This window comes from Arenibacter catalasegens (assembly GCF_002909235.1).
GTDB classification, from domain to species: Bacteria; Bacteroidota; Bacteroidia; order Flavobacteriales; family Flavobacteriaceae; genus Arenibacter; species Arenibacter catalasegens.
In genome coordinates, this window is record NZ_PHQQ01000020.1 from 57,672 (window position 1) to 113,514 (window position 55,843).

The window sequence follows — 55,843 nt, forward strand, 5'->3', positions numbered from 1 at the left end:
GATTATGGATGCTGAAAATCAACAGTTTGTTTTGGACAGGTCACGATCTGGAAAAGTTTCTTTTGATGAAGATTTTATTAAAAATGTTCAGACCATGCCCCTGCCCAAGTTGCCAAATGGGGAATATGAAGTGCGAATACTAATGGATTGGTCCTCGGTAGAGATTTTCATATACGGGGGGCAATATGTGATGACCGCCCAAATCTTTCCCAGTGAACATTACAAGACCTTGGTAATTTCAAATCCAGATGATGCTAAATTAGAATTGGATGAATTTACAATTAGTCCCATCAAATCCATTTGGTAATTAAAAAATTATTTCAAACGCTATTCAAATAAAATAACTAATAGATGAAACGTCGATTATTTTTTAAAAATGCAGCTTCAGCATCAATTGGATTGGGATTAACCAAGTATTCCACAAATGAAACAGCTACAAATTCTTCTGAAAAGGCCATTCAGTTTTGTGTTACTGTGGAGGAAAATAAGCTTCAATTTTTTTCGGACGCTATTACGGAACCTATAAAGATCGTTCATATTGCCGATACCCATCTTTTTAGGGATGATGAACGCGGTGTTCCTTATAAAAAGTATAGTGGACGTATGGCAAAGGCCTACAACCAGACCAGACACTTTAAAACTGATGAATTAACCAATCCTGAACTAGCGTTTGAGGCGGCCTTGAATTTCGCGAAAGAGTCCCAGGCAGACTTAATTACCTTGATCGGTGATATTTTTAGTTTTCCATCGGAAGCGGCCATCGAGTGGGTACAGGCCAAGTTGAAAGAAGTGGATATCCCTTATGTTTATGTTGCCGGTAATCATGATTGGCATTATGAGGGAATGGAGGGTCCTCTGGAAGATTTAAGGGACAAATGGATCAATAAAAGACTACTGCCTTTGTATCAGGGCAATCATCCATTAATTGCGTCATATGAGGTAAAAGGAATCCGATTCTTGGCCATCGACAATTCTACCTATCAAATAAATGAGGATCAATTGGCCTTTTTTAAAAAACATGTTGCTAGCAATGTTCCGTTGGTTCTTTTGGTACATATACCCATGTACGCCCCAGGGAAATCCATTGGTTTTGGATGTGGCAATCCGGATTGGGGTGCTTCTTCCGATAGAAACTTTGAGTTGGAAGGGCGATTGAGGTGGCCAGAATCGGGACATTCGGAAACAACCTTTAATTTTCATAAGGCGGTGTTTTCTGCTCCAAATCTTATGGGTATATTTTCAGGACATATTCATCGATTTTCAATAGAATCACTAAAGGGGAAACCTCAAATAGTGAGCGATGACAATGCCAGTGGAGGATACTTGGATGTTAATTTTATGCCTTTGGAGCCCAAGGACCGGTCGCTGATTTTTTAGGGATCACAACATTGCAAATACTATTTTTAAATACACATTATAAATTAAAAAGTGAAAATGATTAGAACTTATTATCGATTGAACGTGAAAAATTATTCTATTAAGGTATTCCTGTGTTTGTCCTTGGTCTTCATGACCTTAGCCGCAAATGGGCAGACCAAGAAGTACGATATTGTTATATACGGTGGCACTTCCGCTGGAGTTGCGGCTGCGCTGCAAAGTAGTAGAATGGGGAAGTCCGTTGTACTTATAGAACCTACCGATCGCATTGGTGGATTGACCACTGGAGGCCTGGGCCAGACAGATATTGGCAATAAACAGGCCATAGGGGGAATTTCCAGGGAGTTCTATGAGAACATCAAAAAATATTACGATGATCCGGAAAATTGGAAATGGGAGAAAAGATCGGAGTATATCGATGGTGGCCAAACCCGTACGGAGGAGGGGGAGGCTACCATGTGGACCTTTGAACCTTCTGCCGCCCTTGCTGTATATAAGGATATGATGGACAAGGAGAAAATTAAAATGGTCTACAATGAAAGGTTGAACAGGGAATCCGGGGTAAAAAAAGTAAATGGGAAAATAGAGTCGATCACCATGGAAAGTGGCAAGACCTACAAGGGAAAGGTATTTCTGGACGCTACCTATGAGGGCGACCTAATGGCCTCGGCCGGGGTTTCCTATGCCGTGGGCAGGGAAAGTAACGAGGAATATGGGGAAACCTTGAACGGAGTGCAGGCCAATAGCATAAATAGGGCCTTGACGGGATTTGTTTCCAAAAATGCATTTAACCATAATTTAATCCCAGGGGTAGATCCCTATGTCAAAAAGGGCGATCCAGCATCCGGCCTATTGCCAAATGTGAATGAAAAACCGGGACTTGAAGGGGAAGGCGATAAAAAAATACAGGCCTATTGTTTTAGGATGTGCCTAACAGATCACCCTGAAAACCGAATTCCCTTCCAGAAACCCTCAAATTATGATGAGATCAACTATGAACTGTTGTTCCGGAACTATGAGGCAAGAAAAGGGACTATAAGGGATATGTATAGTTATAGCAATACGCTGTTACCCTGGATCAATTCCAGTATGCCCAATAGAAAAACGGATACGAACAACAAGTTTGGCTTTTCTACCGACTACATCGGCAGGAATTATGACTACCCCGAGGCCAGCTATGCGGAACGTGAAAAGATTATAGAGGACCATAGGAATTACCAAATGGGATTGATGTGGTCCTTGGCCAATCATCCAAGAATTCCTGAAGAGGTCCGTGAGGAAGCTTCCAAATGGGGTACTTCCAAAGATGAATTTGAAAGGGCCGACGGGTGGCAACAGCAACTCTATATTAGGGAAGCACGGAGAATGATCAGTGATTATGTAATGACCCAAAAAAATTGTGAGGCACTAATAGTGGCCGAGGATGCCATTGGTATGGCCGCCTATGGAATGGATTCGCATAATGTACAGCGTTATGTGGATGCCAATGGATATGTGCAGAACGAGGGCAATGTAGAGGCCCATGGCTTTAAGCCCTATCCCATAAGTTATAGATCTTTGGTCCCAAAAAAGGAGGAATGCAATAACCTTATTGTCCCTATCTGTGTTAGTTCAACGCACATTGCTTTTGGATCCATTCGCATGGAGCCGGTATTTATGGTCTTGGGACAATCTGCAGCCACAGCGGCAGCACTTGCCATAGATGGTAATATCAATGTACAAGATGTGCCTTACCCTATTTTAAAGGAGCAACTATTAAAAGATAGTCAAAGGTTAAAATAAATTACATTTTTTCTAAAAGAGCAATTTCAACAATCAAATAAAATGAAGCAAAAAAGGAAGACCATTAATTTAGCCCTTATCTTATTAGTATTAGCTGGGTTGATGTCCCTTACGGGCTGTAAACAATCCGAAGAGAAGAGTAACCCAGTAGCTACAGCCGATATTATTATTTATGGAGGTACTTCCGCTGCTGTATCCGCTGCGGTAGAAGCAAAACGCTCTGGAAAATCGGTCATTGTGGTGTCGCCCGATATTCATTTGGGCGGATTGTCCTCAGGAGGTTTGGGCTTTACAGATACAGGGGACAAGAGTGTTATTGGTGGGCTGGCCAGGGAGTTTTACCATAGGGTTTGGCAACATTACAACACGGACGATGCCTGGGTCTGGCAAAAAAAGGAGGAATACGGTAACAAAGGCCAGGGTACCCCTGCCATGGATGGTGAAAATAGGACCATGTGGATCTTTGAGCCACATGTAGCAGAAAACGTATTCGAAGATTTTGTTAGGGAAGAGCAGATCCGAGTAGATCGGGATGAATGGTTGGATAGGGAAAACGGAGTGCTTATGAAGGATGGCAATATTGTTTCCATTACCACCTTGTCGGGAAAGACATATTCTGGAAAAATGTTTTTGGACGTCACTTATGAGGGAGACCTTATGGCTTCGGCAGGCGTAAGCTATCATGTGGGAAGAGAAGGCAAGGAAGTATACGGCGAAGAATGGAATGGGGTACAGACGGGGGTCTTGCATCATAAACATTGGTTTCAATCGGACATTTCACCTTATGTAGTGCCGGGAGATCCCACTAGCGGTTTTTTGCCCAAGATATCAGAAGAAGATCCTGGGGAAAGGCACAGCGGTGACGATAAGATCCAAGCCTATTGCTTTAGGATGTGTATGAGCAATTATCCAGAAAATAGGATTCCCTTTCCCAAGCCCGAGGATTACGACCCCATGAATTACGAATTATTGGCAAGGTCCTTAGAAACAGGAAGGAAGGATTGGTTCGAAAAATTCGATCCCATACCAAACCATAAAACGGATACCAACAACCACGGTCCTTTCAGTAGTGATAATATTGGCATGAATTACGATTATCCGGAGGCCACCTATGAAAGAAGAAAAGAGATCATTAAGGAACACGAGAATTACCAAAAAGGATTGTTGTGGTTCGTAGCCAATGACCCTAGGGTTCCAGAGGATATACAGTCGGAAATGCAAAAATGGGGCTTGGCCAAGGATGAATTTACGGATAATGGCAACTGGCCACATCAGATCTATGTAAGGGAGGCAAGGCGGATGATAGGAGAGTTTGTTATGACCGAAAATGAATTGTTAAAAAAGAATCCGACGCCTAAACCCATAGGTTTGGGGTCCTATACCATGGATTCCCACAATGTGCAGCGTTATGTGAAACCGGATGGGTTTGTACAGAATGAAGGGGATATAGGGGTCAGCACCAATGGTCCTTATACTATTTCCTATGGATCTTTGGTGCCAAAGAAGGAAGAATGTAAGAACCTATTGGTTCCTGTTTGTGTTTCTTCCAGTCATATCGCTTTTGGATCTATGAGAATGGAACCCGTATTTATGATTTTGGGACAATCAGCTGCCGCTGCCGCGGTTCTGGCAATTGATGGAAAAACTAGTGTACAGGAAGTGGATTACGAGAAGTTAAAGGACGTTTTAGTGTCTAAGGAGCAAATTGTAGAGTAATACATGCCCCATATTTATTTGTAGGCAAAAATTTAATAATAAAATCTCCAACCTAAAGAAATAATAAAATGGCTTTTTTCAAATTATTTTCGAAGCGAATTTTCGTTTTCATCATTTTTACCATAGTGGGATATCCACTTGCGTCCCAAACCTCCAAAGGGGAAAAGGAGCAAGAAAAAATGTTGAATTATATTTTTGAAGGAGGAACGGAGGGTTATCAGTGTTTTCGAATTCCGGCGGTAGTAACATCAAAAAAAGGAACTTTATTAGCTTTTGCCGAGGGAAGAAAAAATGGCTGTAGCGATACAGGAAATATCGACTTGGTAATGAAGCGATCACAAGACGGTGGTAAAACATGGGGGCAATTGGAAGTGCTCTGGCACGATGGTGGTAATACCTGTGGAAATCCGTCACCTGTAATTGATCGGACTACGGGCAATATTTTTTTATTATCCACATGGAATTTAGGGGAAGACCATGAATCGGAAATAATCGCCCAAAAAAGTAAGGACACTCGCAGGGTATTTGTGTTAAAATCGGAAAATGATGGTAATAGTTGGAGTAGGCCCAAAGAAATTACCTCTGATATAAAATCACCTAACTGGACATGGTATGCCACTGGGCCTGGGTCGGGTATTCAAATACTTGGAGGTAAGTATAAGGATAGGTTGGTGATAGCCAGTGATCATATTGAAGCGGTAACCAAAAAGTATTATTCACATACTATTTACTCCGACGATCATGGAGAAACATGGGAGTTGGGAGGAAGCACCCCTAAGGATCAAGTTAATGAATGTGAAGTCGTTGAGCTCTCCGATCATAGCTTAATGTTGAACATGCGTAATTACGATCGAAATAGGAGTAGCCGTCAATTGGCCTATAGTGATGATGGGGGTGAATCTTGGAAAGAGATGCATCATCAAGAAACTTTGATAGAACCCATTTGTCAGGCCAGTACCTTGCGATTTCAGTTTAAGGAGCAGGTATATGTCCTTTTTGCGAATCCAGCGGATACTAAAAACAGAGTAAATATGACGCTAAGATTAAGTGAGGACGACGGTAAGACATGGCCTATTGAAAAGCAAATTTTCCAAGGTCCATCGGCCTACTCCGATTTAACCCCAATTGACCGGAAAAATATTGGTATATTATACGAAGGTGGACATAAAAATGCTTATCAAGGAATAATTTGGGAGTCTATGGGTATATCGGAACTCTTGCAAAAGCGAAAAAAGTTAGATTAAAACTTGGATCTTGTTAAAGAAATTCTCTAATAAGTGCCTCCAGTTACCATTAAAGGGAAGTTAGAAAAGGGTGTAAAAATAAAAAAGCCCTTGAAAATCAAGGGCTTTTAAGGTGGTGCCTCCAGGAATCGAACCAGGGACACATGGATTTTCAGTCCATTGCTCTACCAACTGAGCTAAGGCACCAAACGCTGTAAGCGGGTGCAAATATAATTTCAATTTTATGATATACAAACAAAAATGAAAAAAAAGGCCTTTGTTTTTTTATGTTTTTTGATCTTTGTAGTATGAACTTGATAGTAGATGTGGGTAATACCCTAGTGAAAATGGCGGTTTTCGATAATGAAAATATAATTTCATATCGTAAAATTCCTTCTGCAGATTTTGCAAAAAATGTAAAATCTATCTTTTCGGAGTATGTTCTTATTCAGAATGCCATTGTTTCCAATGTGGGCGGAATGAGCAATGAGGAAATTGCCATGTTATGTGTGTTTTGTAAGGTTCATGTTTTAAATCACGCCTCCAAAACCCCTTTTAAGAATTCTTATGCAACCCCCCAAACCCTTGGTGTAGATCGCATTGCGCTGGCAACAGCGGCTTTTTGCCACAACCCAAAAGGGAATACCTTGGTCATAGATGCCGGCACCTGTGTGACCTATGATGCCGTAAATGATTATGGAGAATATTTGGGAGGGGCCATTTCACCTGGTGTTGCCATGAGGTATAGGGCCATGCACGAGCAAACTTCCAAATTGCCATTGTTGAAAAAGAAACCTATTATCGATTTTATAGGAAACACCACTGAAACTAGTATGCACAGCGGTGTAGTTAATGGTCTTTGTAACGAAATAGACGGAATTATTGGCCAATATAAAAGTAGATTTGTCGATTTAACAGTTATTTTAACAGGAGGTGATGCGCAATTTTTGTCAAAACGATTAAAAAATACCATATTTGCGCATTCTAAATTTCTCCTGTTGGGGTTATATTATTTGTTAGAATACAACAAGCGCTAGATGATCAAAAATTTTATAATTGCAATATTATGCTTAACTTCGGTAGGCATATATGCTCAGAATAGTACTGCTTCTCCTTATTCTTATTTTGGTGTTGGCGATTTAAGGGCTACCGGCACGGTGGAGAATCAAATGATGGGTGGATTAAGTGTTTATACGGATAGTATTCACATTAATTTAAGTAATCCCGCAGCTTATAGTAAGTTGGGGCTAACAACCTACACGGCTGGACTATCACGTAAAGAGTACCGGTTTGCAAGTAATGTCGCCAATGAAAGCGCATCTATTTCAAATTTGGACTATTTATCGTTAGGATTTAACTTAGGCAAAGGCTTTGGTATGGGTTTTGGAATTATGCCTTATTCTTCTATAGGGTACAATTTTCAATCAGAAAGAACAAATGCCCAGGGATTAATCGCAGAATCGTTTAATGGTGAAGGAGGATTAAATAGGGTATATTTCTCTTTGGGCTATGAACTATTCAAAAACTTTAGTTTAGGGGTTACCAGTAATTTTAATTTTGGGAACCAGAAAACCAATAGTTTTCAGACTATTGAAGATGTACAGTTGGGTTCCTTCAATAGGATAGAATCCAGGATCAAGGGCTTCGATTTTAATTTTGGAGCCAGTTTTACGCCGACCATCACGGACAAACACACTCTTTTTACTAGTATAATAGTGAACACACAAGCTAATCTGGTTTCAGAAAACAAAAGGACTATTGGTTCTTTTTCAACTGTTAGTGGTAGGGATATAGAGGTACTGGAAGTAGATTTGGAAGCCCAAGGTTTGGCGCGAACCGGTGTACAGATTCCAACTACAGCCACTTTAGGTGTTGGTTATGGTCAAGATAGAAAATGGTTTTTAGGAGCGGAGTACAGTTTTCAGGAATTAAGTAGTTTTGAAAACGAACTTACGCCTTTCAGCAATTTGGAATATCAAAATGCTCAGACCTTTAGACTTGGTGGGTACTATATTCCAGATTACACTTCTTTTACAAGTTATTTGAAAAGGGCGACATATAGAGCTGGAGCAAAAGTCTCCAAATCGGGAATAGTGGTAGATAATAAGGAGATAAATGATTTTGGCATAACTTTTGGAATAGGTTTACCACTGGGACGTAATCTTTCTAATATTAACCTCGGTTTTGAACTTGGAAAAAGAGGAACCAAATATGGGGATCTAGTTGAGGAAAGTTATTTCAAAGTTAATCTGGGCCTATCTTTAAACGATAAATGGTTCATACCAAGAAAAATTAATTAAAAATTATTACTTTAACCACCTTAAAATAAACAGACAGATGAAAAAGAAACTCTATATCACTGCGATAGTCGCCATGGGATTTGTTGGTTTAGGGCATTCCCAAGCTCAAAATCCAGAGTGTATGACCAATCTTTCCATTTACACGGAGCATGTGAAAGTTAAGAATTATGAGGCTGCTTATACACCATGGAAAATGGTATACGAAAATTGTCCTACGTTAAATTGGGCCAATATTTTGTATGGTGAGCGAATTTTAAAAGATAGGTTGGAAAAATCAACCGGAGCTGAAAAAACGGCCAATATAAATGCTTTAATTGAATTATACGATAATAGGGCAAAGTACTTCCCCGCCAAGACAGACGTGGCAGAGACCATTATTGATAAGGTGTTGTTAAAGTATGATGAGAAAATAATATCCGATGAGGAAATCTATACTCAACTCGATAAAGCTTTTACAGAGGATAAAGCAAATTTTAAAAACCCAAAGGCATTGTATTTGTATTTCTCCAACTTAGTGGATCTTAATAGTGCTGGCAAAAGGGATATAGAGGAAGTATTTGAGAAATACGACAACGTTACCGAAAAGATTGATGAAGAAAATGAAAAACTTACAGAGGTAATTAATAAACTTCTTCCTAAAGAGGATGCTGGTACATTAACTTCCAAAGAGAAAAAGCAGTTGAGTTCTTATAATAGTTATTCTGAAAGCTATGGTAAGATTGCTGAAAGTATAGATAGTAAATTGGGTGTCTTGGCGAATTGTGAAAACTTAATTCCATTGTACCAAAAGAATTTTGATTCCAAGAAGGGAGATATTACTTGGATCAAGAGAGCAGTTGGAAGAATGTACAGTAAAGACTGTACTGAAGATCCAATGTTCAAAAAACTTTTTGAAGTACAGTTGGCCATGGAGCCTTCCGCCAGTGCTTATATGTATGGTGGGGCCCTTAAGAACAATGCTGGGGATACCAAAGGAGCACTTGAAGACTTCAATAAGGCACTTGAATTGGAAAAAGATGCCAAAAAGAAATCCAATATTGCATATAAAATTGCCACAAGCTATAGAAGAGGTAGTAAGTCTACCGCTAGGAGCTATGCCCAAAAGGCAATAGATGCCAATCCTTCCAATGGTAAGGCTTATTTATTGATTGCCAGTTTGTATGCAGGCAGTGCCAATGAATGTGGTAGTACTCCATTCGAAAAAAGGGCGATATATTGGAAAGCTGCAGACATGGCCCGTCAGGCAGGTCGTGTGGATCCCGCTTTAGGTAGTAGGGCAGGTCAGGCAGCGGCAAGTTATAACGCAAAAGCGCCATCCAAAACAGATATATTTAATTCTGGTATGGCTGGTAAAACAGTAAGTTTTTCATGTTGGGTAGGTGGTAGTGTAAAAGTGCCCAACCTATAAGATGATAAAAAAGGTTTTATATAATTTAAGGAGCATTGCCATAGTATTTTCTATGGCAATGCTTTTTTATTCTTGTGCCGATAATTACGAAAGAGTTGGGGATGAAGCTATTAAAAAGATGTTTCCAAGTGCGGTGGCGGAGGATTTTACCTTAACGTATACTGAGACGGATGAACTTGAAAAAAATGAAGGTGTAGTTTCTGCGCATGTGATAGCCGTATTAACAGGTCCCATTTGCAATGATTTTACCACCTTGGCTTTTCCTCATTACACCTTTCCTGATGGACTCATGGTAGAGTTTTTTGATGATAAGGGAGAAAAAAGTACGGTTACCGCAGATTATGGAATTATTTATTCCAGTACTAATTTAATAGATTTGCAAGGCAATGTGGTTATAGAAACCAGCGATGGCAAAATGTTGGAGGCTCCACAATTATATTGGGATAGAAACAATGATTGGATTTTTACACAACAGAAATTTAAATATACCAATCCAGAAGAAGGAACAATAATGGATGGTGAAGGGATGGATTTTAATAGGGATTTTAGTTTTTTTAATGCTAATAAGACCTATGGTTATATGAGTATAAAAGAAAAGAAGATAGAAGAATGATCAAGATATTAAGATATACCGAATACCTTTATTTAGCAGTGGCCGTAGTATCGGCTTTTGAAATTTATGAACAATGGAACATAGATAGACAACGAGCCTATTTGTTTGTCTTCTTTGGTATCGTTTCTATTGGTATGTTCATTTTTAAAAAGACCTATAGGAAGAGGTTTGAAGCACGTCAAAAAAACAACAAACAATAATTTTGGAGGCATCTATTGTCATTATCATTGTTATTTCATTACTGTTTTCCGCTTTTTTTTCGGGAATGGAAATTGCCTTTATTTCTGCGAATAAAATTCACATAGAAATAGAAAAAAAGCAAGATGGATTTCTACCCAAAGTATTGGCGCGTCTTACTAAAAAACCGTCCAAGTTTATTGCTACCATGCTTATTGGGAATAATATAGCCTTGGTGGTTTACGGGCTTTTTATGGGGGAACTGCTGATGAATCTGTTTGCAGGTATCCAGGCTTCCCCTGGTGGCTTCTTAAGCCTGATGCTTACCGATTTTAGCTTGGTGACCCAAACGGTTATTTCTACCCTGATCATATTGTTGACCGCAGAGTTTTTGCCCAAAGTATTATTTCAGATTTACAGCAATACAATGTTAAGGTTGTTGGCAATTCCGGCTTATCTTTTCTATGTATTGTTTTCTGTGATTTCGGATTTTATTATTTGGATTTCGGATATAATTCTTAAAGTTCTCTTTAAAACAGATGGTGATGAGGTGCAATTGGCCTTTAGTAAAATAGAATTGGGAGATTATATTACCGAGCAGATGGAAGCAGTTGAAAGGGAGGATGTGGTGGATTCTGAGATACAAATTTTCCAAAATGCGCTGGAGTTTTCAGGTGTTAAGGCAAGGGAGGTAATGGTGCCCAGAACTGAGATTGCAGCGGTAGAAATTCATGAAACCCCTAAACATCTGGCAAAGCTTTTTACGGATACAGGGTATTCTAAAATTTTGGTATTTAAAGATACCATAGACAATATTATTGGATACGTACATTCCTATGAGCTTTTTAAAAAACCCAAGACTATAAAGACTATCCTGCTTCCGGTAGAATTTGTTCCGGAAACGATGCTCATAAATGACATACTTAATATTTTAACCAAAAAGAGGAAAAGTATTGCCGTTGTTTTAGACGAGTATGGTGGTACTTCTGGCGTTATGACGGTAGAGGATATAGTTGAGGTGCTTTTTGGAGACATAGAGGATGAACACGATACCACTGACCTGTTTGAGGAGCAGATAAATCAAAATACTTTTAAGTTTTCGGGTAGATTGGAAGTGGATTATGTTAATGAACAATATAAATTGGACTTGCCTGAAAGTGATGAATACGAAACTTTGGGTGGTTTGATCATTAATGAGACCGGGGAAATCCCAGAGAAAGATTCAGAAATTAAGATAGGTAATTTTCTTTTTGTGGTTTTAGAGGTTTCCAGTAATAAAATTGATATGGTGTCCTTGGTTGTGCTAGATAATGAATAGGCATTTTAGGTATATTTATTGATATTTTTTAGTTTTTATTATTTCAAAAGAAAGTAGTAATTTCGCCTCCCGATAGTAACAGGATAAATTTAAACAGTTTACATAATGGCAATTTTAGAGAATATAAGGAAACGAACTACCGTTTTAATTTTAATCATTGGTTTGGCTTTGTTTGCATTCGTAATTTCAGGAGTGTTCAGCAGCAATGAATTGGGTGGTGGAAAGGTTGGTTCTTCCGTGGCAGAGATTAATGGGGATGAAATTTCCATAGATCAATTTAGAAGGAATGTGGAGGCTTATTCTAGAATGGCTGGTCCTACCGCCTCTTCTATGCAATTGGTAAATCAGGTTTGGGATAGGGAAGTCCGGAATACGATCCTGAATCAGCAGTTTGAGGATTTGGGGATAGAAATAGAACAAGATCAAATAATAAACTACATAAAAACGATTCCTTCTTATGTTCAAAACCCAGAATTTCACAATGCAAGTGGTGTTTTTGATGATAATAAGTTTAGGGAGGCTGTGGCCGATTGGAAGGCAAACAACCCTAGCCGATATGCGCTATGGCTTCAGGATGAGCAAGCTATTATTCAAAATGCAAAGGAACAAACCTATTTTAACCTTATAAGGGCAGGTGTAGGTTCTACCTTGAAAGAGGGGGAATTGGATTATAAATTAGCCAATGACAAAGTCGACATTAAATATGTTCGGTTGCCTTTTTCTTCAGTCTCAGATTCTACTATAGCTGTTTCGAAGAAAGAAATTGAGACCTATATAAATAATCATAAAAAGGATTACAAGCAAGATAGGTCAAGGGATATTCAATTTGTTTATTTCGAAGAAAAGGCCTCTTTGAAAGATGAGAACGCCGTAAAGGAAGAAATTGCAAATCTTTTACAGGACCGTGTTGAGTACAATGCTCAAAAGGATGTTAATGACACCCTAAAGGGTTTTAGTCATACCAATGATATGACAGCCTTTTTAGATAGAAATTCAGATATAAAATTCGACACCATTTTTAAGGCGAAAAAAGACTTGCCCGTGAAATTTGCAGATACCCTTATGACTTTGGGAAAAGGAAGTATGTTCGGACCATATCGTGATGGAGATTTCTTTAAGGTTTCCAAACTGATGGATAGAAAAGTAAATGGTGCCGTAAAATCCAGTCATATATTAATTTCTTATGTAGGTGCCCAACGTGCCAATCCAGAAGTTACCCTAACCAAGGAGGAAGCTGAGAAAAAAGCCAAGGAATTGTTGGTCGAGGCAAAACAAAAAGCGACAGTTTTTGCTGAATTGGCCAGAGATAATTCAGACGGGCCTTCGGCGCCTAAAGGTGGTGACCTTGGATATAATCAAGAAGGGGTAATGGTAGCGCCTTTTAACGATTTTACATTTAATAATCCAGTAGGGGCCATAGGTTTGGTTGAGACAGATTTTGGATTCCATATTGTTAAGATAGATGACAAGCAGGATATTGTTCAATTGGCCACATTGGCGAGAGAAATAGAGCCTTCTGAAGAAACTATCAATACTTTATTTACAGAGGCTACCAAGTTTGAAATGGAAACTACGACAGATAAAGACTTTACGTCATCTGCCAAGGAAAATAATTTTGTGGTAAGACCGGTTAACAAGGTTAAGGAGATGGATGAAAATCTTCCTGGACTTTCTGCTCAACGCGCTATTGTTCAGTGGGCTTTTAAGGAAGAAACTAAATTGGGTGAGGTTAAAAGGTTTAACATAAACAATGGCTATGCAGTAGTGCAATTAACTGCTAAATATGCTGAAGGACTTATGACTGCTGAAGATGCATCGGCTATAGCGCTTCCAAAAATAAGGAAGGAAAGAAAAGCGACTAAGATCATAGAGGCCAATAAAGGCAAATCTATGGATGATTTTGCCAAGGATAATAATGTTATAGCCTCTACGGCTTCTGCATTGACCATGAAATCTCCTATCATCCCAGGTGCTGGGTCGGAAGCCTTTGTTGTTGGTACAGCATTTGCCATGGAGCAGGGAGCTACATCAGAGTTGATCGCAGGTGAGAGCGGGGTGTATATGGTAACCGTAACCAAAAAAGAAGACGCTCCAAAACTGGATAACTATAGTACTTATGCCAATAGTCTACAGGCTTCAGCTGCAGGTCAGGTAAACTTCTCTGTATACAATGCATTAAAAGAGGCTTCTACTATAGAGGACAAAAGAGCAACATTTTATTAGTAGCATATAAGTTCACTAAAACAATAGAACCTCCCAATCGGGAGGTTTTATTGTTTTAGGCAAAATTGTTTCTAATTGGTGGAGGCAATCATAGTCCAAAGAGTAATCAATCTCAAAAGTTGTGTGTGAATTAGTAAAATATATAATAAACAATCCCAGAGTTCGTGTTCTGTTCATTTTTTGTATCGCCCAAAAAACGAACCAAAATCCCGATAACTATCGGGAGTAGGCTGATTTTAAATTTCTTTAAATCCACGTGCTTTTCACAGCCGCACCGTCCAGGCCGCTTTCACTTGGGTGAACATGGGCTAATGGACGGCTTCCATTGCCCAATGTGAAAACCACTTGATTTAAGACGAAATTGAAAATAGGCCGTTCCTTTGTTCCTTCAACCTACTTAGTTCAGATAAATCATTGACCATTTTTAAATACCCTTGTACGTTGCCTCCAAAGTTTGTTGTTGGGTCTATCTTCTTCCGTAGTGGAGATGCCATGGCCGTAAAGAATTATTGAAGCCTTGGATATAATTTAGGCCATGGCATCGGTCCATAAAATCCCTGGATTTTAAGGGCCACCTAGTGAAGAAGGGTCTTTTCTTTTGTTTCGTTTTATTCATTGCCTGTTTATTTTGGAATAAGGTATTCATGAACCTCCTGTGTCGGTTTCATTGGAAAGCAAAGAAAATGAAAGAATATGGTATTCATAAATCTCCTTCGCCGGTTTCATTATACATAAGCTGGTTCAATATTTTTTCCAAAGAAAACCATCAATTCTTCCTTTACAGATAAATAGCAGTTTTTGTATAAACACAACAATCGGTCATGATCCCCAAAGAGGGTAATGGTTACTTTACCATTTTCGAATAAGGGATAATAATTGGGTACCCTTGTTCCTTAAAGTAATCAGGAGTGGTTTTATTTCCAGTGGCTAGAATAAAATCGCCTCCCCAAGCCCCTAGACTCTTTATGGCACCCTTATAATCCGGAAATAATCGTTCCTTAACCGTAGGCTCTTCTAGGATTTCACTTAGAATGGCTTCGTGTTTTTTAATCAGCTTTTCAAATTGGGGCAAGCGTGTACAGGTCAATACTCGTTGGGTAATACTACTAATTTGAGATATTGTGGAGAAAGTATTGAAATCTTTTTTGCGATAATGGGCAATGCCATCCCTACTGTTTTGTTTTTGATTTAGATACACAAAGTACAGATCGTTTTTAAAGGTTGGATAAAAGGCAATCGGTAATGCAATTGGTATAGAGTTTTTAAGCTGGTAGGTAATTGGACCGTTGTGTTGTGCACAGGCAATGTCATACCCACTTCCTGAAAAGGCATTCCATAACAGTTTGTAGGCATCGATATTCGCCCACTGGGCAATATTGTTGATCAGTGTAGAGGAAGACCCTAAGCCCCATTCCCTAGGGAAGTTTAGTGCTGTGGTTATTTCTAAACCTTGATTTGCTGCAATAAAATTTGGATTCAATTTTTTGGCCTCTAGAAGTATTTTCACAAGCCTTTCCGAAATAGATTTTGTTTCGGCAGTTAAAGTGTTGTTGGAAACTTCGGTAAGTTTGTCCAGTTCATAAACACCTTTGAACCAGGTCTTTCCTTTTTCATCCAAACTATTCCAAGTAAGTAAATTATCCGCTGTCCCTTTTATGGACAAAGATTGCCCGTATAAAGTAGGTACGGCCAAGCATAGGGCGCCATCCAGTACTAGATACTCGCCAGTGATCAAGAGTTTTCCGTTGCTATAATATTGTTTTGTCATTTCTTGTCTCTCAATTCTTCGAAGGCGACTACTACTGCGCTATGTGAGGCGGTATTTTTTTTGAAATAATCTACCAAACTTAATTTTTCCGATTCTGTAGCACCCAATTGGTTTAAAATATTAAATAGGTGCATTTTCATATGACCTTGTTGGATGCCCGTGGTAACTAACGAACGAATGGCACCAAAATTTTGTGCCAATCCAGCAACGGCAACAATTTGCATTAATTCTTTCGCATTGGGATTTTGTAATATTTCCAAGGCTAGTTTTACCAAGGGATGTAAGGTTGTTAAACCGCCAACTGTTCCTAATGCCAACGGAATCTCTAACCAAAATTTAAATACCCCATTTTCTATACTGGCATGTGTAAGGCTTGTGTATTTTCCGTCTTTGGCTGCATAGGCATGTGCTCCTGCCTCAATGGCTCTGAAATCATTCCCAGTAGCTAAGACAACGGCATCTATTCCATTCATGATTCCCTTGTTATGTGTAACCGCCCTATAGGGTTCCACTTTCGCTATATTTACGGCACGTACCATCTTTTTGGCAAATTCCTCCGCCGTTATACTTTGGTGGGCCTTCAATTCGGATACGGGGCAACTTACCTCGGCCTTAACTACACAATTGGGAATGTAATTGGAGAGAATACTCATGACGATTTCAATATCTTTCTCCTTGTCTGTAAACGCGGCGTAACCCTGTGCCTCTTCTTTAAGGGATTGTGCGAACCCCTCTAAACAAGAGTTTATGAAATTGGCTCCCATGGCATCCATTGTTTCAAAAGTACAATGCAATTGAAAATAGTCATCCAATTGAGAAGTTTTATCCCTTAATTCGATGTTCTTGATACCGCCCCCGCGCTTCTCCATATTTTTGACAATGGGGGCCACACCTGCTATTAATTTTGGCTTTACAAGCTTAAAAAAATGGCTTAGTTTATCCGCATCGCCCTTGTAGATGAAATGGACCTGTCCAACTTTTTCCGTGCCTAAAACAGTAGTCTTAAAACCACCGCGTGTTTGCCAAAATTTTGCAGCTTTGCTTGCCGCGGCTACAACTGAACTTTCTTCAATGGCCATTGGGATAGCATAAAGTTTGTTGTTAATTAAAAAATTGGGAGCAATACCTAAAGGCAAATAGAAGTTGGTGACAGTGTTTTCGATAAATTCATCGTGCAAATTTTGTAATTCGGGATTGTTGTGCCAATATTGCTTTAGAATGGCTACGGTTTCCTCACTATTGGTGGTATAATTCTGGGCAATCCAATTAATTTTCCCTTCTTTCGTCAATTTGGAAAATCCTTCTATAGGTGTGGTCATTTAGTGCTTAATTTCTTGGGACAAAGATAGTAATAAGGCGCCAAAACTACGGAAACCTTAAATCAGGTTTAAAAGACATAAAAATTGTTATTTTTTAACTATAAAGCACCTGTTTTTGTTATTTTTTTAGTAATCTTGGAGATTTGAATCAATCATAGAAAATACATAAATTTTCAGATACATTTTAATAATAATAGATTTATTAAACCTTTGTTTTTGTGAGAAAGTCCCCCCTACTACTGTTTTTACTATTTTTTTTATGCCATTTTTCAACTCTTCTTGCCCAAAATAAAGAGATTACCTTGGAAGAAATTTATCAAGGTACCTTTGTGGTTGAGGGTTTGAATAAGTTGCAGTCCATGAAAAATGGAAAACAATATACTATTTTGAGTGTTGACAGGGGACACAGCGTCTCTTCCATTGAAACATATGATTACAAAACTCAAAAAAAGCTGGAAACTATTGTTTCTTCCTCAAATTCGATACCGTATTTTACGTCCTATGAATTTAGTGAGGATGAATCCAAAATATTATTGGCTACCGGAATTGAGCCTATTTTTAGGCGTTCTACCTTAGGGATTTTCTTTGTATATGACCTTAAATCAAAAACAATCTCGAAGATTTCAAATTCTAAAATTCAGGAACCCTTGTTATCACCGGATAATAGTAAAGTAGCTTATGTTAAGGATAATAATATTTTTGTTTTGGATTTAGTAACCAACTTTACCAGGCAAGTAACCTATGATGGGGAAAGGAATAAGATAATCAATGGGATAACGGACTGGGTCTATGAAGAGGAATTTACCTTTGTAAGAGCTTTCGAGTGGAATTCGGATGGTTCTAAATTGGCTTTTATACGTTTTGATGAAACTAAAGTTCCAGAGTTTTCCATGGACGTATACGGTTCCAATCTGTACCAAACCCAAACTGTTTTCAAATATCCTAAGGCCGGAGAGAATAATTCAGAGGTCTCCCTGCAGATTGTGGTTATTAGCACCAACGAGATATCAGAGGTGAATTTAAACGACCCATACTATATTCCTAGAATTAAATGGATGCTCCATCCTAATTATCTTAGTGTTCAGACTTTGAACAGGCACCAGAACAAATTGAATTTATTAGAGGTAAACGCTACTGATCATAGCAGCCGAATTTTATTGGAAGAGACGGATGATGCCTATGTGAATGTAACCGATAATCTTACTTTTTTAGCGGATGATAGCTTTATTTGGACCAGTGAGAAAGATGGATTTAATCATATTTATCTGTATAATTCGGATGGGAAATTAATGAAACAAGTGACCAATGGTCCTTGGGAGATAACTAGATATTACGGTTACGACCAAGAGGAAGACTTTATTTATTATCAATCTACAGAAAACGGATCCATAAATCGGGATGTTTACGCGGTACGGAGCAATGGGAAGAATAAAAAAAGACTAACAGTTAAAGAGGGGAAGAATGCTGCCGATTTTAGTGCCGATTTCATAAATACCTTTTCCAGTGCAACTACTCCTCCGGAGTACACCCTACATAATTCTTTGAATGGAAAAAAAGTTAAGGACATTTTTAATAACCGGGAACTATTGTCTAAATTGGGCGATTATGCGATAAGGCCTAAGGAATTTTCTACTATCGCCGTTAATGGTAATGAATTAAATATGTGGATGATAAAGCCACAAGATTTTGATGCAACTAAAAAATATCCCCTCTTTATGACCCAATACAGTGGTCCAGGTTCTCAACGCGTATCCAACTCCTGGATGGGCACCAACGATTATTGGTTTCAAATATTGGCCAATGAAGGTTATATTGTTGCTTGTGTTGATGGTAGGGGAACAGGATATAAGGGGGCCGACTTTAAAAAAGTGACCTATAAGGAATTGGGCAAATATGAAGTTGAGGACCAGATAGCCGCTGCCAAAAAATTAAGTGAATTACCATTTGTAGACGCAACAAGGACAGGAATATGGGGTTGGAGTTATGGGGGGTTTATGTCTACCAATTGTTTGTTAAAGGGGAGTGACACCTTTGAGACGGGCATTGCGGTGGCACCGGTGACCTCATGGCGATTTTATGACTCCATTTATACGGAACGTTTTATGCGTACTCCTCAGGAAAACCCCAGTGGTTACGATGAAAACTCCCCATTTAATTATCCAGAACTTTTAAAGGGAAACTATTTATTGGTTCACGGCTCTGCCGATGATAACGTGCACGTACAAAATACTATGCGGATGGTAGAAGCTTTGGTACAGGCCAATAAGCAATTCGACTGGGCAATTTATCCCGATAAAAAACATAGTATCCAAGGTGGGAATACCCGAATTCACCTGTATACCAAAATGACCAATTTTATAAAAGAACATCTATAAATTATACTTATGCAGACAATCGTTAAAGCAGCACATCAAAAGGAATTATTTGGCCATCCGGTTGGACTTTATATTTTATTCTTCACAGAGATGTGGGAACGGTTTTCCTATTATGGGATGAGGGCTATTTTGGTGTTATATTTAATTACCGAAACTACCGATAGGAATCCTGGCTTGGGCTGGACCAATATTGAAGCTCTGGGGCTTTATGGTTGGTATACCATGCTGGTTTATGTGGCATCTATCCCCGGGGGGATTATTGCAGATAGGATTCTTGGACAGAAAAAGGCAGTGATAGTTGGAGCAGTACTTTTGGTGATAGGGCACAGTATATTGGCTATAGAGCAAATGTGGGCATTCTATACCGGTCTCGGTTTTATAATTTCTGGGGTTGGTATGTTAAAACCAAATATTTCTACTATGGTAGGCGGACTTTATCCTAAGGGTGATATTAGAAGGGATAAGGGATTTACCATTTTCTATATTGGTATAAACATAGGAGCATTTCTTTCCAGTTTAATTGTAGGGTATGTAGGTGAGGTTTATGGCTGGCATTACGGCTTTGGATTGGCCGGTATCTGTATGCTGTTGGGACTTGTGCAATTTATTTTTGGCCAAAAATATCTCGTGGGTGTGGGCGATTTTCTTGGAAAGTCTACAAACAAGGATGATCAGGAAGCCTTAAAGAGACCACTTAATAAAATAGAGAAGGATAGGGTAATAGTTTTGATTCTCTCTTTTTTAATGGTAATAGTTTTCTTCGGTGCGTTTGAACAAGCAGGGGGATTAATGAATATTTACGCTTCTGAAAAAACCAATAGAATGTTGATGGGCTGGGAGGTTCCTGCTTCATGGTTCCAATCCTTGAATGCCTTTTTCATTATTGTCCTGGGTACTGTGGTAGCCAACTATTGGGCCAGCCGCAAGCTTAAGGGAAAGGAAGCTTCCTCTATTTTTAAAATGATCGTGGGACTCATTATCATGGGAACTGGATTTTTATTTATGACAGCTGCAACTGCCCAATTTGAAAGCTCTGGATCCTCTGCTATGTATTGGTTGGTGTTGGCATATATGTTCCATACGGTGGGTGAGTTGAGTCTTTCTCCTGTATCCTTGTCCTTTGTAACTAAATTGGCACCCGCCAAATATGCTTCCTTAATGATGGGCCTATACTTTGCAACAACAGGTTTGGGTAATAAATTAGCGGGATTATTGGGGGAATCCGCTTCACATCTCGGAGAGTATACCGTATTTACCGGAATAGCCATTTTCTGTATACTATTTGGATTGCTAATTGCTGTTTTCTTGAAAAAGTTAAAAGTATTGACACATGGTGCCGAAGATAATGAGTATAAAATTGAGCACTAATTCCTATAATCGGCCATTTGTATTTTTGTTCGTTGAACCTAAGTCAAGTGCCCACAATTACGATAGTGAAGTTCAGTACCAAGAGCATTATGTCTTTGGTAATTTTGAAATAAATAATAAGTAAACTGTCTTGATATGAATACCGATATTGAAAATCTTTTTAAGGACAAGGTCCTTGGGCATCCTGCGGGGCTATTTGTTTTATTTTTCACAGAAATGTGGGAACGATTCTCGTTTTACGGGATGCGTATTTTATTGGTTTTGTTTCTAACGGCGCCCATTATTAGTGATAATCCAGGATGGGAGTGGCCCAGGGAAAATGCCTTGGCCCTAATCGGAACCTATGCTTCCCTATTGTATTTAACCCCGATAGTTGGGGGTTGGATCGCCGATAGGATAACAGGGTATAGAGTGGCAGTGGTAATAGGTTGTTTAATAATGACCTTGGGTCATGCCGCTATGGCCTTTGAATCTACAGCTACTCTATATCTTGGTCTTGCCTTATTGGTCATTGGTACAGGTTTCTTTAAACCCAACATTACTTCTATAATTTCAGAGATGTATCACGGGAAGGAATCCAAAAAGGACGGTGCCTATACCATATTTTATATGGGCGTAAATGCAGGTGCCTTTTTCGGAATGATGCTTTGTGGGTATTTGGCCGAAAATTATGGTTGGTCATGGGGCTTTGGCTTGGCAGGAATCTTTATGTTTCTCGGAATGCTCCAGTTTTGGTTGGCCAAGGACTTATTTGGAGATATTGGCGGTAAGCCAGTGAAAGAAGGGAAAGCCAATTTATCTGATATAGAAGCAGAGGAAAAAATATCGATAGGGGAGGATAAAGAAATTGAAACCAAATTGAACCCGTTTAGTCTTTTTGATAAAATATTAATTGTTTTATCTTCTGTTGGTGGGCTGCTCTATCTCTTTAATGATCCCTTCGAGAAAATCCAGGGCACTAGTTTGGCACCATTTAGCCTTGGTAGTCTAAGTGGTACCAATGTTATTATTTTGGGTTCCTTGATCTTGTTTTTAATTTTATTGGTTACTAGAATTGCCAGATACTTACCTGTAGTAAGGGATCGAATAATAGCCGTATCAATTTTCGGGTTTTTTACGGTCTTCTTTTTTGCCTTTTTTGAACAATCCCTAGGTTCCATGACCATATTTGCAAGGGATTATACGAATAGGGACCTTGTGGGTCAATCGGCCATGATCTTTAAAGTAATTGATGCTCTGCTGACAACAGTTCCGTTGGCCATTATAAGTTGGGTCCTGGTGTTACTGGCTAAAAAGACCTTTACCCGTATAGGACTATCCAATATTATATTGGCTATCGCATTTATTGGACTCTGGATTTTGGTGATTTTTAGATTAGTGGATAAGTTTACCCAAGAAGGTAATCAGGTAGACGCCAGTTGGTTCGCTATTCTAAATTCATTTTTTATCATTACCCTAGCACCCTTTTTTTCCAGATGGTGGGAAAGTAAATATAACCCCAGTGCAGCTATGAAATATGGGATTGGACTCATTTTATTGGGATTGGGCTTCGCGGTATTGTCCTTTGGTGCATCAGGAATTCCTTCGGGGGCACAGACGGCATCTGTGAGTATGATATTTTTAATTTTAGCATACCTATTGCATACTATGGGGGAGTTGTGTATCTCTCCGGTTGGCCTTTCTTACCTTAGTAAACTTGTTCCGGCGCGTATGATCGGTTTTATGTTCGGGGTATGGTATTTGGCCATTGCCATTGGTCAAAAAGCAGCGGGAACTATGGGTGGGATGATCGATAAGATTTCCGAACAATATTCTATGGGAACCTTCTTTCTAATCTTTACACTAGTGCCTGTGGGTGTTGGATTTATATCTATAGTTTTAAATCCATTTCTTAAAAAACTTATGCACGGGGTTCGCTAATTAGCGCAAATTATAAATCAAAGCTCCCTTTTCTGCTGTAGAATGGAAAGGGATGTTTTTTTTATGGCAAGTTGCCTTCCATCGTTCTACGTAACTGTTGTAATTACTGCCGTCGGCAATAACAATTTTTGGACGTACTGAATCCAAAAGCCTTTCCAAATTTATTTTTGGAGATTATGTCAATAATAGGGTAGAGATATTATAATTTTTTGGAAGCAGAACCAAGGAACTGTCTATTATCACCAAACTTTCGTCGGCTATAAGATAAGTGTTGGTTAATGGCAAATATTCCAATTTTGTGATGTTTTGGGCAACGGCATAATCGTTGGCCATTCTTGTAGAAGCTTTGGGATTGTTCGTAAGTGTGGTAATTTTTTGTCCAGTTTGATGGATCAAGGTTGTATTTCTGGTAATATGCCCTATTACTAGGGTTTCCTTCTGCTTTGTAAGGTGCCTATTCCCCAAAATATACAATTGAAAGCATAAAATCAATACTAGGAATACCATGACCCTTTTATAGGATGCTTTTGTAAAGGCCATAACCATAGAGATGATAATACTATAACTGAGAATTAATTGAACAGCGTCAAAAGAGATATTCCGAAAAAGAAAATTTTCCTGCTTGGCCACGGTCCCAATAATGGTATTCATCCATCGAATTACTGTGTCGTAGGCCGTTACTAGTATTGGAGGCAAACTGTTTGTAAGGGAAAGCGCGATAACCAATATTCCAAACCCCAAAATAAAGGTTAAAAATGGTAGTATTAGGAGACTTGAAACCAAAAACAATCCCGGGAATTGATGAAAATAGTATAGACTTATTGGTAATACTCCCAGTTGTGCAGCAATGCTTACCGAAACCAACTCCCATCCTTTTTTTAAGAACCACATTTGCGGAACCCAGAGTTTTTGTAATAGAGGGAATATCCAAACTATGGAAAAAACGGCGGCATAACTTAGTTGAAACCCTACCTGAAATAATAATAGCGGATCTAAAATTAGCAGTATGAAAAATAGGGACAATGCCAGAATATTAAAATTACCCGTAGGTCTGTTTAAGTAGAGCGCGTAGGCTACGAAAGTAAACATGGTAACAGCTCTTAGGATAGAGGCAGAAAGTCCGGCCATTATAGCAAAACTCCATAATAGTAAAACAATAACAACCAGCTTTATAGTTTTGCCTTTGGGAAGAAGCTCTAAAGGTCTTAACAAAAAATGGAGTAGTCCCAAAAGAATGCCAATATGTAATCCAGACAATGCCAAAATATGATAGGCTCCCGCATTCTTGTAATCGGTATTTATTTCAGCTGTAATTTCATTGCGCTGTCCAAGGAGTAAGGCTTGGATTACACCCAATTCTTCTCCACCAAAATTTTCTTTTTTTAAATTTTCAATGATGTGGCCCCTCATTTGGGCTGCCTTACCAAAGACGGTTTTAGTAGCTGTGGATTTTAAGAAATAATTATTCGATGCAAGTTTAATCTGATACTCTATTCCTAGATTGGAAAGGTATTTTTTATAATTGAATTGATGAGGGTTTAAAGGAGGTGTAATGGGTTGAAGGGTAGTGAAGACCACTATTTCGTCATCTACCCGCAATGGTCCCTTTGTGGTGTCCAGGGACATGTTAAGTAGTATTTTACCGGAAACGTTTATACTGTCCATGTATTTAACATGAGCTACATACCTTTCTGAATAATTATTGGATTTTAATACTTCGCGTATTTTTAAAGTAAAGGCCCTATTCCCATTCAGGTAATGATGCGTGTAATGCTGACTACTATTTTTGGATTCATTTAGGGTAAGTGTCAACATCCCAATGGCCACCGATAAAAGTCCGGTCATAAGGGCGAAAAGTAGCGAGGGTGCTTTGTGGTTAAATACAAATGCACCCCCTAAAAGGATTAATGAAATTAGGGTTAGGCTAAAGGATAAAACAAGCGAAGGATGTAAATAATATCCAACTAGAATTCCACAGATCAGGCAAAAGGTAAGTTTTATGGTTGTGAATCTCAACAACCGCATCTTACAAGATTCGCGTAGCCTTTATAAAGGCATAGTTCCAATAACCTTCCCTCAGAGAGGAAACTATAACCCCCCTAGATGAGGTGGAGTGGATGAATTTTATTTCATCACCGTCTACTTGGACCACTAAGCCTACGTGGTTTATATTGTTCTTTCTTCTGGAGGTTCCAAAGAAAAGGAGGTCGCCCTTACTAATGTTCTTTAAGTTTATTTTTTCACCTTCCTCTGCCATTTGATAAGAGGCTCTGGGCAGTTGAATATCGTGTTCCCCAAAGGCTACATATAGCAAACCGGAACAATCCATCCCACTATCCGTAGTGCCGCCAAATTTATAGCGGACCCCAGAAAATGTTAGGGCGGTATTTATAATTTGCTCGGTTCTTTTGGCAGCTGGTTTACGTATAGTCTCACCGCCAAGAGGGGTTTCAGCGTTTACTTCAGCAGGTATTTCCGAGGCCTCTACGGTTATTTTTCTGTCTTCACGATGGACCGTTTTTTTCTTGGCCGCACCGCAGCCAACTAGGGAAATAATTAGGAATAAAGAAAAAAATCTTTGAATCATCCAAGTAAAAGTTAGTGCTCTTGGATATCAAATTTAGATAATTAATTTAAAATCCGTAGTTTTTTTGGGAAAACCCTTGCAATGGGCTTAAGTTAAATGGGGAATATTGCCATTATTCCAACAACGTATTGGTGCTGTATTTATTGTCCAAACGGGGCCCTAAAAATTATTTGATGAATAGATTCACGTTGTAAATTATATATAAAAGTTAAGTATGGGAATACAAGTTAAAATTGGGATTCGTGAAATTTTTATCGGACCATTTTGGCACTCTCGACAATTGAAGAGGCCGCTTTTTCACTGGCGCCCTTGCCTCCTAGTTTTTTTTCCAATTCGTAGTAGGCCTCAAACTGCCTTTTTCTATCTGGGCCTTTCAGTATTTTAGCTAATTCCGTGGTAAGGTTTTCGGTATTCAAATCGTTTTGGATCAATTCTTTAACAACCTCCTTATCCATTATTAAATTTACTAGGGAGATGAATTTAAGGGTAATGATTCTTTTTGCAATCTGGTAAGATATCCAATTGGCACGATAGCAGACCACTTGGGGAATTTTAAATAATGCGGTCTCCAGGGTGGCGGTTCCGCTTGTCACCAAAGCGGCATAGGATAGGCTTAATAAATCATATGTTTTATTGGCAATTAAACTTACTTGGGAAGATTTTAAAAAGGGCTGGTAGAACTCTAGGTCCAAACTGGGTGCCCCGGCAATTACAAATTGATATTTAGGAAATGATTTTGTCACCGATAACATGAGGGTGAGCATTTTTTGAACTTCCTGTTTCCTACTTCCCGGTAAAAGGGCAATTATTGGTTTTTGTAAATCCAAATTATTGTCCTCCCTAAATTTTTTATCCGAGGTTCTGGGAATATCCCCTATGGCATCAATAAGTGGATGTCCCACAAAATTAACAGGATAGTGGTGCTTTTTTTCATAAAATTCCTTTTCAAAAGGGAGAATTACATGCATAGCATCAATATCTCTTTTAATTTTATGAATTCTTCCTTCCCTTGAGGCCCATATTTGGGGAGAAATGTAATAATTGGTCCTAAAGCCCTTCTTTTTGGCCCAAGAGGCAATTCTAAGATTAAAACCCGAATAGTCGATAAAGACAATTACATCAGGCTTAAAATTGACGATATCCTCTTTACAGAAGTCAATATTTTTAAAGATTTGGTTAATATTGGTGATTACCTCAAGGAAACCCATAAACGCCATTTCCTTGTAATGCTTTACCAAGATGCCGCCTGCTGCCTGCATTAAATCGCCTCCCCAACAACGAATGTTGGCTTCAAGATCCTTAGTCTTAAGGGCTTTTATGAGGTTTGAGCCATGAAGGTCGCCAGATGCCTCCCCAGCGATGATGTAATATTTCATCCTTTTAGTTTGAATGGTTTTATGCCAATTGCCACGTTTTATACCTTGAATAATCTAAAAAACCTTGTAATACAGTATTAACATAGCCGTTAGGAGAGTGGCAATCATAACGCCTCTAGCCCTATAATCTCTGCGTATTTTTAAAAAACCAAAAAAGGCAATGAGGTTTAAAATGGCTCCAAGTGCCAATAAACTTCCTATATGCCCCTGTTGAACAGCTGCATTGTATGTTTCGATTATACCAAGGTCGGAAAATATGAGAATATATAATAATGTTCCAACCGTGTTGGCAATGACCCCTACTACAAATCCTATAAGTATTTCTTTTTTAATCATTTAGTTTCCAGTTGTTAATATTTTGAATGACATGGTGTGCGGTTAAATCAAATTGGGTCGGGACAACTGAGACATAACCCTGCGACAAGGCGTATTCATCGGTGTCCTCGCCTTTGTCCAACAGTTCAAACTCACCGGTAAGCCAATAATATTCCTTGCCATTTGGATTGGTTCTTTTGTCAAATTTTTCTTTCCAATTGGCCCGTGCCTGTCTACATATCTTAATGCCTTTAGGGGGAGTAGTATTGGTTTTCGGTATATTAACGTTTAGAACTACACCGTTAGGGATACCATTTTTTAGGGCCTCTTTAACAATTTTTTGAATGGGTTCTTTTGAGGCCTCAAAGTTGGCATTCCAAGAATAATCACAAAGCGAGAAACCAATGGCCGGAATCCCTTCGATTCCTGCTTCGATGGCAGCGCTCATGGTTCCCGAATATATGACGTTGATAGATGAATTGGATCCATGGTTGATTCCACTGACACATAAATCCGGCTTTCTGTCCAAGAGTTCCTGAAGGCCAAGTTTTACACAGTCTGCAGGAGTTCCGCTGCAACTATATTCTTCTTTTGCACCATTTTCTATATCTACGGTAAGCTTTTTAATATACAGGGTATTATCAATAGTTATCGCATGTCCCATTCCAGACTGCGGACTGTCAGGAGCTACTACGACTACCTCTCCAATTTCCATCATAAATCGTATCAATGCCCTTAAGCCGGGAGCTGTAATACCGTCGTCATTAGTGACTAGGATCAAAGGTTTCGCCATAGTATATAATTTATGTAGCAAAAATACGTTTTTAATCTATTATCGCTTTTACCCACAAGAGGAACGTATGTTGATATTTTGTTTCGGATTTATTGAATTTCAGAACAGATGACAACCTTTGTCAGTGTCCAGTGTAATTGATATATTAACAAAAGATTAATGTCATATAGGTATAATATGGCACGATTTTTTCGTTATCTTAGGGTAATTGCCAATAAAGGTCACATTTAAAAGGCAAAACTTGGATGGCACTCATCGTTTGATTAATTTTAGGTGTTTGCTTTAATACATTCAGGGAGGGGTTATTTTATACTTTAGAATTTACTCCAAATGTGGAAAATAATAAAATAAAATAGATGAAAAGAAATTTAGCCTACGCCTTAATAGTAATGCTTGTTGCAGTAGCTTCTTGCAGCTTTACGAACAAATCATTTGAAACTGACGATAAGGACAAGTTGTTATTGGATCTTATTACTTATGTTTTGGAACGTGGCCATTACCAACCGAAGGATATTAACGATGATTTTTCTGTTAGTGTTTTTGAAGGTTTTTTGGATATTTTGGATCCCACCAAGCGGTACTTTTTGGAAAGTGATATCCAGGAATTTGAAAAATTCAAGTTTCAGATAGATGATCAGATCAAAAATACGGATATTGCTTTTTTTGATATAGTTTATCAGCGTTTACTGAATCGAATGGAGGATGCCAAAGTGATTTATAAAGAGGTTCTGGAAGAACCCTTCGATTACAATGTAGATGAAACCATTGAAATTAATTATGACGAACAAGGCTATGTGGGCTCTCGTAAAGAATTAAAAGAGCGTTGGAGAAAACAGTTGAAGTATGCTACTCTAGGGACATACAATTCCAAATTGGAACTCAACAAGGAGACTTCTAGCGATGGCAGCAGTGATGCTTTTAAAAGTGAAGATGAACCTAAGGAGATGGCTGACGATATCGCTTCTTCCGGTCCTTTAACACCTGCACAATCTGAAAAGGTTGCTAGGGAATTGACAAAAAGTACCTTGGATGATTATTTCGATTTTGTGGATGACTTGGAGCGCAAGGATTGGTTTGTACAATACTTGAATACCATAGTTGAGATCTTTGATCCCCATACTTATTATTTTGCACCGGATGACAAGGAGAAATTCGATACCAGCATGTCTGGTAAATTTGAAGGTATTGGTGCCCGATTACAAAAGAAAAAAGATCAGACTAAAATAGTTGAGATTATTTCTGGAGGACCTGTATGGAGAGATCAGCAGTTGGAAGTTGGTGATGAGATTTTGAAAGTAGGCCAAAATGGGGAATCCCCAGTTGATATTGTTGGTATGCGTTTGGATGACGCCATCAAATTTATAAAAGGCCCTAAAGGTACAAAGGTGGACCTAACGGTTAAAAAAGTAGATGGTTCCACGGTAGTTATTTCCCTGACTAGGGATGTAGTTGAATTGGAGGAATCATACGCCAAATCGGCTTCCATAATTAAGGGCAATCAGAAGTATGGACTTATTAATTTACCAAAATTTTACGTAGATTTTGAGGACTATAATGAAAGAAATGCAGCTACCGACGTAGCCCAAGAAGTTGAAAGATTAAAACAAGCAGGAGCCGAAGGCCTAATTTTAGATCTTCGTGATAATGGCGGTGGGTCTCTTAAAACGGTAGTTGAAATGGCTGGACTTTTTATTAAGGACGGTCCAATTGTACAGGTTAGGTCTACGGATAAAAAACCAGAGGTTTATAACGATAAGGACGAACGCATTCAGTGGGACGGTCCGTTGGTAATTTTAGTCAATGAATTATCCGCTTCTGCTTCTGAGATATTGGCTGCAGCCATGCAGGATTATAAGAGGGGGGTGGTTATTGGTAGTAAACAAACCTTTGGTAAAGGTACGGTTCAAAATGTTATCCCTTTAGAGAATATAGTTAGAAGCAATGAACATGGTGATCTGGGAGCTATAAAACTTACAACCCAGAAATTCTATAGAATTAATGGGGGGTCTACCCAATTGGAAGGTGTTAAAAGTGATGTGGTTGTGCCAGATCGTTACAGTTATATCGACCTTGGGGAAAGGGATCAGGAAAATCCTTTGAGCTGGGATAAGATTTCCCCTGCAGAATTTACTCTTTGGGACGGTTATATTGATTATGAAGCTACCATTGCAAGCAGTACTAAAAGGATGGCTCATAACAATCAGATAAAGTTGATCGAGGAAAATGCACAATGGATCAAAAAGGCACAGGATGAAACAGTGGTTTCTTTAAAATATGCCGATTTTAAGAAGAGCCTAGAGCTGGATAAGGAAAAGGCCAAGTATTTTAAAACTATATCGGATTACGATTCACACCTAACATTCGAATCCCTGAAATATGAACAAGAGTTATTTACCAAGGATTCAATTTTAAGGGAAAAAAGAGACCGATGGCACAAGGATTTGGCCAAGGACGTATATGTGGAAGAGGCCGTTAATGTGTTACAGGATTTGAAAATGAATAATATAAAAAATGCCAAATTGGCAAGTGTAAAGGGATAATTGTAAATATTGATTATAAGTTAAAACCTGCTCCAAGAGCAGGTTTTTTTATGACATTAATTTTGTAAATACTTATTCCAATAAAAGAAAATTACGTACAAAATTAATCACCTTAGCCTCTGGCATTTCACACGGATTTAATTTTTCCATCTTGTTTGTAATGTAAAAATTAAAACTAATGAAATCGTTACCACCCAACTCCTCTGCATAAACCTTAATGCTTTTGCCCTTATTGTAGTCCGAACGGGTTACTGCATATTTTTTGTTTTCAAACAGAACGTTGGAGTAACCTAAAGGGATGGCTTTTATTGTTTTAATTAGCATAGAGTCAAGGCTCGTGGGGATATATAGTTATGAACTACAAGAGAGCATAGAACATCCTACTTTGTTTCTGGCCCAGTCTGGGCGTTTCGCAAACCATTTTTCTGAGCTTGGCTGTTCCTGGTACGGCTTCTTCAAAAGTTGAAAAAATTCATTTATAAGGCCGTATTCTCCTTTATCCGCTTCATCTATTGCCAACTGGGCCATATAATTTCGCAATACATATTTGGGGTTCACCTTATTCATTTCTTCACATCTATGCGAGTTGGATATACTTTCCTTTTTTAATCTGTTCTTATAATCCGCAAACCAGATCTTCCATTTGTCCAAAATGTCGCCTTTTAATTCCTCAGGGGCATAGAAGGCCTCTATTAAAGGATCTATAAAGTGGCTGTCAAGGACAGTCTCTTTGTTTATATCCCCTAAGTTCCTAAAGAATATGGTCATATCAGTTTCCGTTAATTGTAGGTTATCTTGCAAGCTGTCCAAGAGTTCGATGTCTTTTTTATCATCTTCAAAAAGACCAATTTTGGACTTCATCATAGACAAATATTTTTCTTGATAATTTAGCTCATATTCCTTTAAAATTTCTTCAAGTGGAGCTGCCTCCTCAATTAGTGGAAAGAGTGCATTGGCCAGTTTATACAGGTTCCACAAGCCGATATTTATTTGATTGCCATATCGGTACCGCTTATGTTGTCGGTCTGTAGTGTTGGGAGTCCAACCCTCATCATAACCTTCCAGCCATCCGTATGGTCCATAGTCTATGGTGAGACCTAGAATTGACATATTGTCCGTATTCATAACTCCATGTACAAAACCTACACGCTGCCAGTGGATAATCATATCCAGGGTACTTTCGGCCACCTCCCTAAAAAACTGAATATAAGTTGACTTTGTTCCTGCAACAATGTGGGGAAAGAAATGACGAATAGTGTAATCAGTGATATTCTTTAGGGTCTTTATATCTTGTCTTGCGGAGAAAATTTCAAAATTTCCAAAGCGTATAAAAGACGGTGCTACTCGGCAAACCACGGCTCCCTTTTCATAGGCTTGATTACCGTTATATAGCACGTCACGTAGCACTTGATCTCCGGTTAAGGCCAGGGATAGTGCTCTTGTAGTGGGTACGCCTAGGTGGTACATGGCTTCACTGCACAAATATTCCCTTATGGAAGAGCGCAATACTGCCAGGCCATCGGCAGTTCTGGAATAAGGGGTTTCACCGGCCCCTTTAAGCTGCAGTGTCCATTGTTTATCGTTGTGGTTAACTTCAAATAAATTAATAGCTCTGCCATCGCCCAACTGTCCTGCCCAATTGCCAAATTGGTGGCCACCGTAGCACATAGCATAAGGATGCGTATCCGGTAAAACCGAGTTTCCGGTAAAAATGTTTTGAAATTCGGACGACTTAAGGTCGTCTTGGTTTAACCCCAGATCCAGAGCCAATTCACTGGAAGAGTGAATTATACTTGGTTTTGATGTTGATTTTGGAGTTGCAAAAGAATAGCAAGATTGCACAACCTGTCTTCTTGTATTTTCCAAAATAGGATCTGCCGGAAGTTCCGTATTAAAAGTATCCTTAACATTGAGATTCATACGATGCTTATTCTATTATTGAGTTCCATTTATCACTTCTTCTAGCAACTGCCTTTATATAGGAGCATACGGCTACAGCCTTGTATCCTTCTTTGGTCAATTGCTCAAAGGTTCCTTTTACAAGTTCTTTGCCATATCCATGACCTCTTAGCTTAAAGGGTACTTCTGAATAGGTTAAATGCATCTTTTCATTAACTAACTTGTATGTTATCATGGCTACTTCATCATTTATGGCCATGGTGAATTTCAGGTTATCCTTATCGTGATGTACTTTTAAATTAGCTGTTTTTAAATTGTCATCCATTTATTTAGTTCTTTTTTGGTAGGATTTCTTAGTCTTTTAGATCCAACGGTTATAGTTGGAAAATAGAGTTTCCTTGATACATACAAATTACGTAATTCTTGGGCATGGCTATAATCCATTTCCACGTCCAAAACAATGAATGGAAGGTTATGCGATTCCAGCCAATCTTTATAGAACTGCGTTTTATGGCATCTTTTTGCACCATAAATAGTTATTGGTGAAGGTTTGTCCATTACACTACATCTTCTTTAAATAATTAATGGCATTAGGTACATTGAGATGAAAGTCTGCGAAAACCACATTATTATTTTGATCTATTAATATAAACCAAGGCGTTCCTCCCGTTCGGTAATTTATCATGACCTTAGATATATTGTTGGAACTTTCGTCGCCGGAATCATGGCCAAAGGGGATTTTTAGATCGTATTGTTTTTGGGTTTCCAGTATCTTGTCATAGGTGTTGGTGTCATGTCCTTCAAAAACGGTCTGAATGCTCAAAAAAACAATATTTTGGTTGCCTTTTAAAGCAGTAACCATTTCCTTAAGCGCGGGAAATCCTCTACTATGGCATCCTTGGCACCAACTTTGAAAACAATAAATAACCTTGATTTTTCCCTGAAAATCGGACAATTTAATAGCCTTGGTGATATTGCCATTGGCATCTATCCATTTTTTTACCCCAAATTCAAGAGCTTTAAAAATATTCTTGTCATCCAAAGTGCTATCACTCATTTATAATGTCCTTTCCAGTTTTGTTTAATACAAATTCTATAGTTGGAGGAATGCATTTATAGAATCTGTTTAATTCTTAACGGTTACTTCCGATTATCTTAAAGTGCAATCACGCTTTTACTTTTTTAAGTTTATCGGCATGCATTTTTCGGAGCTTGCTCAACTTTGGGGTAATAACGGCACTACAGTATCCCTGGGACTGATTGTTTCTATAGTAATCCTGATGATATTCTTCAGCTTCGTAAAATGTTTCCAATGGACTAATTTCGGTTACAATTGGTCCGTCATAGTAGGATGCCACTTCCTTAATAACCAAGCCTGCAATTTCCTTTTGGGCGTTATCGTGATAATATATGACTGAACGATATTGTGTCCCAGCGTCTGCTCCTTGTCGGTTTAAGGTAGTTGGGTCGTGGCTGGTCATGAAAACGACAAGAATATCCTCATAGGGAATAATATTGGCGTCAAATGTTAGCTGTATCACTTCTGCATGGCCAGTGAGTCCAGAACACACTTCCCTATAAGTTGGTTTCCCGGGTGCATTCCCCCCCGTATATCCTGAAATTATTTTTTCTACACCATTTATTTCCTGAAAAATGGCTTCCACGCACCAAAAGCATCCACCTCCGAACGTGGCCGTTTCTAATTTTTTATTTTTCATTGGTTACTCTTTCTTTAATTATTTTCATGGATTCTGAATTAATACAATAGCGCAGTCCACCTGGTTCTGGTCCGTCCGGGAATACATGCCCTAAATGGCCATCACAGGTATTGCACATTACTTCTACTCTTACCATACCAAAAGAGGAGTCTTTATGATATTTAATAGCATTTTCTTTTATGGGTTGAGTAAAACTGGGCCAACCTGTTCCGGAATTGAATTTTATAGTAGAATCGAACAAAGGAGTGTCACAGCATATGCAACTATATTTCCCTGCATCATGGGTGCTGCAAAGTGCTCCGGTATGTGGTGCTTCAGTTCCTTTCTTTCTGGCAATTCTAAATTGTTCGGGTGTTAGCAGTTGTCTCCATTCCTCCTCTGTTTTCTCAACTCTTTTATCAGGTTGTGGATTGCCCTTAACACTGAAGTTGATAATATCTTTCCAAGTCAACATATATATTCTTTTATTTTTTAATGTTTAAATAGTAATCGCTATGAAGCTAAGTGGGATTTTTTAGGACATTTGGTGTTATCGAATAATCGGTTCCAATAAGATTTTATGTGTCTCTTATTTGTCGCGCTAAAACCTATAAACTTACAAGGGCCTCAGAGTCCGTTTGGTTACTTTGATTTATATTTACAACATGAATAAATATAGGAAAAATAGGGCCATTTATACTACGTTGTTACTGGTTTGTGTGGTTCTATTTTGGATGTTTGAAAATTTCTATACCCCTGCTCCGTATTCCCTTCCTGAAGGGGAAGGGAATAGAACTGAAATACCAGAATTTTTATGGCCTGGTTCTACGACAGGAGATATAGTAAAACACGCCCATTTTGCCTTGTCGTATAATGAAGTGTATGAACAGGCTGAATGGGTGGCTTATATTTTGGATAGGACGCATTTGACAAAAGATGATAGAAAAAGGCCTTTTTTTGTTGAAGATCCTAAGGTTAGGACCAAGTCTGCTGATTGGAGAAATTATAAGGGTTCGGGATACGATAGGGGACATTTATGTCCTGCGGGAGATCGCAGGTTCACGGAGAACGCATACAATGAAACCTTCTATACGAGTAATATTAGCCCCCAGGATAGGGATTTTAACGCGGGAATTTGGAATCGGCTAGAACAGCAAGTGCGGTATTGGGCCAAAAAGGATGGTCCATTGTTCGTTGTTACCGCGGGAGTTTTGGAAAAAGGTTTGCCCAGCATAGGAGAAGAGGATGTTGCAGTCCCAAAATTTTACTATAAAATTATTGCCAAAGGCAATGGTAGGGATCTCAAGATCATTGCATTTCTTTTCCCGCACAGGGAAGATATTGGGAGACTGGATCAATTTGTGGTCTCGGTTGATGAATTGGAAAAAAGGACAGGAATCGATTTCTTTCCTAATTTGCCTGATGATCAAGAAGATTTTTTGGAAGCCAGCATAACTACCAGCGGTTGGAAATTTTAGGTCAATTCATTTAGCCTATTCGCATCCAATTTTAAAAAAATGAACAATAATGCTGTGAAAAACAGTAAGCCAGAACCTCCGTAACTAAAGAAGGGTAGTGGTATTCCTATGGTGGGAAGAATACCTGTTACCATGCCAATGTTTATAAAATAGTGTACAAATAGAATTGAGATTACCCCATAGCCGTACATACGACTAAAGTCGTTTTTCTGGCGCTCGGATAAATACACTAACCGTAATAGTAAAAGGGTAAAAAGAACAATAACCGTAGCAGTGCCAATGAATCCCCATTCCTCACCTACGGTGCTAAATATGTAATCTGTGTGTTGTTCTGGTACAAAATCGCCTTTGGTACGTGTACCCTCTAAAAATCCCTTCCCATAAAAGCCTCCAGATTCAATGGCTTTTTCAGATTGATAGGTGTTGTAACCTATTGTTTTTCGTATCTCTTCCAATTTATTGGGGTCTTTTTCCAATCGAAGCCAAAGACTGAATCGGTCTCTGTGGCGCTGTTCAAAAACGGAATTAAAAACGAAATTAACCGATAGGGAGAATAGTACGATAGCTACGTAAATAAGGGAAACCGGGATTATGGGAACCTTGAACGACGGTTTTTTCAATAATAGGAATAAAGCTAATAAGAGTCCTAGGATTATGGCTACCCAAATGGTGCCAAACATAAGGGTGAAAATAAATATTAGAATAACCATAATGCCTACCCCCAAATAGAAAAGTGGAAGGCCTTCCCTAAATATAACGAAGATAAGGGCAAAGAAGACCAAGGCACTTCCTGGATCTGGTTGTGGAATAATTAAAAAAGCGGGAATCAACAAAATCAATATTGAAATCATTTGATCCTTTTGGCGCTTAATGTCTGTCTGTATATCGCTCAAGTATTTTGCCAGTGCTAGTGCAGTGGCAACTTTTGCGAATTCGGATGGCTGTAAATTGAAAAACCCAAGATCGTACCATGAGGTAGCCCCTGCAATAGTTTTACCAAATACAAATAAACCAATCAATAGTGCGAGGGAAATAATGTAGAATAAACTGGAAAATCGTTCGTAGAAATTAGCTTCTAATGCCAGTATAATTACAATGGCGACTGCACTTGTTCCTATAAAGAATAATTGTTTTCCATGTAATGCTGCAAAATTGAATATAGAGGGGTTGTCCTCTGTGAAGGTGCTGGAATAAATATTTATCCAACCAATAAAAACTAAGGAAATGTAGATTAGTACGCTAAACCAGTCCAAACGATTTAGGACACTTTTACCAGACACGCTCATTTATTTTAAAGGGTTGTCCACTATAGGGTTTTGCATATTCGTCTTCCAGTGTTGTTTCCAACATTTTTTTCTCCAGATCCACACGGGTAATTTCTCGCTTAAGGTATTTTTCTATCATTAAGGAGGCTATGTGTCCGGCATAGCGGGAACCATAATATCCATTTTCTATATAAACTGCAATGGCAATTTTAGGATTGTCCACTGGGGCAAAAGCAACAAAAACGGAATTGTCTGTCATTTGTGTGCGAACGCCATCAATTCTGGTATAATTTTCTACCGTTCCTGTTTTGCCGGCAATCTCAATGCCTTTAACCTGAAGACGGCTTGCCGTTCCTCTTTTATACACTTCCGCCATCCCCTGAACTACCGGCTCAAAATATTTTTTGTCAATTGTGGTATGTTTTGCTTCCGTAAATTCTGGAATACTGATATTTTCATTTCCGATTTTTTTGAGTACATGGGGCGTAAAATAATGACCTCTATTGGCAATAGCGGCGGTCATGTTTGCCAATTGTATTGGGGTAACTTCCACCTCTCCTTGACCAATGGAATTTGATATAATAGTTGAGGAGGACCATCTATTCTCGCCTTTATAGACACGGTCGTAGTATTCCTTATTTGGGATTCTTCCGGGTCTCCCGGTAGGGAGGTCATAGCCTAAAAATGTACCCAATCCAAAACTTTTCATGTGCTTTTCCCATACATCCTGACCTTCTCCTGAGGTAGGAAACTGATCATAGATTTTACGAAATGCACCGGCGAAGTAGGCATTACAGGAAAGGTATATTCCTGAATTCAAATTTCGTGTTCCACCACCGCAATGGCATCCTCTTTTCCTGCGGCCAACATAAAAGCCGTTGTAACATTGAATCGTGGTTTCTGGGGTAATTGCGCCTTCTTGAAGCGCTACGAGGGCATTGAGAGTCTTAAAAGGGGACCCAGGGGATTGTGAAGCCAATAGGGAACGGTCAAAAGTTGGTTTTGATATAGTGTCATAATGTAATTTACTGTAGTTCATGGATCTTTCCCTACCCACTAAAAGTGCGGGGTCATAGGTTGGACCAGAAATTAAGGCCAATATTTCACCGGTGGCCGGCTCAATGGCAACTACCCCTCCATGTTTTCCGGTCATCAGTTTTTCTCCATATTCTTGAAGTAACTTATCTATGGTTACGGAAATCTGTTTTCCCTGCTCAGGTATTGTATCCAAGGTACCACTCTTATAAGGTCCTATATCCCTGTTAAATCGATCCTTCTGGATCCATTTTACTCCTTTCCGTCCCCTAAGGATGGACTCGTATTCTTTTTCGATACCCGTAGTGCCTTTTAATTCTCCAGCCGCATATGATGGGTTTCGTTCCAAATCCCATTCATTTACTTCACTAATGTACCCTAAAACGTTGGCGCCACTATTGGTGTCGTAATATCTCAATGACCTTTTTTGAATATAGAACCCTTCAAATCGTCTCATTTTTTCTTGAAGCCGACCGTAATCCTCCTTGGAAAGTTGAGGTACCAACACGGAAGGAAGTCTAGGGGAATAGACCCTCGCCTTTTTTAACTGGGACACAAACCTTTCTTTATCTATTCCAAGTAGCCTGCAAAACTCAATGGTGTCCAAAGGCTTCACTTCCCTTGGGATAACCATAACGTCATATGCCGGCTGGTTTGCCACTAAGAGTTCTCCATTTCTATCGTATATATAGCCCCTCTCTGGATAGTCATAAACTGCTTTTATGGCGGGATCTTCCAATAGTTGATTAGGAGAAAAACTAAAAATCTGTAGATAAGACAATCTACCGATAAAAGTTATCCCAACCAGTAATATAATAGAAGATAATAAGATTTTTCTCATTCTTTTTTAACACTAAAAAGTGAACTTAGCAGCAAACACAAAATTAAGCTTGCAATTCCGATAGTTAAAACTTTCCTCAAAATTAACAGTGTATTTCCTATGCTGAAAATTTCTAGAGTGAAGAAAACCAAATGGTGTATTACTATTAATAACGTTAAAAATGTAATTTGTTGTGCTCTAGTGGTATTGGTTAGTTTAAAATTTTGAAATTCAAAATTCACTCCAAAACAAAAACGCATGATGGTTGGCCTTAAATAAGCAATAGTTACTGCGGCTGCGGCGTGTAGGCCAACGGTATCCGAAAATAGGTCGATTATAAAACCAAGTAAAAAACTTAATAGAAGAAACAGTTGCCTTCTTTCCTTAATGGGATACCAGTATAGGAATAGAATATACACCATTGGGTTGATATATCCAAAAAAATTGAGTTTATTAAAAACTAGTACCTGTACCAAGATTAATAGTACAAATCTAATTATATTAATGAAGTAGCTATTGCGAATCATTGATTGGTCTTGGCTTCTAATTCAATTATTTCTTCCCGTTGCACATTGTCCAATATATAAATGCTTTTTACAGCGGCCATATTGTTAAATAGCTTAATGTCTATACTGTAAGAACTTTGTGAGTTGTTCAATTCAAATTTCTTGATGAAGCCAATCGGAATATCTTCGGGGAAGATGCTGGAACTTGCACCAGTTACTATGGTATCCCCAACTTTTAGAGGGACCAATCTTTCTATGTCCGACAGTTGTACAGTGTTATAATCTTTAGTATCCCAAACTAATGAACCATAATGGTTGGTGTTCTTTATTTTGGCGTTGATCCTAGATTTCGTATTCAGGATGCTTTGTACCGTTGCAAAATGATTGGATGTATTTTCAACTATTCCAAGGATACCATTGGCGGTAATTACCCCCATGTCAGGTTTAATCCCATCTACACTTCCTTTGTTGATAGTAATATAATTGCGAGGCAATCCATAGCTGTTCTTTATTACTTGGGAAGTTATGACCTTGTAAACTATATTAGCAGTATCCAGTTGCATGGAATCTTCCTTTTTTTCATTAAAAAGAAGGGAGCGTAAACGCTTGTTTTCCTCTACCAATTTTTTATTTTCCTCGTCTAATCCAAAATAGGTGGTTATGTTGCTTGTGGTTTTATAGATATTGCCGGTAATCCAATTGGAGGAATTAAAGTATTTTGAACCGTGGTAGGAACGAGACTGTACTGTAAGCGCCAAGGATATTGTCAACAAGAAAAGATAGAGCAAGAAATTTTTATATCTTAATATAAAGTTGATAATCTGCTGCATTCACTTGAATTGTTTTGTAAAAACCTTAATTGACTTATCGTCAATTAAGGAATTAAAGCCTGTGTGCTAATTGTTGCCATATTTGTAGCTAGTTCTGAGAGCTATGTATTAAATAAATTACTTAATTAATATGCTCTTGTATCGCTCTAAGTTTTTTAAAGCAATTCCGGTACCTCTTACAACTGCCCTTAATGGATCTTCCGCAATATATACGGGCAAATCTGTTTTTTGGGACAAACGTCTGTCGAGCCCCCTTAGCATAGAACCACCACCAGCTAGATATATACCTGTATTGTAAATGTCAGCAGCCAGTTCTGGAGGTGTTTGTGATAAGGTTTCCATGACGGCATCTTCTACCCTTAGGATAGATTTGTCAAGGGCCTTAGCTATTTCCCGGTAGGAAATGGAAACTTGTTTCGGTTTTCCGGTTAAAAGATCTCTACCCTGAACCGACATTTCATCCGGTGGGGTCTGTAGGTCTTCCGTGGCCGAACCAATTGTAATCTTTATATTCTCAGCAGTAGTCTCCCCAACGTATAAGTTGTGTTGTGTACGCATGTAATAGATAATATCATTGGTAAATACATCACCTGCAATCTTAACCGATTTGTCGCAGACGATTCCGCCCAAGGCGATTACAGCAATTTCGGTAGTACCACCCCCTATATCAACGATCATGTTTCCTCTGGGTTGCATTATATCCAAGCCTATGCCTATTGCAGCGGCCATGGGTTCATGAATAAGATATACCTCTTTTCCGTTTACACGTTCTGCGGACTCCTTAACGGCGCGCATTTCCACCTCCGTAATGCCGGAAGGGATACAAATAACCAATCTAAGTGCTGGCGGAAACCATTTTTTCTTTAATGCAGGAATATTCTTGATAAACATCATTAGCATCTTTTCAGAAGCATCAAAATCTGCAATTACCCCATCTTTTAGAGGGCGTATGGTTTTAATGTTTTCATGGGTCTTTCCTTGCATCATACTGGCTTCCTTACCTACGGCAATGATTTTACCACTTATTCTGTCCCTGGCTACAATGGATGGACTGTCTACCACCACTTTGTCGTTGTGAATGATGAGGGTGTTAGCAGTACCTAAGTCTATTGCAATCTCCTCGGTTAAGAAATCAAAGAATCCCATTTGATGTTGTTATATTTCGGATTAAAAGTCAGTTTGATCGTTAAATGTAATAAAATTAATGTTTAAAATGACGTGTGCCAGTCATTACCATGGCAATTCCATTTTCGTTACAATAATCCACACTAAGTTGGTCCTTTATAGAACCTCCGGGTTGTATAACGCTGGTTACCCCGCTTTTATGCGCAATTTCTACACAATCCGGAAAAGGAAAAAAGGCGTCACTGGCCAATACGGCGCCATTTAGGTCAAAATTAAAGGATTGGGCCTTGTGTATAGCTTGGTTTAGTGCGTCAACGCGTGAAGTTTGCCCGGTTCCACTGGCGCATAATTGTTTGTTTTTTGCCAATACAATGGTATTACTTTTCGTGTGTTTGCATAGCTTAGAGGCGAATATTAGATCTTCCAATTCCCTGTCCGTTGGTTTTTTGTCTGTGGCATTGGTCAGGTCTGAAATTTCATCTGTCCTTTCATCCTTTTCCTGAACCAGAACCCCATTTAGACATGTTCTAACGGTCATTTTAGGAAGTTCAACCTCGTTCTGGACTAGGAGTATCCTATTCTTCTTTCCTTTTAAAATATCCAGGGCTACAGGAGTATAGCTTGGCGCTATTACCACTTCACAGAAAAGATTATGTATTTCTTCGGCGGTAGATTTGTCTATTTCCACGTTGCTGATCAAGACCCCTCCAAATGCAGATACGGGATCGCCAGCCAAGGCATCTATATAGGCCTGGTGAATTGTTGGCCTAGTTGCTAGGCCGCACGCGTTGTTATGTTTTAAAATGGCGAAGGTAGGTGCGTCCTTCTTGAATTCTTGGATAAGGTTAACCGCTGCATCCACATCCAATAAATTGTTATAGGAAAGTTCCTTTCCGTGAAGTTTGTGGAACATGGTGTCCAGTTCGCCAAAGAAAAATCCCTTTTGATGGGGGTTTTCACCATAACGCAACACTTGCCCGTCGGTTTTACTTAATTTAAATGCCGCTTCTTCATGATTCTTATTAAAATAATTAAATATGGCGGAATCGTAATGTGAGGAAACATTGAAAGACTTCGTAGCAAAACGTCTGCGGTCTTCCAGTGTAGTGCTTCCATTGCCTTTAGTTATCATTTCCAAGACTTCGTCGTAGTCGTTCATGGAGGAAACACAAAGGGTGTCCTTGTAATTTTTGGCGGCTGCACGTATCAATGAAATACCACCAATATCAATTTTTTCAATAATATCTTCTTCAGAGGCACCACTTGCCACTGTTTTTTCAAACGGATAGAGGTCTACTATAACAATATCCAACTGGGGAATCTCAAATTCCTTCAATTGTTCTTGGTCATTCTTATTGTCCTGGCGGTTTAATATTCCACCGAATACCTTAGGGTGCAGTGTTTTAACCCTGCCGCCCAAAATAGATGGATAACTGGTGACGTCCTCTACTGGTACTACATCAATTCCTAAATTCTTAATGAAAACTTCGGTGCCACCTGTAGAATAGATGGTAATTCCCAATTCATTAAACTTTTTTACCAATGGTTCTAAACCATCTTTATGAAATACAGATATTAAGGCTGATGAAGCTTTTTTAGTGGTACTCATTTTGTTGTGATTGTTGTTATGGATTATAAGGACACAAATGTAATTTTTTTGTACTTAAAAATTAGCACGTTTATTAACAATCGCGCTAAAGTTTTAAAGAATTTTTGCTACTTCCTGGTTCACGTATTCCAAAAATCGCTCATCATCCGCCGAAAATGGATCTGGAGTATTGGAGTCTATATCTATTTGTCCGATATTTTCGCCCTTTAGAAAAAGAGGGACTACAATTTCCGCTTTAACAGTTATACTACAAGCTATATAATTATCCTGTGCCTGTACATCGGGAACTACAAAGTTTTGATTGGATATGGCCACCTGTCCACAAATACCTTTTCCAAAAGGAATTATAGTGTGGTCTGTGGGAGCGCCGGCGTATGGGCCTAGTTTTAGCTCGTCTTTATCTCCATTTTTAAAATAGAAGCCTACCCAATTATAATAGGGAACATTTTTTTTTAGTAATTCGCAAATTGCCTGCATTTTTTCAATGGCACTTTTCTTATTATCACCGGTAATTTCCGAAACCTTTGGCCTTAATATAGTGAGCATAAAATAATTTTATGCAAAAATACTGCTATTTCTAAATTCGCTGGACTATTACAGGTTTAATCTTTTGTTACAGTTTGGTTTTGGACAATTTTTGAAATTATTTTTAGTTATTAACTTGTTAGTCAAATATAGACTACCAACTTTTGATTATTTTTGTACCGATGAAACTAGTGACCCAAAAAATACTGGCTATAGTGATGGCATTTTTTATGTTGGCATCCACTGTTTCCTGGACAATAGAAAAGCATTATTGCTTTGGTTCGTTGGTTGATATCGCTTTTTTTCATGAGGCGGACACTTGTGGAATGGACCTAGGGCCTGTTGTTGCACAAGCCACATTGGGTAAAGGGGATAATCCATGTTGTGCCCATGAAGTTATTACTATCCATGGTCAGGACGATTTAAAAATTACCTTTCATGATATTGACCTTGGGCAACAGTTGTTTTTTGTGGCTTATGGAACTTATTATATTAACCATTTTCAACCTAAGGCGGAGCCACTTGTTCCGCATGCCGATTATCCACCACCTATTTTGGTAAAGGATATACATATCGTGGATCAGGTTTTTCTTATTTGATTTTTTTTTAGTTCGTAGTAATGTCGCTTTTCCATACGAGAATTTTGGAAAAGGACTATTGCGTTTGTGTGTTTAATAATGAACTAATATTAAAAATATCAAGTGAAGAATTTTGTTGTAAGTATTTTATTATGGATTCCGTTTTTGGCTATGTCCCAAAACAATATTGAGGGTATGGTGATGGAAGCCAGTCCTGAAAATAAACCTTTAGGGCTTGCGGGAGCCAATGTATATTGGTTAAATTCCCAAACAGGCTCTATTACCAAAGAGGATGGTAGTTTTGATATTCCATTTAAAAAGGAGTACAATCGTCTTGTGATCAGTTATGTGGGATTTGAATCGGACACCTTGTTGGTTAATTCTCCTAAAAAGATAAAGCACTGGTTAAAACCATCCAATCAGTTAAATGAGGTGGTGGTCCAGAAAAAGCGGGAAGCCGTGAAGAAATCATTTTTTAGCCCGCAGAATGTGGTTACAATAAATAGTGCCGAATTATTAAAGGCGGCCTGTTGCAATCTCTCCGAAAGCTTTGAGACAAATCCAGCTATTGACGTTAATTTTTCTGATGCCCTTACAGGGACTAAACAAATTCAGATGTTGGGACTAACCAGTCCTTATTTATTGATAACCCAAGAAAACATTCCTATGGTAAGGGGCGCTTCGCAAGCCTATGGTCTTACCTTTACTCCAGGGAGTTGGGTAGAAAGTATACAGATTACCAAGGGTGCGGGTAGTGTCGTGAACGGTTACGAAAGTATCTCGGGTCAAATAAACACCGAGCTGGTTAAGCCCTTAACGGACAAAGCCCTATTCGTTAATGGCTATGCCAATGAGAATGGAAGATTGGAACTAAATACCCATTTAAATAAAAAGTTGACCAATAAATGGAGTGCCGGGATCTACTTACATGTTAACAAAAGGGATGCTGTGGAGGATGATAATAATGATGGTTTTTTGGATGCTCCTTTGGGTCAACAGATAAATGTATTTAATAGATGGCAATATCAAGATCCGAGTAAAGGTTGGGTAAGTTTTATTAATCTCCGTTTTTTAAGTGATGAAAAACAAGTGGGGCAAACCAACTTTAATCCGGCAACGGATAAGTTTTCTGCCAATAGCTGGGGCAGTGAAATAAATACCAGAAGGTTTGATACTTCATGGAAATTGGGCTATGTGTTTCCAGAGATCCCCTTTCAGAGTTTCGGCTTTCAAACAGCCTACAATATTCATAAACAGGATTCCTATTTTGGTTTTAATGAATATGATATTGATCATGAAAGTGTTTATTCCAACCTATTGTTCAATTCTATAATAGGGGATACCAAAAGCAAATTTAAAACGGGTTTTACATTTGCTTATGACGGATATGGAGAAATGGTGAATAGGGCAGATTATTCCAGAGTGGATAAGTCTATCGGAGCTTTTTTTGAGTACAGTTATGACAATTTAAAGGAGTGGAGCCTTACGGCTGGTTTAAGGGTGGATAACCACAATAGTTTAGGGACGTTTATTACCCCTAGGTTACATGTTAGGTATATGCCATGGGAGAGAGGGAGTTTAAGGGGGTCTGTAGGCCGTGGAAAAAGGGCGGCCAACATTTTTGCCGAGAATCAACAATTATTTGCTTCTTCCAGACAGATAAGGATTTTGGGAGGAAATGAGGGTATTTATGGGTTGGACCCAGAAGATGCATGGAATTACGGCGGCAGTTTTCTGCAAGGGTTTACGCTATTCAATAGACCTGGAAATATTGCAGTGGATTACTATGTCACTAATTTTATTGATCAAGTGGTGGTAGATTGGGAAAATCCCCAAGAAATCTCGTTCTACAATTTGGAAGGAAAAAGCTTGGCAAAGAGTTTTCAATTTGAAATAAATCATAATATCTTAGAGAATCTGGAGCTAAGGGCCGCTTATAAGTATTATGACGTAGCCACCGATTACAAAAGCGGATCGCTGCAAAAGCCATTACAGGCCCAACATCGATTTTTCGCCAATCTAGGGTATAATTCCGTCCCTAAGGATAATGGGGCCCAATGGCGCATGGATTATACCGTTCATTCCTTGGGGAAGCAGCGTTTGCCCAACACCTCTGCTAATCCTGTAGAATATAGGTTAGGTGACTATTCCCCGACCCAAAGTGTAATGATGGCACAGTTGACCAGGGTCTTTTCTCTAAAATTTGAAATGTATATTGGTGGGGAAAATCTAGGTAATTATACGCAGGACAATCCTATTTTAGGGGCAGCTGATCCATTTGGTACTAGTTTTGATACTACAATAATACATGGACCTGTTATGGGAAGGATGTTCTATGCAGGGTTTAGGTATAAATTGTAATTTTATTTATTATAAATATTTCATCTTTAAAGAATATAACAATGAGAAATTTAATTTTAGGAGCCGCATTTGCCTTATTGGCAGTTTCTGTCCAAGGTCAGGAGAAAAACAAGAAAATAAGTTTTGAGGTCAATGGTAAATGCGCCATGTGCAAAGAGCGGATAGAGGTAGCCGCCCTAGCGGTTAAAGGAGTTAAATACGCCTTATGGGATATTCCTACGCATCAATTATCTGTTATTATTGATGAACGAAAAACAAATTCGATGGCTATAAAAACTGCCATTGTTGGGGTAGGCCATGATACCAAGGAATTAAAGGCAACGGAGGAAGCTTATGAAAGCGTTCATCCTTGCTGCAAGTATCGTGAAGATAATTCGGATGATGGTGAACATCATGAATAGGTAAAATATCTCTTAATGAAAAAACCCGCATTTGGAATTCCAAATGCGGGTTTTTTATGGTTGTAAATTTTTAAACTTACATCATTCCGGGCATTCCACCACCGTGGCCATGTCCGCCTCCCCCAGCAGGAGCTTCCTCTTTAATGTCGGTCAAAGCACATTCTGTAGTCAAGATCATACCAGCAACAGAAGCCGCATTTTCCAATGCAATTCTAGTTACTTTCTTAGGATCAATAATACCTGCTTTGATCATGTCTACATAGGTTTCTGATTTGGCGTCATAACCAAAATCTCCTTTTCCTTCCAACACTTTGGAAACTACTACTGATCCTTCTCCACCAGCATTTTCAACGATAGTTCTTAATGGAGATTCTATAGCTCTGGCAACAATTTGCACACCTGTTTCCTCATCGGCATTTTCAGTCTTTATTTTGGAAAGAACGGCTTTAGCTCTTACCAAAGCAACACCACCACCAGCAACAATACCTTCTTCAACAGCTGCACGTGTAGCATGAAGTGCATCATCAACTCTATCTTTCTTCTCTTTCATTTCTACTTCAGAAGCAGCGCCAACATAAAGAACAGCAACTCCACCAGCTAATTTAGCCAAGCGTTCCTGTAATTTTTCTTTGTCGTAATCAGAGGTAGTAGATTCGATTTGTGATTTGATCTGGTTTACCCTAGTCTTAATAGTTTTTGAATTACCTGCACCATTTACAATAGTTGTATTGTCCTTGTCAATAGTGATTTTTTCACAGGTACCAAGCATATCCAAAGTGGCATTTTCCATAGTAAAGCCTCTTTCTTCGGCTATTACGGTTCCACCTGTTAGGATAGCGATATCTTCCAACATTGCCTTTCTTCTGTCACCAAATCCTGGTGCTTTAACAGCAGCAATTTTTAAAGACCCTCTTAATTTGTTTACTACCAATGTAGCCAAAGCTTCACCATCAACATCTTCTGCAATAATCAAAAGAGGTTTTCCAGATTGTGCTACTGGCTCCAATACGGGCAACAAATCTTTCATAGAAGAAATCTTCTTATCATATAATAATATGTAAGGATTCTCTAGATCGGCTGTCATCTTTTCCGAATCGGTAACGAAGTATGGAGAAAGGTATCCTCTGTCGAATTGCATCCCTTCTACAACGTCAACATAAGTATCAGTTCCTTTGGCTTCTTCTACTGTGATAACACCTTCCCTACCTACTTTTCCAAAAGCTTGGGCAATTAAGTCACCAATAGTCTCGTCGTTATTTGAAGAAATCGAGGCAACTTGTTTTATTTTTTCTGCAGAATCACCTATTTTTTTGGTTTGTTTGGCCAAATCAGCAACGATAGCTTCAACAGCTTTATCGATACCTTTTTTAAGGTCCATTGGATTTGCACCTGCAGCTACGTTCTTTAAGCCTTCTTTTACGATAGCTTGGGCAAGAACAGTTGCAGTGGTGGTACCGTCACCTGCCAAATCATTGGTTTTGGAAGCAACTTCCTTAACCATTTGGGCTCCCATATTTTCAAGAGGGTCTGCCAACTCAATTTCTTTGGCCACGGTAACTCCATCTTTGGTAATGGTTGGAGCACCAAACGATTTGCTGATGATTACGTTTCTTCCCTTTGGTCCCAAGGTTACTTTTACTGCGTTAGCCAATGCATCGACACCTCTCTTCAGGCCGTCTCTTGCATCGATATCAAAATTTATATCTTTTGCCATAATTTAATTTCATTTATCGTTCCAAATAAAACGGAACGAAATTAGTTATACTCTTTAGTTTGTTGTTTGGAATACCCCTAGTATTTAGGGAATTAGAGCAATGTTATATAATTGCTAAAATGTCGCTTTCGCGCATCATAAGGTATTCGGTACCCTCAAGTTTTAACTCAGTACCGGCATACTTGCCGTAGAGTACTGTATCTCCAACTTTAACGGTTACTTTTTCATCTTTGGTACCAGGACCAACGGCAACGACTTTACCTTTTTGTGGTTTTTCTTTGGCGGTATCTGGAATGTAAAGACCTGATGCAGTCTTAGTTTCGGCAGCCATAGGTTCTATAAGAACTCTATCCGCTAATGGTTTAATGCTAACTTTAGCCATATTATTTAGATTTTATGTTTTTAAGTTTGATTAATGTAGGCAGAAATTATGCCATTGCCTGAAAACTGACAATTTGTTAAAATAAAAATGCCAGCTTGTCACTTAAGCTGGCATTTTTGATATTTTAAATGTGTTTTCTCTTGTTATTGAACACTATCGGTAGTGTTTGTACCGTTAGTGGCAGGTGCCGAGATTGGTGTTTCAGGTAGGGCATCCGGTGCTGTGGTCTCAATAGGGTCCCCATTAAGTAATTTTGAATCGGAATCACTAAAGCTTCCCTTTAGGGCTACATTGGAAAGTAAAATTAAAACCACTAATATGGTTGCCAATGTCCAAGTACTCTTGTCTAAAAAGTCTCCTGTCTTTTTTACGCCTCCTACAACTTGGTTGCCTCCTCCGCCAAAAGATGATGACAATCCGCCACCTTTAGGGTTTTGCACCATAATAACTAACATCAATAGGATGCAAACTAGGATGATCAGGACCAAGAATATTGTAAATGTTGTATTCATTATTTAATTGTTTTCTCGTTGTATCTTTTCTACCGCTTTAATTCGGTCTGCAAAGAAACTACTTTTTTCTGGATATTTCAAACTTAAAATTTTGTATGCCTGAATAGCCTTTTTATACTTCTTTTGTTCCAAATATACCTTGGCCAAAGTGGCTGTCATTAATTCGTTTTTATCAAAGGTCAGGGAATCTTTGATAGGAACTTTCACAGGATTTACTGTGGGTACAATTTTCGGATTTGTTTCTATAAATTTGTCGATGAGGTCAAATTTTTTCCTTTTCAGCCTATCCGCTTTTGGTGTTGATTTAATCTCATTAGTGGCTACTTCTTTTTTGATGACTTTTGCTCCCGGCTTCGGCTTTTGGGTCTTTTGAGAAGTTAATTGAAGCCATTCCCCGAATGAATATTTTTCCTTTTTGGTGAAATCTAATGGTTTTCCGATTTCCAGTGCCTCTTCAGCTTTTTTTTTATCGTCCGAAATGGATTTGTCTATGTCCGGGTCTTTGGAGGAAAAAAGTGAGGGGTCCAAAATATTGTCGGCATCTTTTACCGTCCTTGGCAATGGCTCATCTTCGGATTCTTCGATAAGGGCACTTTCCTTTTTAAATTCAGAAACTATCTCCTCAGAAATGGTCGGAGTTTCGTTTAAAGTAGTTGCCTTGCCTAAAATAGAATCAGCGATTGTATTTTGTAAAAAATCTTTGGAGGTTATAAAATCGAAAAGAATATCCCTGTCCGAAGTATAGGCAGCAGTTACTTTAAGGGCATTGTTATATTTAAAACTGTTGAGGTTTTTAAGACCTTTTAGATGCATGGCTCTAGCCGCTTGGAAATAAGGGTACTCGGCCAGTACATCTTCCAGTTGATTGGTCTGTACAGGGGAAACCACTTTGTCAGGGTTTTGTAATAAATATGTAAAATCCTGTACGTTCATAAATTACCAATCTGCCAATGATTTATTAAAAATATCTTGGGTAATACGTTCAAAAATTACCTGATGGGCCTCAGCCTTTACGCTGGCCAATTGTGAATTGGCAGGGTAATCGTAAAAGAAGGAAAACCTTTGTTCAAAGTCAACATCTTCCTTGGTATTGTTAAAGAATCTTACGTTTACCCCTATACTCAGTCTGTTTTGTGCTGCTGTTTGTTGTGAGGTAGCCGACATCGGAGAAATCCTGTATTCCACAATTTCACCTTCATACAACAAATCCCCATTGGATTTAACAAGATCTAGGCTTGTCTGATTTAATATTAGATCCTGCAGTGATAATGTAAAATCCCTATCCATTCCAGGTTCAAAAGTTGATCCCGGATTTTGTGAAGCGTAGTTCTGAAAGTAATTTACCTGAAATGTAGTAGCTGTGCCAACATCACCGCCGGTAAAGTTATAAATACCACATCCAGAGACGCTTGCCACCACTACAAGCATCATAATAATATGTTTACTCTTGATCATTAATTTCTTTTTGTATTTTTTACTGACTACTGACTACTGACTACTGACTTAAAGATCGTATTGTTTTATTTTACGGTAAAGGGTGCGTTCGGAGATACCCAATTCTGCCGAAGCCGCTTTTCTTTTGCCTTTATTCCGTTCCAAGGATTTTTTTATAAGCTCTATTTCCTTATCCTGTAAAGATAGGGTTTCTTCCTCTTGTATTTCTTCTGCAAAGTGATACTTGTCTTCTTGTTGGGGTTTAGCTATCGGTTTTTCTGTATACGGTTCTGGAAGCTGTAAAATTTTACGTGGGCTTTCCTCCTGTTCCGTATAATCCTCATCATCCTCCTCACCATAGATTTTTCGGATTAGATTTTCATTTTCTTCCTGTACTTTCTCGCTGTCATTGTGCTTTAGCAACTCGAGCGTTAATTTCTTTAAATCGTTCAAATCACCTTTCATATCAAAAAGCACTTTGTACAATATCTCCCTTTCTGTGCTAAAATCGCCCTCCTTTTTTTCTTTTCCTACTACGGCAGGTAAATTGGTATTGCTGGAACTAGGTATGTAACTGTTTAGGGTAATTAGGGAAATAAGCCTGCTTTCCTCCAGGACAGAAACCTGTTCCGCAATATTCCTTAACTGTCTGATGTTTCCTGGCCATCTGTATTTTAACAGCAATTGCACCGCATCATCTTCCAAGCGGATAGTTGGCATTTTGTATTTCTGGCCAAAATCCGATGCAAATTTCCTGAATAGCAAGTGTATGTCATCCTTGCGATCACGTAAGGGAGGGATGTTGATTTCTACTGTGCTAAGACGGTAATATAGGTCTTCCCTGAATTTTTCCTTTTTAATGGCTTCGAACATGTTGATATTGGTCGCCGCTACTATCCGTACGTCTGTTTTTTGGACCTGGGAGGAGCCTACTTTTAAAAATTCCCCATTTTCCAATACCCTTAAAAGTCGTACTTGGGTGGTCAATGGCAGTTCACCAACCTCATCCAAAAAGATGGTTCCACCATCGGCAACCTCAAAATAACCGTTTCTGGTAGCGGTGGCCCCCGTAAAGGCTCCTTTTTCATGTCCAAAAAGTTCACTGTCTATAGTGCCTTCTGGAATTGCGCCACAGTTTACGGCTATATATTTAGCATGTTTTCTATGTGAAAGAGAGTGTATAATTTTCGGAAGGGCTTCCTTTCCTACACCACTTTCCCCAGTGACCAATACAGAGATATCCGTTGGTGCCACTTGGATGGCCTTTTCAATAGCACGATTAAGTTTTACATCGTTGCCAATTATTTCGAAGCGTTGTTTTATAGACTGTATTGATTCCATCCTCTAATTATTATTGGAATACCCTACAGGTTTCCCTATTAATGTACCCGATGTACAATCTATTATTTCGACCTTTACAAAATCGCCCACTTTATAGTTTTCCTTAGGAAATACCACAACAAAACTTTGAGAGTTTCGGCCCATCCAATCCAAATCGGATTTTTTGGAGGCTCCTTCTATCAAAACTTCCACGGTTTTCCCAAGTTGTTGTTTGCTTCTAATATGACTATGTTCCCTTTGTAGGGCAATGATTTCCGTTAACCTTCTGTTTTTTACTTCTTGAGGAACGTCGTCTGCCATATTCCTAGCTGCGGCTGTGCCTGGCCTTTCGGAATAGGCGTACATATACCCGTAATCATATTGAATTTCCTTCATTAACGACAGCGTGTCCTGATGGTCTTCTTCCGTTTCGGAAGGAAAGCCGGTAATCATGTCTTGGGAAACGGTACAATTTGGAATTATTTCCTTGATGTTTTTAACCAGTTCCAAATATTCCTCCCTGGTATGTAATCTGTTCATTTCCTTTAAGATCCTATTACTGCCACTTTGTACCGGTAAATGAATGTAATTACAGATATTTTGATGTTTTGCTACAATTCTGACCACATCAAGGGTCATGTCTTGCGGATTGGAAGTGGAAAAGCGGATACGTAATTTTGGTTGTGCCAAGGCCACCATTTCCAATAGGTTGGAAAAATCAACAGCGGTTGCTTTTTGCATTTCCGTCGCTTTTTCAAACCCCTTTTTCAAACCACCACCATACCACAGGTAACTGTCCACGTTTTGTCCCAACAGTGTAATTTCCTTAAATCCTTTATGGGCAAGGTCATTCACCTCTTCTAGTATGGATTGTGGATCTCGGCTACGTTCCCTACCTCGGGTAAAGGGTACTACACAAAAAGTACACATATTATCACAACCTCGGGTAATGGATACAAAGGCAGTTACGCCATTGGTGTTAAGCCGTACAGGGGAAATATCACCATAGGTTTCCTCTTTGGATAGGATTACGTTTACTGCATTCCTACCGTCATCAACTTCTTTTATAAGATTCGGCAAGTCCTTGTAAGCATCTGGACCTACTACCATATCTACAATTTTTTCTTCCTCCAGCAATTTAGTTTTTAGCCTTTCCGCCATACAGCCTAATACGCCTACCTTCATATGGGGCCTATGTCTTTTAACGGCATTAAATTTTTCCAATCGTTTGCGGATGGTGAGTTCCGCCTTTTCACGAATAGAACAGGTGTTCACTAACACGAGATCGGCATCTTCCAGTTCTTGTGTAGTGCTAAAGCCTTCCTTGGACAAGATGGAGGCAACAATTTCACTGTCCGAAAAGTTCATGGCACATCCATAGCTTTCTATGTATAGTTTTCTTTTGAGTGGTAAATTCTTTTTATCTATTTGATAATCAAGTATTTGACCATTAAATTGATTAGGATTTTTAGGGGTATAACCTTGGGTATAATTGTTGTTATCGGAAATTTTAATTTCCTCTATATGTTTGATATTCAATTCTTTACTATTTTTCATATTTTCCATATGGGTATAACTATTTTTTATCCCCTTTCAACAATGTTAGTTATACCCCACAGATGGGTATATCCGAAAATGAGATTGCAAATATAAAGAATTTAATGTCAAAATGTCAGGTTTTGAAACTAAAAAAACCACAGAATTGTTCTGTGGTTCATTTCATTCGTTTTAGATGAGAGGGTGTTATTTTATTTAAAAAAACAATTATAGTAATGCATGTTGGTATGAAGCAACACAACCTTAAAGCATTTCCACAGTGTAACCTATGACAACATGTAGTAAAACATATCAGTATACTATTCTGATATGCATCGGTTAATTAACCTTCGTTACATTATCAATTATCGAAAGTGTAACTAATACATATACCTAGTTACATTGTATTCTCATGATAAGGAATTTATAGCCCAATTTTTTTGTCATTCAACCTCTAGATTTACTTTTGAACCTATAAGCTGAATTAAGCTCTAGTCGATTAAATGACTAATCTGCCTATGTATTACAATTGAAATGAAGTTCAACCCCAAATTAACTCACTTTTGTCGAATTATCATTCTAGCCCCAGTTGATAGCCTGAACTTTGTTTCAAATAAAATCCCAAATATGAAAACAATTCTACTTATTAAAGATGTCTATTTAGAAGGCTTCCAAAACCTTGGCAGAAATATTGTCAAACACTATTTTAAGGCTTTTGCATGGTTCACCGCAGCCATGTGGATGAGCCGGTCAAAGTGAACCACGTGTGCCGGATGAAAGTGAGCATAGCAAACTAGTTGCTCAAAATCGATTCCTTTGTGGTTAAATTTACTGTTTATTTTTTAATTTTTTACGCATTGATTCGCCTTTGATATCCATTCGATGAGCTGTGTGGACCAGACGATCTAAAATGGCATCCGCTATGGTCTGTTCGCCTATGATTTCATGCCATGCTTCTACAGGTAGTTGGGAAGCTATTATAGTTGATTTTTTTCCATGTCTGTCCTCGATGATTTCCATAAAGGAGTGCCTATTGATGTTGTCCAGTCCTTTCAGGCCAAAGTCGTCAAGGATAAGTAGGTCTTGCTTTTCGAGTTTATTTATTTGCTTTACATAAGAACCATCAGCTTTTGATGTTTTGAGCATTGTAAATAATTTGGTGGTATTAAAATACATGACCTTATGGCCCAAGGAACAGGCTTGATGGCCTATGGCCGATGCGATATAGCTTTTGCCTGCACCTGTGCTTCCTGTGATGAGTATGTTTTCTTTTTGCTTTACAAAGTCACAACTGTTAAAACGTTGTATCTGGTTTTTATCGATCTTCCTAGTAGGATCATAATCGATATTCTCCATTACGGCACTATACCTGAACTTGGCCGATTTGGTAAGGCGTTCTATTTTTCGGTTCTGCCTGTCATCCCATTCCGACTGCATCAGATAAGCGATCAACTCGTCATTGGTGTAGTTGATGCTCCGCGGTGATAAACTGGTGTTAAAGGCCCTGAGCATACCATAGAGCCTTAATTGTTTCATCTGTTCCAATGTTTGTGTATTCATATTCGTGGTTTTACTATTTCTATTTTATTTGTAATAATGGCCGCCCCTGATGTTCTCGTGGTCGGGCATATCAATCTCTTGTTCGATATCCTCATCGAGACTGTCCCATCCGTTTTTAAGGATGCGTTCGATGATATTGTAATTATACGCCCCATAGTCCAATGCTCTTTTACAGGCATTGTCCAATCGGGTATTGCCTACCTTTTTTGTTAGGTGCAGTACGCCCAGACATGATTTATAGGATTGTTCGGGATGTTGTTTTTTGTCCAGTATCTTAATGATGTAGGCCTTGCAGTTCTCCCCGATATGCCCTGCCCATGTAATGAACTTTTCGCTGCTCCATTCACTTATGAATCGATGGTGCGAGGGCATGTGCTCTTTCAGCGTGGTGTAGGCGTATTTTTTCCTTTCTCTTGGATGGGCCGCCAAGCGTTCCAGTTTATGGAATATTTCCACTAGATTATCCGAGTAGATGATCTTGATGGGCTTGCCTATATGTATATAGGGCACGCTGTAGTAATGTTTGTCCTTACTGAAATAGATGTGGCTGTTCTTGTGAACGGTTCCTTTGGCGTAGGATTTGATCTCATACTTTTTTAATGGCAAGGGCCTTAGTTCTTGTTTTTCTACTTCTGGACTTACTATATTTAACCGGACATAGAGTTAAGAGCGTTTTAGTTATTAAAATTAACTTTGAAAAATGTCAAGAGAAAAAAGAAATTACACTGCAGAGTTTAAGGAAAAAGCTGTAGAACTTA

50 protein-coding genes and 1 tRNA gene (1 of these 51 running past the window's edge) are annotated in these 55,843 nt (G+C 38.7%); 21 read left to right on the top strand and 30 right to left on the bottom strand.

All coding sequences use genetic code 11. The features are described from left to right. The 5 genes from CWD90_RS15215 to CWD90_RS15235 all read left to right on the top strand — a co-directional run. Positions 1-307, top strand: partial view of a glycoside hydrolase family 32 protein gene (locus tag CWD90_RS15215; RefSeq protein ID WP_239986532.1) — the 3' portion only. 1,259 nt of this gene lie to the left of the window's left edge; 307 of the gene's 1,566 nt are visible here — the last part of the coding sequence; its start codon lies beyond the left edge, outside the window; its stop codon occupies positions 305-307. Positions 308-351: 44 nt separating this feature from the next. Further along, on the top strand, positions 352-1,377 hold the full coding sequence (locus CWD90_RS15220; RefSeq protein WP_103476940.1) for a metallophosphoesterase family protein: 1,026 nt from the start codon (positions 352-354) through the stop codon (positions 1,375-1,377). A 57-nt stretch (positions 1,378-1,434) separates the two neighbouring features. Further along, on the top strand, positions 1,435-3,159 hold the full coding sequence (locus tag CWD90_RS15225; RefSeq protein WP_239986533.1) for an FAD-dependent oxidoreductase: 1,725 nt from the start codon (positions 1,435-1,437) through the stop codon (positions 3,157-3,159). 42 nt (positions 3,160-3,201) lie between these two features. Further along, positions 3,202-4,875 (top strand): FAD-dependent oxidoreductase, encoded by a 1,674-nt coding sequence (locus CWD90_RS15230; protein WP_103476942.1) that lies wholly within the window; start codon positions 3,202-3,204, stop codon positions 4,873-4,875. Positions 4,876-4,943: 68 nt separating this feature from the next. After that, positions 4,944-6,119 (top strand): sialidase family protein, encoded by a 1,176-nt coding sequence (locus CWD90_RS15235; RefSeq protein ID WP_205161259.1) that lies wholly within the window; start codon positions 4,944-4,946, stop codon positions 6,117-6,119. A 113-nt stretch (positions 6,120-6,232) separates the two neighbouring features. Here CWD90_RS15235 and CWD90_RS15240 read toward each other — a convergent pair. After that, positions 6,233-6,305 (bottom strand) — tRNA-Phe (locus CWD90_RS15240). Between the two features lie 101 nt (positions 6,306-6,406). Between CWD90_RS15240 and CWD90_RS15245 the strand changes: the two genes are divergently transcribed. The 7 genes from CWD90_RS15245 to CWD90_RS15275 all read left to right on the top strand — a co-directional run bounded on the left by CWD90_RS15245 (position 6,407) and on the right by CWD90_RS15275 (position 14,137). After that, on the top strand, positions 6,407-7,135 hold the full coding sequence (locus CWD90_RS15245; protein WP_103476943.1) for a type III pantothenate kinase: 729 nt from the start codon (positions 6,407-6,409) through the stop codon (positions 7,133-7,135). Continuing rightward, complete coding sequence (locus CWD90_RS15250) at positions 7,136-8,398, top strand: hypothetical protein (protein ID WP_103476944.1); 1,263 nt, start codon at positions 7,136-7,138, stop codon at positions 8,396-8,398. It abuts the gene before it with no gap. Between the two features lie 37 nt (positions 8,399-8,435). Then, complete coding sequence (locus CWD90_RS15255; RefSeq protein WP_103476945.1) at positions 8,436-9,806, top strand: hypothetical protein; 1,371 nt, start codon at positions 8,436-8,438, stop codon at positions 9,804-9,806. Between the two features lies 1 nt (position 9,807). Then, positions 9,808-10,419, top strand: coding sequence for an LPS export ABC transporter periplasmic protein LptC (lptC, locus tag CWD90_RS15260; protein WP_103476946.1), 612 nt, complete (start codon positions 9,808-9,810; stop codon positions 10,417-10,419). After that, the gene (locus CWD90_RS15265) at positions 10,416-10,619 is read left to right on the top strand and encodes a hypothetical protein (protein WP_103476947.1); all 204 of its coding nucleotides are present in this window, start codon (positions 10,416-10,418) and stop codon (positions 10,617-10,619) included. Before lptC ends, CWD90_RS15265 begins: the two co-directional genes overlap by 4 nt. Further along, positions 10,619-11,914 carry a hemolysin family protein gene (locus CWD90_RS15270; protein WP_394335824.1) on the top strand — a complete coding sequence of 432 codons (1,296 nt, stop codon included), beginning with the start codon at positions 10,619-10,621 and terminating at the stop codon, positions 11,912-11,914. The genes CWD90_RS15265 and CWD90_RS15270 overlap by 1 nt, the downstream gene beginning before the upstream one ends. A gap of 105 nt (positions 11,915-12,019) precedes the next feature. Then, positions 12,020-14,137, top strand: coding sequence for a peptidylprolyl isomerase (locus CWD90_RS15275; RefSeq protein ID WP_103476949.1), 2,118 nt, complete (start codon positions 12,020-12,022; stop codon positions 14,135-14,137). 844 nt (positions 14,138-14,981) lie between these two features. On the opposite strand, the gene CWD90_RS15280 is transcribed toward CWD90_RS15275, so the two are convergent. Together CWD90_RS15280 and CWD90_RS15285 are read right to left on the bottom strand one after the other, a co-directional pair. Continuing rightward, the gene (locus CWD90_RS15280; protein WP_103476950.1) at positions 14,982-15,905 is read right to left on the bottom strand and encodes a GYDIA family GHMP kinase; all 924 of its coding nucleotides are present in this window, start codon (positions 15,903-15,905) and stop codon (positions 14,982-14,984) included. Then, on the bottom strand, positions 15,902-17,224 hold the full coding sequence (locus CWD90_RS15285) for a hydroxymethylglutaryl-CoA reductase, degradative (protein WP_103476951.1): 1,323 nt from the start codon (positions 17,222-17,224) through the stop codon (positions 15,902-15,904). The genes CWD90_RS15280 and CWD90_RS15285 overlap by 4 nt, the downstream gene beginning before the upstream one ends. A gap of 218 nt (positions 17,225-17,442) precedes the next feature. Here CWD90_RS15285 and CWD90_RS15290 point away from each other — a divergent pair, with 218 nt between their 5' ends. The 3 genes from CWD90_RS15290 (at position 17,443) to CWD90_RS15300 (ending at position 22,887) form a co-directional block, all read left to right on the top strand. Next, positions 17,443-19,599 (top strand): S9 family peptidase, encoded by a 2,157-nt coding sequence (locus CWD90_RS15290; RefSeq protein ID WP_103476952.1) that lies wholly within the window; start codon positions 17,443-17,445, stop codon positions 19,597-19,599. A 9-nt stretch (positions 19,600-19,608) separates the two neighbouring features. Continuing rightward, the gene (locus CWD90_RS15295; protein ID WP_103476953.1) at positions 19,609-20,967 is read left to right on the top strand and encodes a peptide MFS transporter; all 1,359 of its coding nucleotides are present in this window, start codon (positions 19,609-19,611) and stop codon (positions 20,965-20,967) included. A gap of 135 nt (positions 20,968-21,102) precedes the next feature. After that, on the top strand, positions 21,103-22,887 hold the full coding sequence (locus CWD90_RS15300; protein ID WP_103476954.1) for a peptide MFS transporter: 1,785 nt from the start codon (positions 21,103-21,105) through the stop codon (positions 22,885-22,887). Between the two features lie 174 nt (positions 22,888-23,061). On the opposite strand, the gene CWD90_RS15305 is transcribed toward CWD90_RS15300, so the two are convergent. From CWD90_RS15305 to surE, 5 genes are all read right to left on the bottom strand, one after another. After that, positions 23,062-24,912 carry a ComEC/Rec2 family competence protein gene (locus CWD90_RS15305; RefSeq protein WP_239986534.1) on the bottom strand — a complete coding sequence of 617 codons (1,851 nt, stop codon included), beginning with the start codon at positions 24,910-24,912 and terminating at the stop codon, positions 23,062-23,064. Position 24,913: 1 nt separating this feature from the next. Further along, positions 24,914-25,474 (bottom strand): C40 family peptidase, encoded by a 561-nt coding sequence (locus CWD90_RS15310; RefSeq protein ID WP_103476955.1) that lies wholly within the window; start codon positions 25,472-25,474, stop codon positions 24,914-24,916. 251 nt (positions 25,475-25,725) lie between these two features. Then, positions 25,726-26,850, bottom strand: coding sequence for a lipid-A-disaccharide synthase (lpxB, locus tag CWD90_RS15315; RefSeq protein WP_103476956.1), 1,125 nt, complete (start codon positions 26,848-26,850; stop codon positions 25,726-25,728). Between the two features lie 54 nt (positions 26,851-26,904). Next, entirely contained in the window at positions 26,905-27,186 is a 282-nt protein-coding gene (locus tag CWD90_RS15320) for a hypothetical protein (protein ID WP_103476957.1), read from the bottom strand. Next, on the bottom strand, positions 27,179-27,958 hold the full coding sequence (surE, locus tag CWD90_RS15325; protein WP_103476958.1) for a 5'/3'-nucleotidase SurE: 780 nt from the start codon (positions 27,956-27,958) through the stop codon (positions 27,179-27,181). Before surE ends, CWD90_RS15320 begins: the two co-directional genes overlap by 8 nt. Before the next feature lie 356 nt (positions 27,959-28,314). Between surE and CWD90_RS15330 the strand changes: the two genes are divergently transcribed. Continuing rightward, positions 28,315-30,498, top strand: coding sequence for a carboxy terminal-processing peptidase (locus tag CWD90_RS15330; protein WP_103476959.1), 2,184 nt, complete (start codon positions 28,315-28,317; stop codon positions 30,496-30,498). A gap of 72 nt (positions 30,499-30,570) precedes the next feature. On the opposite strand, the gene CWD90_RS15335 is transcribed toward CWD90_RS15330, so the two are convergent. The 7 genes from CWD90_RS15335 to msrB all read right to left on the bottom strand — a co-directional run bounded on the left by CWD90_RS15335 (position 30,571) and on the right by msrB (position 34,569). Then, positions 30,571-30,822: a peptide methionine sulfoxide reductase gene (locus CWD90_RS15335; RefSeq protein WP_103476960.1), complete on the bottom strand. Its 252-nt coding sequence runs from the start codon at positions 30,820-30,822 to the stop codon at positions 30,571-30,573. A gap of 27 nt (positions 30,823-30,849) precedes the next feature. Further along, positions 30,850-32,418, bottom strand: a complete 1,569-nt coding sequence (locus tag CWD90_RS15340) for a protein adenylyltransferase SelO (RefSeq protein ID WP_103476961.1) — start codon at positions 32,416-32,418, stop codon at positions 30,850-30,852. Positions 32,419-32,425: 7 nt separating this feature from the next. Continuing rightward, positions 32,426-32,722, bottom strand: a complete 297-nt coding sequence (locus tag CWD90_RS15345; protein WP_103476962.1) for a GNAT family N-acetyltransferase — start codon at positions 32,720-32,722, stop codon at positions 32,426-32,428. After that, a complete protein-coding gene (locus CWD90_RS15350; protein ID WP_103476963.1) occupies positions 32,707-32,955 on the bottom strand; it encodes a glutaredoxin family protein in 249 nt (82 codons plus the stop codon). The genes CWD90_RS15345 and CWD90_RS15350 overlap by 16 nt, the downstream gene beginning before the upstream one ends. A 4-nt stretch (positions 32,956-32,959) precedes the next feature. Beyond that, a complete protein-coding gene (locus tag CWD90_RS15355) occupies positions 32,960-33,454 on the bottom strand; it encodes a peroxiredoxin family protein (protein ID WP_103476964.1) in 495 nt (164 codons plus the stop codon). Between the two features lie 109 nt (positions 33,455-33,563). Then, positions 33,564-34,115, bottom strand: a complete 552-nt coding sequence (msrA, locus tag CWD90_RS15360) for a peptide-methionine (S)-S-oxide reductase MsrA (protein ID WP_103476965.1) — start codon at positions 34,113-34,115, stop codon at positions 33,564-33,566. After that, entirely contained in the window at positions 34,105-34,569 is a 465-nt protein-coding gene (gene msrB / locus CWD90_RS15365; protein WP_103476966.1) for a peptide-methionine (R)-S-oxide reductase MsrB, read from the bottom strand. The genes msrA and msrB overlap by 11 nt, the downstream gene beginning before the upstream one ends. 190 nt (positions 34,570-34,759) lie before the next feature. On the opposite strand from msrB, the gene CWD90_RS15370 reads away from it, so the two are divergent. Continuing rightward, positions 34,760-35,572 carry a DNA/RNA non-specific endonuclease gene (locus CWD90_RS15370; RefSeq protein ID WP_103476967.1) on the top strand — a complete coding sequence of 271 codons (813 nt, stop codon included), beginning with the start codon at positions 34,760-34,762 and terminating at the stop codon, positions 35,570-35,572. Here CWD90_RS15370 and rodA read toward each other — a convergent pair. The 6 genes from rodA to CWD90_RS15405 form a co-directional block, all read right to left on the bottom strand. Further along, positions 35,569-36,852 (bottom strand): rod shape-determining protein RodA, encoded by a 1,284-nt coding sequence (gene rodA, locus CWD90_RS15375; RefSeq protein WP_103476987.1) that lies wholly within the window; start codon positions 36,850-36,852, stop codon positions 35,569-35,571. The two genes, CWD90_RS15370 and rodA, sit on opposite strands and share 4 nt — an antisense overlap. Continuing rightward, on the bottom strand, positions 36,842-38,713 hold the full coding sequence (locus CWD90_RS15380) for a peptidoglycan D,D-transpeptidase FtsI family protein (protein ID WP_103476968.1): 1,872 nt from the start codon (positions 38,711-38,713) through the stop codon (positions 36,842-36,844). The genes rodA and CWD90_RS15380 overlap by 11 nt, the downstream gene beginning before the upstream one ends. A gap of 502 nt (positions 38,714-39,215) precedes the next feature. Further along, on the bottom strand, positions 39,216-40,028 hold the full coding sequence (gene mreC / locus CWD90_RS15390) for a rod shape-determining protein MreC (RefSeq protein ID WP_103476970.1): 813 nt from the start codon (positions 40,026-40,028) through the stop codon (positions 39,216-39,218). Positions 40,029-40,145: 117 nt separating this feature from the next. Then, positions 40,146-41,174 carry a rod shape-determining protein gene (locus tag CWD90_RS15395; protein ID WP_103476971.1) on the bottom strand — a complete coding sequence of 343 codons (1,029 nt, stop codon included), beginning with the start codon at positions 41,172-41,174 and terminating at the stop codon, positions 40,146-40,148. Positions 41,175-41,229: 55 nt separating this feature from the next. Then, complete coding sequence (purH, locus tag CWD90_RS15400) at positions 41,230-42,762, bottom strand: bifunctional phosphoribosylaminoimidazolecarboxamide formyltransferase/IMP cyclohydrolase (protein WP_103476972.1); 1,533 nt, start codon at positions 42,760-42,762, stop codon at positions 41,230-41,232. Positions 42,763-42,855: 93 nt separating this feature from the next. Further along, positions 42,856-43,308, bottom strand: a complete 453-nt coding sequence (locus CWD90_RS15405) for a GAF domain-containing protein (protein ID WP_103476973.1) — start codon at positions 43,306-43,308, stop codon at positions 42,856-42,858. 161 nt (positions 43,309-43,469) lie between these two features. Between CWD90_RS15405 and CWD90_RS15410 the strand changes: the two genes are divergently transcribed. From CWD90_RS15410 to CWD90_RS15420, 3 genes are all read left to right on the top strand, one after another. Beyond that, the gene (locus CWD90_RS15410) at positions 43,470-43,886 is read left to right on the top strand and encodes an HYC_CC_PP family protein (protein WP_103476974.1); all 417 of its coding nucleotides are present in this window, start codon (positions 43,470-43,472) and stop codon (positions 43,884-43,886) included. 150 nt (positions 43,887-44,036) lie between these two features. Beyond that, entirely contained in the window at positions 44,037-46,226 is a 2,190-nt protein-coding gene (locus tag CWD90_RS15415; RefSeq protein ID WP_103476975.1) for a TonB-dependent receptor, read from the top strand. A 41-nt stretch (positions 46,227-46,267) separates the two neighbouring features. Next, a complete protein-coding gene (locus CWD90_RS15420; RefSeq protein WP_103476976.1) occupies positions 46,268-46,627 on the top strand; it encodes a heavy-metal-associated domain-containing protein in 360 nt (119 codons plus the stop codon). A gap of 76 nt (positions 46,628-46,703) precedes the next feature. Here CWD90_RS15420 and groL read toward each other — a convergent pair whose 3' ends face one another. The 7 genes from groL to miaB all read right to left on the bottom strand — a co-directional run bounded on the left by groL (position 46,704) and on the right by miaB (position 53,546). Beyond that, positions 46,704-48,341, bottom strand: a complete 1,638-nt coding sequence (groL, locus tag CWD90_RS15425; protein WP_103476977.1) for a chaperonin GroEL — start codon at positions 48,339-48,341, stop codon at positions 46,704-46,706. Positions 48,342-48,444: 103 nt separating this feature from the next. After that, a complete protein-coding gene (locus CWD90_RS15430) occupies positions 48,445-48,723 on the bottom strand; it encodes a co-chaperone GroES (protein ID WP_072860635.1) in 279 nt (92 codons plus the stop codon). A gap of 143 nt (positions 48,724-48,866) precedes the next feature. Further along, the gene (gene secG, locus CWD90_RS15435) at positions 48,867-49,235 is read right to left on the bottom strand and encodes a preprotein translocase subunit SecG (protein WP_103476978.1); all 369 of its coding nucleotides are present in this window, start codon (positions 49,233-49,235) and stop codon (positions 48,867-48,869) included. Positions 49,236-49,238: 3 nt separating this feature from the next. After that, positions 49,239-50,168, bottom strand: coding sequence for a hypothetical protein (locus CWD90_RS15440; protein WP_103476979.1), 930 nt, complete (start codon positions 50,166-50,168; stop codon positions 49,239-49,241). Between the two features lie 3 nt (positions 50,169-50,171). Further along, the gene (locus CWD90_RS15445; RefSeq protein WP_103476980.1) at positions 50,172-50,690 is read right to left on the bottom strand and encodes an LptE family protein; all 519 of its coding nucleotides are present in this window, start codon (positions 50,688-50,690) and stop codon (positions 50,172-50,174) included. A gap of 48 nt (positions 50,691-50,738) precedes the next feature. After that, entirely contained in the window at positions 50,739-52,010 is a 1,272-nt protein-coding gene (locus CWD90_RS15450; RefSeq protein WP_103476981.1) for a sigma-54 interaction domain-containing protein, read from the bottom strand. A 3-nt stretch (positions 52,011-52,013) separates the two neighbouring features. Continuing rightward, positions 52,014-53,546 (bottom strand): tRNA (N6-isopentenyl adenosine(37)-C2)-methylthiotransferase MiaB, encoded by a 1,533-nt coding sequence (gene miaB / locus CWD90_RS15455; protein WP_103476988.1) that lies wholly within the window; start codon positions 53,544-53,546, stop codon positions 52,014-52,016. Between the two features lie 606 nt (positions 53,547-54,152). On the opposite strand from miaB, the gene CWD90_RS23595 reads away from it, so the two are divergent. Next, the gene (locus CWD90_RS23595; RefSeq protein ID WP_262494958.1) at positions 54,153-54,284 is read left to right on the top strand and encodes a DUF6747 family protein; all 132 of its coding nucleotides are present in this window, start codon (positions 54,153-54,155) and stop codon (positions 54,282-54,284) included. A 69-nt stretch (positions 54,285-54,353) separates the two neighbouring features. Here CWD90_RS23595 and istB read toward each other — a convergent pair whose 3' ends face one another. Together istB and CWD90_RS15470 are read right to left on the bottom strand one after the other, a co-directional pair. Continuing rightward, positions 54,354-55,085 (bottom strand): IS21-like element helper ATPase IstB, encoded by a 732-nt coding sequence (gene istB / locus CWD90_RS15465; RefSeq protein WP_103476983.1) that lies wholly within the window; start codon positions 55,083-55,085, stop codon positions 54,354-54,356. 24 nt (positions 55,086-55,109) lie between these two features. After that, positions 55,110-55,691, bottom strand: a complete 582-nt coding sequence (locus CWD90_RS15470; protein ID WP_239986535.1) for a Mu transposase domain-containing protein — start codon at positions 55,689-55,691, stop codon at positions 55,110-55,112. Between the last annotated feature and the right edge of the window lie 152 nt (positions 55,692-55,843).

Excerpts from the sequence above, each read along its gene's own strand:
- lptC (WP_103476946.1), top strand. The coding sequence starts at position 9,808 with ATGATAAAAAAGGTTTTATATAATTTAAGGAGCATTGCCATAGTATTT.
- msrA (WP_103476965.1), bottom strand. The coding sequence starts at position 34,115 with ATGAAAAATAAAAAATTAGAAACGGCCACGTTCGGAGGTGGATGCTTT.
- msrB (WP_103476966.1), bottom strand. The coding sequence starts at position 34,569 with ATGTTGACTTGGAAAGATATTATCAACTTCAGTGTTAAGGGCAATCCA.
- CWD90_RS15265 (WP_103476947.1), top strand. The coding sequence starts at position 10,416 with ATGATCAAGATATTAAGATATACCGAATACCTTTATTTAGCAGTGGCC.
- CWD90_RS15320 (WP_103476957.1), bottom strand. The coding sequence starts at position 27,186 with ATGATTAAAAAAGAAATACTTATAGGATTTGTAGTAGGGGTCATTGCC.
- CWD90_RS15285 (WP_103476951.1), bottom strand. The coding sequence starts at position 17,224 with ATGACCACACCTATAGAAGGATTTTCCAAATTGACGAAAGAAGGGAAA.
- miaB (WP_103476988.1), bottom strand. The coding sequence starts at position 53,546 with ATGAAAAATAGTAAAGAATTGAATATCAAACATATAGAGGAAATTAAA.
- groL (WP_103476977.1), bottom strand. The coding sequence starts at position 48,341 with ATGGCAAAAGATATAAATTTTGATATCGATGCAAGAGACGGCCTGAAG.
- CWD90_RS23595 (WP_262494958.1), top strand. The coding sequence starts at position 54,153 with ATGAAAACAATTCTACTTATTAAAGATGTCTATTTAGAAGGCTTCCAA.
- CWD90_RS15235 (WP_205161259.1), top strand. The coding sequence starts at position 4,944 with ATGGCTTTTTTCAAATTATTTTCGAAGCGAATTTTCGTTTTCATCATT.
- CWD90_RS15345 (WP_103476962.1), bottom strand. The coding sequence starts at position 32,722 with ATGGATGACAATTTAAAAACAGCTAATTTAAAAGTACATCACGATAAG.
- CWD90_RS15230 (WP_103476942.1), top strand. The coding sequence starts at position 3,202 with ATGAAGCAAAAAAGGAAGACCATTAATTTAGCCCTTATCTTATTAGTA.
- CWD90_RS15280 (WP_103476950.1), bottom strand. The coding sequence starts at position 15,905 with ATGACAAAACAATATTATAGCAACGGAAAACTCTTGATCACTGGCGAG.
- CWD90_RS15450 (WP_103476981.1), bottom strand. The coding sequence starts at position 52,010 with ATGGAATCAATACAGTCTATAAAACAACGCTTCGAAATAATTGGCAAC.
- CWD90_RS15405 (WP_103476973.1), bottom strand. The coding sequence starts at position 43,308 with ATGCTCACTATATTAAGGCCAAAGGTTTCGGAAATTACCGGTGATAAT.
- CWD90_RS15370 (WP_103476967.1), top strand. The coding sequence starts at position 34,760 with ATGAATAAATATAGGAAAAATAGGGCCATTTATACTACGTTGTTACTG.
- lpxB (WP_103476956.1), bottom strand. The coding sequence starts at position 26,850 with ATGAAATATTACATCATCGCTGGGGAGGCATCTGGCGACCTTCATGGC.
- CWD90_RS15350 (WP_103476963.1), bottom strand. The coding sequence starts at position 32,955 with ATGGACAAACCTTCACCAATAACTATTTATGGTGCAAAAAGATGCCAT.
- CWD90_RS15300 (WP_103476954.1), top strand. The coding sequence starts at position 21,103 with ATGAATACCGATATTGAAAATCTTTTTAAGGACAAGGTCCTTGGGCAT.
- CWD90_RS15410 (WP_103476974.1), top strand. The coding sequence starts at position 43,470 with ATGAAACTAGTGACCCAAAAAATACTGGCTATAGTGATGGCATTTTTT.
- CWD90_RS15275 (WP_103476949.1), top strand. The coding sequence starts at position 12,020 with ATGGCAATTTTAGAGAATATAAGGAAACGAACTACCGTTTTAATTTTA.
- CWD90_RS15255 (WP_103476945.1), top strand. The coding sequence starts at position 8,436 with ATGAAAAAGAAACTCTATATCACTGCGATAGTCGCCATGGGATTTGTT.
- CWD90_RS15415 (WP_103476975.1), top strand. The coding sequence starts at position 44,037 with ATGTCCCAAAACAATATTGAGGGTATGGTGATGGAAGCCAGTCCTGAA.
- purH (WP_103476972.1), bottom strand. The coding sequence starts at position 42,762 with ATGAGTACCACTAAAAAAGCTTCATCAGCCTTAATATCTGTATTTCAT.
- CWD90_RS15220 (WP_103476940.1), top strand. The coding sequence starts at position 352 with ATGAAACGTCGATTATTTTTTAAAAATGCAGCTTCAGCATCAATTGGA.
- CWD90_RS15430 (WP_072860635.1), bottom strand. The coding sequence starts at position 48,723 with ATGGCTAAAGTTAGCATTAAACCATTAGCGGATAGAGTTCTTATAGAA.
- CWD90_RS15250 (WP_103476944.1), top strand. The coding sequence starts at position 7,136 with ATGATCAAAAATTTTATAATTGCAATATTATGCTTAACTTCGGTAGGC.
- CWD90_RS15380 (WP_103476968.1), bottom strand. The coding sequence starts at position 38,713 with ATGAGAAAAATCTTATTATCTTCTATTATATTACTGGTTGGGATAACT.
- secG (WP_103476978.1), bottom strand. The coding sequence starts at position 49,235 with ATGAATACAACATTTACAATATTCTTGGTCCTGATCATCCTAGTTTGC.
- mreC (WP_103476970.1), bottom strand. The coding sequence starts at position 40,028 with ATGCAGCAGATTATCAACTTTATATTAAGATATAAAAATTTCTTGCTC.
- CWD90_RS15355 (WP_103476964.1), bottom strand. The coding sequence starts at position 33,454 with ATGAGTGATAGCACTTTGGATGACAAGAATATTTTTAAAGCTCTTGAA.
- CWD90_RS15225 (WP_239986533.1), top strand. The coding sequence starts at position 1,435 with ATGATTAGAACTTATTATCGATTGAACGTGAAAAATTATTCTATTAAG.
- CWD90_RS15420 (WP_103476976.1), top strand. The coding sequence starts at position 46,268 with ATGAGAAATTTAATTTTAGGAGCCGCATTTGCCTTATTGGCAGTTTCT.
- CWD90_RS15310 (WP_103476955.1), bottom strand. The coding sequence starts at position 25,474 with ATGATTCAAAGATTTTTTTCTTTATTCCTAATTATTTCCCTAGTTGGC.
- CWD90_RS15340 (WP_103476961.1), bottom strand. The coding sequence starts at position 32,418 with ATGAATCTCAATGTTAAGGATACTTTTAATACGGAACTTCCGGCAGAT.
- CWD90_RS15335 (WP_103476960.1), bottom strand. The coding sequence starts at position 30,822 with ATGCTAATTAAAACAATAAAAGCCATCCCTTTAGGTTACTCCAACGTT.
- CWD90_RS15330 (WP_103476959.1), top strand. The coding sequence starts at position 28,315 with ATGAAAAGAAATTTAGCCTACGCCTTAATAGTAATGCTTGTTGCAGTA.
- CWD90_RS15440 (WP_103476979.1), bottom strand. The coding sequence starts at position 50,168 with ATGAACGTACAGGATTTTACATATTTATTACAAAACCCTGACAAAGTG.
- istB (WP_103476983.1), bottom strand. The coding sequence starts at position 55,085 with ATGAATACACAAACATTGGAACAGATGAAACAATTAAGGCTCTATGGT.
- CWD90_RS15305 (WP_239986534.1), bottom strand. The coding sequence starts at position 24,912 with ATGCGGTTGTTGAGATTCACAACCATAAAACTTACCTTTTGCCTGATC.
- CWD90_RS15395 (WP_103476971.1), bottom strand. The coding sequence starts at position 41,174 with ATGGGATTCTTTGATTTCTTAACCGAGGAGATTGCAATAGACTTAGGT.
- CWD90_RS15295 (WP_103476953.1), top strand. The coding sequence starts at position 19,609 with ATGCAGACAATCGTTAAAGCAGCACATCAAAAGGAATTATTTGGCCAT.
- CWD90_RS15245 (WP_103476943.1), top strand. The coding sequence starts at position 6,407 with ATGAACTTGATAGTAGATGTGGGTAATACCCTAGTGAAAATGGCGGTT.
- CWD90_RS15445 (WP_103476980.1), bottom strand. The coding sequence starts at position 50,690 with ATGATCAAGAGTAAACATATTATTATGATGCTTGTAGTGGTGGCAAGC.
- surE (WP_103476958.1), bottom strand. The coding sequence starts at position 27,958 with ATGGCGAAACCTTTGATCCTAGTCACTAATGACGACGGTATTACAGCT.